This is a genomic window from Frankia sp. CpI1-P (assembly GCF_001421075.1).
GTDB classification, from domain to species: Bacteria; Actinomycetota; Actinomycetes; order Frankiales; family Frankiaceae; genus Frankia; species Frankia torreyi.
In genome coordinates this window covers 1-41,454 of the sequence record NZ_LJJX01000056.1, presented here as the reverse complement: position 1 = coordinate 41,454, position 41,454 = coordinate 1, and the positions used below count along the sequence as shown (strand labels likewise).

The window sequence follows — 41,454 nt, the reverse complement described above, 5'->3', positions numbered from 1 at the left end:
CCGGGCTCGTTCGCCGAGAGATACGCGCGTACCTGATCCTCGCCGAACGGCAGCATCAACAGGGCCAGATAATCGGCGCCATCCGGACCGTCGCGGTGCTGGCCATTGAAGTGTGTGGTCTCGTGCCGGACGGACCGGAAGTAGTGGGTCCGGCAGGACAGCAGCAGCCGGCTCGGCCGGGCTCCCCGCCGGTCGGCCGTCCGAGACTGCCAGGTGTCCTCAGTGGCGCGCCACAACATCCGGGTGAACATCTGGCCGGCGTGCGGCTCCAGGTGCACCAGCACCTCATCGAGTCCATCGAAGATCAGCACGCAGCCGCCTTCGGCCACCATGTCCAGCACCTGCGCGGCCGACGGGCCGGCGCTGGCGCTGGCGCTGCCGGCGTCCAGCAGCGCCTGCACGATCCTCGTGAGACTGGCTCCCTCCCGTGCCACCGCTGGCGGCAGATCCCGCAGATCGAGCAGGATCGGCAGCGGCACCGCGGGGCCGTGCTGCCGGCGGCGGTCCAGCAGCGCCTCGGTAAACAGCTTGACGGTGGTGGTTTTGCCCATCCCGACGTCGCCGAGCAGCGTGCACAGGTGACGGGCGCCCGGCGACTCGTCGACCGCCCAGCTCAGCAGGCGGGCCACCGCCCTCGTCGGTTCGCCCAGGTGCCGCGGCATCGGGTCGCCGGGGCTTCCCGCGGCGAGCGAGGTCTCACCGGCCACGGGGGGCACTGGCGTCACGTCCAGGGGCCGCCGGCTCATCATCTTCCGGGCCCATGCCTCTCGGCCGGAGCGGTCCCAGGCATGGGTGCCGGTGCGGCCCGTTGCCGCCGGCTCGTAACGCGCCCACGCCGGCGCTTCGGCACTGGGCCATGGCTCCTGCCTGGCCGGAAGGGGTTCCCGAAGGCGGTCGTCGACCATCGCCAGGACCGTCGTGACGAAATGCAGCCGGGCGACGCGATCCCGGCACTGGCTGAACGGTCGGTCGGCACACAGTGCGGCGTTCCCGGTGACGGACGCTCGCGGAACGACGCCCTCCAGGGCGAATCGGAGCGGCCGACGAGCGGTCGCGCCCCGCGGGGCATACCTCCGGGCGGCGNCGCTGTCGAGCTCCACCACCACGTCGGCCGCCTCGCGCAGCCGTTGCCGCTCAGCCCCGACGTTGACGCCGAGCGGGATGTCGAGTGGGCTGGTGACTCTGTAGCCGGGGAGCGCGGCGACCTGCTCGGTCAGCAGCTCTATGAACAGCCGTTCCCGCCTGCGGAGCGCCTTGGACGCCTGCGGAGCCGTCTCTACGTGGACGACCGGTTGGAGCACCTCGGATACCGACGCCGCCACCGGCTCGTCGCCGGTTCGTCGCCTCGCCTCTCGCTGGGAACGCTCGGCCAACTCCTCGCCGGTGACGTCGGCGCCCTCGAACCAGCAGAACCGGTCGGCCGGCGGAGCCTTACGTCGGTCGCTGACCAGCCGCAGGTCTACCCCGGCTGCGGACGCCGCCTCGTCGAGGGCGGCCCGGAACTTGCGGAAGGTGTCCTGCGCCTTCACATCACCGCCGCCGGGTGTGGCGACGTCCAACGCCTGCGGCATCGGGATTCGCCCGTCGTCGCCGATCAGGTCGGCCAACGCCCGCAGCCGAGCCAACTGCCGGGGCGTGAGATCGTCGGCGAGTCGATCCAGGTGCCGCAGCACCGCCCGACCGGGCAGCCGCATCAGGCTGCGTCGCTCAGCACGCGACGCCGGATCTCGGTCGCTAGATCCAATGCGAACCTCTCCCGGCTCGGTCCGCGGGTCTCGGTGAAGCAGCGCCCCTTGGAGGTGAAGATGTGCCGGGTGTCGACCCCGTGCAGGTCCCACGAGCCGTCGATCGGGACCCGCTTCAACATCACCGGCAGGACCTTGTCGACGTCCGGTCCGAGCAGCCGGGGGAGCTCCACGTCCAGGATGAAGCGGCTGGCGAAGAAGCCGGGGCTCAGTAACAGCAGCCCGTAGTCGCACTTGGCGAGTTGGTCGAGCGTCTNCCGACGCCAGTCCTCACCGATCTGCAGGTGCGAGTCCTCCCACCATTCGGCCCGCACCCCGGCCAGGCCATCGAGGTGTAGCTGGCCGAGCAGCGCCTGCTTGGCGTCGGCGTCGCTGTGGCACCAGCTCAGGAACATCGAGACCTGGACCCGCTCGCCCATCGAACCGCCCCCGTTCGCATTTTTCCGGATGGCTTCACGATAGGGCGTGATCACATCACTCGATCTTCCGGGGTACCCGCGATCGCGGTTCAGTGGCAGACGTCCAGCCCTCATGGCGCGCTGCGCATCACAGCCGTCTCAGGTGCTGGAGGTTGGATCCGCTTCGGGCGGCGCGGTGGTGNGGAGGGTCCGTATGGCGGTCGGTTCCTTGATCGAGACGCCGCTGATGCCTAACGTGCGCATCGCATCGATCAGGCCGGTGATGCGCTCAACCGCCTTCGCCGGCGGGAGGCCGCGGCGGTGGATGTTGGACAGGAGGTTGCGGTCGGCGTCGGTGTGGCCCGAGCGGGGGCGGTGGGCCAGGTAGGCGGAAAGGCTCTCGGCGGTGGCGAGGCCGGGGCGCTCGCCGATCAGCAGCACGATCACCGTGGGGCGCAGCAGGTCGCCGATGTCGTTCATGATGCCGACGCGGCACTGGCGCACCGCGAACGGCTGGCCGGTCGACCAGCCTGCCTCGGCCGCCGCGGTGAGCAGCGCGGGCAGCAGCGTCGGGACCTGGGCGTCCACCGCCGCCGCGGACAGGCCGTCGCCGATCACGACCTGGAGATCCGCGCCGGGCGGACAGCGGGCGGCGACCTGCGCGCGCCCCTCGTCGGACAGCCGCCGGCCCAGGTCCGGCCGGCGCAGGTACTGGGCGCGGTCGGCGGCGGCCGATCCCACGGCGAACAGGCCGTACCGCTCGGTCGTCGTGGTCAGCGCGGGGCCGGTGAGGTCCAGTTCGGCGTCGACGGNGTCGCGGGCCGCGGCGTGATCGGCCCGCAGTGCCAGCAGGTTCGCCGTTCGGTAAGACGTACCGGTCCGGCCGACGAACACTCGCGCCGGCGTCACTGCCCGGACCCGCTCGGCCAGCGCCGCGAGATCCACCGGCACCACCGTCGACGCCTCGGGTTCCCGGCCCGGCCTGGTCCGGTCGGGGGATGCGGTGCCGGCAGGTGGGATGGCGTCGGCCGGCGTGACGGAGGCGGGGTCGGGGTCGGGGGCGTGGCCGGGGGTCATCGGGTCGGGCCCGAGGGGACGGCGGGTGGAGTGGGGAGGGTGGCGAGGGCGCCGTCGAGACCGGCGGTGAGCAGGGCGGCCACGGGGCCGGTGGGGTCGGCGAGGTGGCCGTCGACAAGCAGGCCGCGGTCGGTGAGCCAGGCGGTGAACTCCGGCGTCGCCTGCAGGTTGAACAGCTCCCGCATGCCGGCGGCGTCGTGGTAGCTCGTCGACTGGTAGCCGAGCATGACGTCGTCGGCGCTCGGGACGCCCATCACGAACGTGCAGCCGGCCGCGACGAGCAGGACGAGCAGGTCGTCGTTGGTGTTCTGGTCGGCGTCGACGTGGTTGGTGTAGCAGACGTCGCAGCCCATCGGCAGGCCCAGCAGCTTGCCGACGAAATGGTCCTCCAGGCCGGCGCGGGTGATCTGGCGGGCGTCGGCGAGGTACTCCGGGCCGATGAAACCGACCACCGAGTTGACGAGGAACGGGTCGAACGCCCGCGCCACCCCGTGCGCCCGTGCCTCGCAGGTGAGCTGGTCGACGCCGTGGTGGGCGTCGGCGGACAGCGCGCTGCCCTGCCCGGTCTCGAAGTACATGACCTGCTCGCCGACGAAGTCGCCCGGCCGGTCCTGGCGATGGTGCGCGAGCACGGTCTCGCGGCCCTCGGCGAGCAGGTCCAGGGTGATCCCGAAGCTCCTGTTCGCCGCCTCCGTGCCGGCGACCGACTGGAACAGCAGGTCGACGGGGGCCCCCGCGGCCAGCGCGGCTAGCTGGGTGGTGAGGTGCGCGAGCACGCACGTCTGCGTCGGCAGCGCCAACGCGTCGACCAGAGCGCCGAGGCCGCGCAGGATCGTCCCGACCTGCTCGACCGACTCGCGCGCCGGGTTCACGCCGAGCACGGCGTCGCCGCAGCCGTGTAGCAGGCCGTCGAGCACCGACAGCAGGATGCCCTCCAGGTCGTCGGCGGGATGGTTCGGCTGCACCCGCACGCCGAGGACGCCCGCCTCGCCGATCGTGTTGCGGCAGCGGGTGACCGTCCGCAGCGGCTTCGCCGCGCAGATCAGGTCCTTGTCGCTCATGATCTTCGCGGTAGCGGCGGCGATCTCGGGGGTGATCGCGCGGGCCAGGCCGTCATCGCGCCAGCGCGCCGGGAACGACGGCGACAGCACGAGCTCGCGGAACTCACCCACGGTGAGCGAGACCAGCGGGGCGAACAACGCGGGGTCGTGGCCGCGCAGGATCAGGTCGGTGACCGCGTCGTCGATCAGCGGCGCGGCGATGATCTCGCCGAGCGTGACGTCGGCGAGCGCGAGCTTCGCCGCGACCCGCTCGCGCGCCGACCCGGCGGCGATTCCGGCGAGCTCGTCGCCGGACTTCATCTCGTTCGCCTTCGCGAACAGGGTCGCCAGATCGGCGAACACATGCCGCTCGCCGCGCAACGTCGCCCGGTAGGCCAACGCGGCCACCTCCCGTCCCCGGCGCTGCCCGCTCGCCGACGCACTCCGCTCGCCGACGCACTCTGAGGCTCGCCGACGCACTCTGAGGCTCGCCGACGCACTCTGAGGCTCGCCGACGCATGTCGCTCGCCGGCACACTCGCTCGCGTAACGGTACGTATCTTTGCCCGGACGGACGATCGAGCCGTATTACGGTGCTCCCCGTGCCGGAGGACTGGAACAGGAACGCGGGCGCCGCTGCGCCCGGCGCGGCGGGGGCAGCGCAGGCGGGTCGGTGGGCGGTGCGATGAGCGCAACCTCGGTGGAGGGGCTCATCGGGCTGGACGAGACCGTCGACGAGGTGCTTGCCGCCTACGATCTTGGCCCGGCGCCGAAGGCCACCCTGCTACACATCTCGGAGAACATCACCTACCGGGTGGACGACTTCGCCGGCGGGCGTCGCTGGGCGCTGCGCCTGCACCGCCCCGGCTACCACAGCCTCGCCGAGATCCACGGCGAGCTCGCCTGGGTGAGCGCCCTGCGCGGCGACGGGGTCGTGCGGACCCCGCCCGTCGTCCCGACCCGCACCGGCGCCTCCGTGGCGACCGCGACCGCCCGACCACAGGGCACCCCGAGTGATGGCGCGGGCGGTGGCGCAGGTGGTGGTGCGGGTGGTGGAGGCGACGCAGACGGCGGCGCCGAGCGGCATGCCGTGCTGTTCGAATGGGTTGACGGCCGCTCGCCCGAGGCGCTGGAACCGGCCGCGCTGCGAGGGGCGTTCACCCAGCTCGGCGATATCACCGCGCGGCTGCATCGGCACGCCCGAAGCTGGGCCCGCCCACCGTCGTTCGCCCGCTTCGCCTGGACGTGGGAGAGCACCCTCGGCCCCGCCGCCCGGTGGGGGAGCTGGACGTCCGGCCTGCATACCGCGTTGGGCGAGGCCGTCGTCATCGGCGCGGATGCAGCAGCGGGCGTGGACGATCCGGGATCGCGGGGTGCCGCCGTGCTGGGATCGCGGGGTGCCGCCGCGCGCGAGGCGGTGGAACTGCTGGGCCGGGCCGCCACCGTCGCCGAGGGACGGCTGTCGGCCTTCGGCAGGGGGCCGGACCGGTTCGGGCTCATCCACGCGGACATGCGCATGGCGAACCTCCTCGTCCCCGACGGCGCCGGAACCATCGCCGCGGCGGGCGCGGCGAAGGCGGACGAAGTCTGCGTCATCGACTTCGACGACTGCGGCTTCGGGTGGTACCTGTGGGATCTCGCGGCGTCGCTGTCGTTCATCGAGCACCTCGACTCCGCTGGTGATCTCGTCGCCGCGTGGCTCGCCGCCTACCAGCGGCGGCTGCCGCTGACCGCCGCGGACGTCGCGATGATCCCGACCTTCGTGCTGCTGCGTCGGTTGCTGCTCGTCGCGTGGCTCGGCACCCACCCGCATTCCGACGCGGTGCCCAGCATCCCGGCGTACGCCCGCGAGAGCTGCGATCTCGCCGAGGCCTACCTGACCGGGCGCCTGCTCGCCGGCTGACTGCGGCCGGGCCTGATGGTGCGCTGGCGCCGACGGCGAGCCGGACCGGACGAGGAGTCGGGACGGAGGGTAAGTCGGGCCGCTTGAACGTCCCGCCCGCCGGGGACTATGCGGACATCACCCCGCATCGACGAAAGGACGTGCCACATGTTCACCTCGGTCGCGGGTCGGACCGTTGTGGTCACCGGCGGGAGCAAGGGGATCGGCAAGGGCATCGCCAGGGTTTTCGCGACGGCGGGGGCGAACGTCGTGCTCAGNGGCCGGGACGTCGTCGCCGCGGCCACCACGGCCCAGGAGCTCGACGAGCTCGGCGAGGGCACCGTCAGCTTCGTGCTCGCCGACGCGGCCAGCGCCGAGGACAACGCGCGGCTGGCCCGGACCGTCGCCGAGCGGCACGGCGGGGTGGACGTCGTCTGCGCCAACGCCGGGATCTTCCCGTCCGCGCCGCTGGCGACGATGACGGAGGCCGACATCGACGAGGTGCTGGGGACGAACGTCAAGGGCGCCATCCTCACCGTGCAGGCGTTCCTACCGGCGCTGGTCGCCTCCGGCCGCGGCCGGGTGATTCTCACCTCGTCGATCACCGGGCCGATCACCGGCTATCCCGGCTGGTCGCACTACGGGGCGTCCAAGGCGGCGATCCTCGGGTTTATGCGCACCGCCGCGGTGGAGCTCGCCCGGGATCGGGTCACCGTGAACGCGGTGCTCCCGGGCAACGTCCGCACCGAGGGGCTCGACGAGCTGGGCGCGGACTATCTGAACTCGATGGAGGCCGCGATCCCGATGCGCCGGCTCGGCGAGGTCGACGAGATCGGTCACGCGGCGCTGTTCCTCGCCTCGGACGAGGCCTCCTACATCACCGGGCAGGCGCTGGTGGTCGACGGCGGGCAGATCCTGCCCGAGTCGCCGGCCGCCCTGCAGATGTCGTGAACGCCGCCCGCGCCGCCGCCGGCGGCGGCTCTCAGGCCGTCACGGACAGCGGGGTGCCACCGGTGACCCGGACGAGCTCCTCGTAGGTCGTCGGGAAGACGGTGTGCGGGGTGCCCGCGGCGGCCCAGATCCGGGGATGGTCCGCGAGCGTCACGTCGACGACGGTGCGCAGCGGTGCCGGATGACCCAACGGGGCGACCCCGCCGATGGCCTGTCCGGTCGCCTCCCGCACCTGGGCGGCGCTGGCCCGGGACAGGGCTGCCACCCCGAGCCGGGCGGCCAGCGCGCCGGTGTCGACGCGGTGGCCGCCGCTGGTCAGCACCAGCACCGGCCGCGCGGCCTCCGTGACGAACACCAGGCTGTTGGCGATCGCGCCCACCTCGCAGCCGACCGCCGCGGCCGCTTCCGCCGCCGTCCGCGCCGAGTCGGGCAGCTCGCGGATAGCCCGCGCGGACTGCTCCGCCCCGGCCGCGTGCAGCGCTTCGGCGACCAGACGGCTGCGCGGCGGCAGCCCGGCGAAATCGGGTCCGCCCTGGCTTGGGGCCATGCCGGCCGGACCGGTCTCGGTGCCGGCCCCGGTCTCGGTGCTGGCCGGGGTCTTGGTGCCGGTCTGAGCCTCGGTGCCGGTCTGGGTCACGGTGTGGTCTCCTGACGATCGTCGGCTTCGAGGTTCGGTGCCGTGTCGGAGTTCGGTGCCGTCCGCGGAGCCGGGTGCGAGTATCGCGCGAGCAGTTCGGTTGCGATGCGCCGTAGGTGCGCGGCGACGCCGTCGGGTTGGCCGGGCGGCTCGTCGACGATGACCCGCGCGCCGAACCCGGCGAGGTCGGCCGCGGCGACGGCCGCGCTCGGGAACGAGGCGCACAGCGCCGTCCAGCCGGCGGTGCCGCCCACGGCGCCAAGCGGGTCGGCCGAGTCGACCGGGTTGGCCGAGTCGACCGGGTTGGCCGAGTCGACCGGGTTGGCCGAGTCGACCGGGACAAGCTCGGTGCCGGCGGCGGTGCTCTCACCGGTGGCGGTGCTCTCACCGGTGGGGGACGACCCGGCCGGCGGTTCGATGCGGCCGCGGGCGCTGAGCACGCCGAGCAGGATCGGGACGATCGCGGGGTCGGCGCGCAACCGGACCCGGTAGGCCCACATCCGTTCCTCGACCGCGCGGCGCGACTGTGCCCACAGGGCCGGCAGGTCGAGGTCGGCGGGCCGGTCCGCGGGCTCGTCGAGTTCGGCGACCGACTCGATGCGGGAGACCCGCAGGGTGCGCGGGCCGGCGTCCGTCCCGGCGACGAGGTACCAGACGTCGCCCTTCTGCACCAGGCCGTAGGGGTCGACGTCCCGGTCGCGGGNGGGCGTGCCGGCCGCGCGGTCGGACCGGCCGGCGTAGCGGACTCGGGCGCGGCGGCCCGCCCGCAGGATGCCGGCCAGCGTCGCGAGCTGGGCGGGCGGTGTCACTGCGGGGCCACCCCAGCGGCCCGGGTCGACGAGCAGGGTGGCGGTGACGGCCTCGGCGTCCGGGCGGGTCGCCGCCGGCAGGGCCGCCAGCAGCTTGCGCAGCGCCGAGTCCACCGCGGGCTCCAGCCCGAGCCCGGGACGCGCCGCCGGACCCGCGACCAGGAACAGTCCGTGCGCCTCGTCGGCGGTGAGCCCCGACAGGTCGCTGCGCCAGCCGTGGACCAGCCGCCACCCACCGCCGTGTCCCCGCTCGGAGTACAGCGGCACCCCGAGTTCGCCGAGGACGTCGAGGTCCCGGCGGACCGTCCGATCGCTGACGCCGAGCCGCCCGGCGATCTGCGCGGCGGTGAGCCGCTCGTGCGCCTGCAGCAGCATGATGATGGCGATCAGCCGACTCGCTCGCACCCGATCACCGTAGGCCGGCCGCGGTGCGCGGCATCGGGCCGGTGCCGGTGCCGGTGCCGGGCTGGTCTGGCGGGGTGGCCCGCGGCCGTGAACAGGACAGCGTGAACAGGACAGGAGGTGACCTGTTCGGTGGCTACCGTCGCCTTCGATCACGCCGCGACGACCGAAGGAGCACCCGCATGAACCCGCTGGATGACCCGCGCCCGCTGCTCGACCGCGCCCTCGACCAGGCGGGGCGGCTCGTCGCCGCCGTCGAGCCGGACCAGATCGCGCTACCGACCCCCTGTTCCGAGTTCGACGTCACCACCCTGGTCGGGCACCTGTTCACCGTGGTCGCGCGGATCGCGGTCGCGGGTCGGGGTGGCGACCCCCGGGAGCTGCCTCTGGTGACAACCGGGGTGCCGTTGGACGGCTGGGCGGAGCGCTACGCGAAGTCCGCCGCCGACCTGCGCGCGGTCTGGTCCGACGACACCCTGCTCGACCGGCCGCTGCAGTTGCCCTGGGCGGTGCTGCCCGGCCGGGTCGCCGCGGCGGCCTACACCCAGGAGCTGACGATGCACGCCTGGGATCTGGCGGTCGCGACGGGCCGCACCGGCGAGCTCGATCCCGAACTCGCCGTCATCTCGCTGGAGATCGCCCGGCGGGCCGTACCGATCGAGGGGCGCGAGGAGATGCCCTTCGGCCCGGTGGTCGAGGTGCCTGCCGACGCGGACGCCTACCGCCGGCTGGCCGGCCACCTCGGTCGTGCCGTGTCCTGACGTGCCGTGTCCTGACGAGCCGCCCCGCGCGGACGGGGCAACACAGGAAAAACCGCCCTTTCCCGATTTCGGATGTGCCGATCCAGGCGCAGGGCACAAGCAGGGTTTCAAACGCCGGACAACGCGGTTCACGTAGTGACGACGACGTGGCGTACCGACGGTTGTGCGGAGCGTGGCGAGGGTATTCAGCAGGCGCGCCGGGGAGAGCTTCCCGACGGGAGATCCGAACGGTCGGGGTGTCGTGACGGCGCATCTGCCGAAGGGATGGCCATGAAAATCATCAAGCGTTGCAGATCTCTGGTCCTGGCTGTCGTCCTTGCCTTCGCCGCATTCCTGGTGGCCGCGCCCGCCGGCGCGGCCACGCCGTCACCGGCAGGCCCAAGTCCGGCCGCCACCACACCCGCGCCGCCGCCTCCGAAGGCGGTGGAAAAGCCGCACGAAGGCCCCAAGGAACACAAGGGGCAGCACCGTATCTTCCACCCCGGATACTGGGAACCCGGATACTGGATTCCCGGTTACTGGTGGCACCACCACTACTTCCCCAAGGTCTGGCATCCCAAGGAATGGCACCCCGGCTTCTACTACTGGGGTACGTGGCCGACCGCATGACCGGTGGCTGCCCGACCTGCTGACCGCGGGGTGATGCCGCGGCGCGCCGGGTTCCCGCCGTCGGCCTGACCTGAGGGCGGCGGCGGGAACCCGGCCGTTCGCGCGGGCGTGGTCACCCGGCCCGCGGGGTCATCGGGCTCGTGCGGTCATCGGGATCGCAGGGTCATCGGGCTCGCGGGGTCACCCGGCCCGCAGGATCCGCCCGCAGCGCGGCTTGCCGGGCACCGGGACGAACTTCTTACCGTCCTGGGTGACCTGGACGTAGTCGTAGCAGGGCGCGATGTTGGCCACGCCCTTGCTCAGGTTGATCGGCGCCGGCAGCAGCCCGTCGGCGTCGAAGCGGGTCTGGCTGCGCAGGCCGGCGAGCACGCCCGCGCGGGTCGGGCAGGCGCCGGCGGCGGTGATCCCGCGCAGCAGCAGGTCGGCGCTGATCCAGCCGATCAGCGCCGTGCCGTCCGGCAGCGCGGCGGCCTGCGGGGCGTAGGCGGCCATCGCGGCGAGGAACCGCCGGTGCGCCGGGGTGCTGACCTCGAACGGCGTGTAGTCGAGGAACGCGTACGCCCCCGCTGCGGAGTCCCCGAACCGGGCGAGCTGGCTGCGGTCGTAGCTGGTCGGGTTGCCGAGGATCGCCTTGAGGTCGACGCCGGCGTCCTGCACCGCGGCGACGATCTGGTAGAAGTTCGGCGCCGGGACGAAGGCGATGAGGCTGTCGGCGCCGGAGTCCCGGACCTCGTCGGCGAACCGGTCGGCGTCGAAGGGCCCGCTGGGCACCTGCAGGTTGTCCGCGACCTTCAGGCCGGCGGCGAGCACGCTCCTGCGGGCGGCGTCGGCCATCGACCGGGTGGCCGAGGACAGCTCGAGGGAGACCGTGACCGCGCGGTGCGCGCCTCGGTTGGCGAGGAACTCGCCCCAGCCGCTGGAGGTGGGTTCCTCCACCGTCGGCCGGGAGTAGCTGAACACGTTCGAGCGGAGCACCACCGACGGATCGGTGATCTGCCCGTCGACAACGGGCACCCCGGCGGACTCCAGCAGGTGCGCCGATCCGGAGGCCGCCACGCTGAACTGGAGGAGGCCGAGCGCCTTGTCGCGCTGCGCCAGGGCGCGTCCGCCGACGGCGTTCAGTTCGGGGGCCGCCTCGTCGTCCTCGATGCTGTAGGAGAGCCGGCGGCCGTAGATCCCGCCCTTCGCGTTCTGCTCGCCGAGGCGGGCGTCCACGCCCGCCCGGAACAGCGCGCTGGGGTCGCCGTCGTACGGCGAGCCGGAGTACAGTAGGCCGAGGCTGATCTTGCCACGGTCGACGCCCGCCGTCGGCGCGCACGGGTCCGCCCCACCGTGTCGGGCCTGGCTCAGGATGTCCCCGCCGTTCCCACCGCCCCCGCTACACGCGGTCACGCCGACGACGATGCTGGCGACCGCGGCACCCGCCGCGACGAATGAACGCAGGCTTCTTCTCATTCCCTACCATCTCTGTGCCTTTGTGCGGCGGACCGACCCTTTCGGGCCCCAGTGCCGGCCCATGGGTGGCGGTCGGACCGGTGCCCGGTCAATGCCGGCGGCCGGGCCAGGAGCAGCACAAGGTATAGGGCAGCACAAAGACGGATTCGTCGTGTTCTGATTCCGGTCGCCGGTGCTACGCCTTTCGGGGTGTAGCTCGCGGCGCGGTGCGGCGTCGGGATGGTCCGGCCCGCGGGCGGTGGGCGCCTCGGCCGGGTGAATGCGTGATGCGTCTCATCAATCGGTGATGGCCGCCGCCCCGGTCGGTGCCATCGGCCCGGCCGAAATACCGGTGTGGGGGTGCGGTGATGCCGATCCGTCCTGCGGACACATGCTGTGTCCCGGGCCCCGGAGATGCGCGGATGCGCGCGGAGGCCGCTGTGACGGCCGCATTCCGGGTGCCGAGTCGGCCTGATTGGCCGCGGGTAAACATTCCTGCATATCGGCTGGCGGCTCGGGCGGCAAATGCGCCCCCACCCTCGGTGGGCACCGCGGACCGGGCGGCGCCCACCGGCTGTTCGGCGGGCGCGCCGCGGCGGCCTGGCGCGCCGCCCTCGGTCCCGTTCCGCACCGAAGCAGGTGACCCGGGTCATGCCCGCGGGGAGCCCCGTCGATCATGCCCGGCGGGGAACTCCGTCGGGCTGGTGCGGGCGTAGAGGAGCCCGGCGGCCGAGGACGACCGAGGCGATGACGATCACCGCCGTCCCGACGCCGAGCGGTGTCAGCGGTTCACCGAGCAGCAGCGCCGCCCAGATCAGCGTCAGCACCGGTTGGGCGAGCTGGAGCCGCCCGACCCGCGCCACCCCGCCGAGGGCGAGCCCCCGGTACCAGACGACGAAGCCGAGGAACATGCTCACCACGCTGACGTAACCCAGACCAGCCGCAGCGCCGGCTGTCACCTGGCGCGGCGGATGCACGGTGAGGCCGATCGCGGTCAGCGGCACCGTGACCGGCAGCGCCGCCAGCAGCGCCCAGCAGATCACCGCCGCGCCGTCGAAGCGCCGCGAGAGCACCCCGCCCGCGGCATAACCGAGGCCGACGAGCGCCACCGCGGCGAGCACCAGCAGGTCGGCCAGCCGCGGCCGGCCCGCACCCTGGACCGCCGCGAAGGCCAGCACCGCGGCGAGCCCGACGCCCAGGGCCGCCCAGTAGGGCGGGGTCGGCCGCTCCCCGGCCAGCACCACCGCGAAGCCGGCCGTCGCCGCCGGCGCCAGGCCCACCACGACGGCGGCGTGCGCGACCGGGACGTCCGCGAGCGCCCACGAGGTCAGCAGTGGGAACCCGACGACCACGGTCGCTGCGATGACGATCGTCGCGCCCCGCCCGTCCGGGGGGCGCAGGGGCAGGCCACGGCGGCGCAGCAGGGCCGCCGCGAGGCCGGCGGCCAGCACGGCGCGCCCGGCGCCGACGGTGAGCGCCCCGAAGGCGGGCTCCGCGGCCCGGGTCGCGACCAGCGTGAGGCTGAACGCCACCACCCCCGCGGCGCCCGACACCAGCCCCCGCGCTTCCCCGCTCCCGACGAATGCGCTTTCCTTAGCTTTCATGTACGAGGATATCGGCGGAAGCGCTGACGGGTCAGCGGCCGGGCCGGGCAGCCGTGTGGGAGAGCCGGGCCGCGGGGGAGGGCAGGCGGGGATCGTCGACGAGCTGACCGCGCTGTGTGCCCGCCTGCCCGCGGGCTCGGCGTTGCCGAGCACCCGGGAGCTCCAGCGCCGGCACCGGGCGAGCGCGCTGACCGTGCAGCGGGCCCTCGCGGCGGTCGCCGCCCGCGGGCTGCTTGTCACCACGCCCGGTCGCGGCAGCGTCGTCGCCGAGCCGCCGGCGTCGCGGTCGACCGACCTGAGCTGGCAGACCGCCGTGCTCGGAGCCCGCGACGACCTGCCGCACGACATGACAGACCTCTACTCGCCCGTCCCCGACGGCGTGCTCGACCTCGCCTCGGCCTACCTGGATCCGGCGGCCCAGCCGGTGGGCCTGCTCGCGGCGGCGGCCGCCCGCGCCGCGCGCCGGCCCGGCGCCTGGGATCGCACCCCGGTCGCCGGCCTGCCCGACCTGCGCGGGCTGATCGCCGGCCTGGTCAGTCCCTCCCACACCGCATCCGACGTGCTCGTCACCAGCGGCGGGCAGGCGGCGCTCGCGCTGGTCTTCCGTGCTCTCGGTCGGCCCGGCGAGGCCCTCGCGGTCGAGCACACCACCTACCCGGGGGCGCTGGCCGCCGCGCGGGCCGCCGGGCTCGTCCCGGTCCCGGTGCCGGCGGACGCCGCCGGGGTGCGCCCGGACGATCTTGCCGACGTTCTCGGCCGCAGCGGGGCCCGCCTGGTCTACCTCCAACCACGGCACGCCAACCCCACCGGGGCGGTGCTCGCCCCGGACCGCCGGCCGGCGGTGCTCGCCGCCCTGCGGGACCACCGGGCGTTCTGCGTCGAGGACGACTGGGTGGCGCCGCTGGATCTCACCGCGGTCAGCCCGCCCCCGCTGGCCGCCGCCGACCTGGACGGCCACGTCGTGCACGTGCTGTCGCTGTCGAAGAGCGTGTCGCCGGGCCTGCGGATCGCGGCGGTCACCGCCCGCGGCCCGGTCGCGGCCCGGCTGGCCCGGGTGCGGATCACCGACGACCTGTTCGTCGCCCCGGTGCTCCAGCAGACCGCGGTGGAGCTGCTCAGCACCCCGGGCTGGCGCCGGCACCTGGCGTCGCTGCGCCGGGTGCTGCTGGCCCGCCGGGCGGCGTTGCTCGCCGCGATCGCGCGGGCCCTGCCCGCCTGCGACCCGCCGCAGCCGCCCAGCGGAGGTGTGCACGTCTGGCTGCCGCTGCCGCCCGGCGCCGACGATCGGCTCGTCACCGCGGCCGCCCGGCGGGCGGGCGTCGCCGTCGGCCCCGGCAGCGCCTACACCGTGGGCGAAGCCGTCGCCCCGCACCTGCGCCTGACCTACAGCCGCACCCCGGGCGAGGGTCTCGTCGCCGCGGTCGACCGGCTCGCCGCGGTGCTGCGCGACGGGTGAGGTCCGGGCCCCGGGAGCGCCGTGGTCCCGCCTGGTTGTCCAGGCCGGACCCCGGACCGGGGGTCACGCTCAGCAGCGGTCGGGGTGGTTCGGTCGGATCTGGGCCGCCGGACGGGCATAGGTATCGGGGGGCCGAGGGGCGGACCGCCGCGGTGACGCCGCGCTCGGCCGGGTTGGACGGTGACGTTCAGATGGGGGATGAAGCGCGCGCGCCCGCGCGGGCCCGCCCGCCCGGATTCGGGGGGCCACCCGTCGCCCGGTGGTGGCGGCGGACGGCGCTGGGTGTCGCCGTGGTCGCCGTCGCGGTGGCGCTGGCCACGCTGACGCTGCCCGCCCGGGCAGCGTTGATCATGGTGCGGGCCGCCGCGCTGGCATCGACGACGTCCGGCACGTTGGCCTGCTTCGTGACCGCAGCCCGGAGCGAGGGCGCGGAACGCACCTGGCGCGTGCTCGTCGGCGTGATGGTGCTGGCGCTGTCGGGCACGGCGCTCGCCTCGCTGCACGACGTCGTCCATGGCGGACAACCCGTGCCGCACATCACCCTGCCCATGCTGGCGCTGCTGGTGCCGTGGCTGTGTGGCCTGGCCGGAGTGCTGCGCTACCCGACCGATCCGTTCGACTCGCTCGCGCGCGGGACCGCTCGGCAGCGGCGCTGGTACCTGATCACGGTGCTCGACAGCGTCATCGTGACCGGTGCCGTCGCGTTGCTCGCCTGGGTGACGGTGCTGGAGAACGGCATCAAGGAGGGCGATCATCCCGTCTACGACATCCTGCCCGCCCTCGTCGTGACCGCCGCCGCGCTTGTCACCGCCGTGACGATCATCCTGATCGCCACGTTCCGCCGGCCGCGGTCCCTGCTCGGCCTCAGCCTGCTGGGCTCGGGGCTGATGGTCTTCGCACTGGCCATCATGATCTACCTGTACGCGACGACCCGGGACCTCGCCGACCTTCCGCGCATCCTGGACCTGGGCTTCGTGACCGGCCCGCTGCTGGTGGGCCTCGCCGCGCTGTTGCCGCCGGCGCAGCCGCCCCTCGCCGTCGTCCNGGCGGCGCAGTGGACCGCCACGCAGTACCGGCGGCGCTGGTGGCACGTCATGCTGCCCTACCTGCCGCTGCTCGTCGCGGGCGCCGTCGCGGTCGTGCGGGTGGTGGGGACCGATCTGGCCGGGCAGGAGGAGATCTGGGCGTTGCTGTGCCTGCTCGTGCTGGCCCTCCTCCGGCAGATGACGACGATGGCCGACAACGTGCGGCTGCTGGAGCGGTTGGAGGACAACCAGGGGGAGCTGCGCCGGCTGGCCTTCCACGATCCGCTGACGGGCCTGGCCAACCGGGCGCTGTTCGCCGACCGGCTCGACCAGACCCTGGCCCGCTATGCCCGGGTGCCGCACCCGGTCGCCGTGGTCTTCTGCGATCTCGACGACTTCAAGCAGGTCAACGACGCGCTCGGGCACGCGGCCGGCGACGAGCTGCTGCGCGTCACCGCCCGCCGGCTCACCGCGACCGTTCGGGCCACCGACACCGTGGCCCGCTTCGGCGGGGACGAGTTCGCCATCCTGCTCGAATCCGCCCCGGCGGGCGACGCCGAGGACCCGGTGGTGATCGGGCACCGGCTCGCGGAGGCGGTCCGCCTTCCGGTCCGGCTCGCCGACACCACCTACGCCGTCGCAGCCAGTTTCGGGCTCGTCGTCGTCGGCCCCGCCGACACCGCGATCACCGCCGAGACCCTGCTGCATCGCGCGGACCTGGCGATGTACTCGGCCAAGTCCGGCAAGAGCGGACTTCTCACGGTGTACGACGCCGACCTCGGCGCGCCGGACACGATCCCCGCCCTGCAGGCCGCCCTCGCCGCGGCCGCCCGCGACGACCCGAGCGGCGGCCGGCTCGGCGTCTGCCTGCGGCCCGTCGTGGACCTGGCGACCGACGAGGTGCCCGCCTACCAGGCCCGGTTGGAATGGCACCACCCCCGGCTGGGCGTGTTCCGTCCGCAGCGGCTGGCCGTCCTGGGCGACACGGCCGGTGTCGGGCCGGCCCTCGACCGGTTCCTGCTGCGCCACGCCCTGGCGTGGGTCGCCCGCCGGACGCCGTCCGGTGCGCGACCGGCAGCGGTGCACGTGCCGCTGCTCGCCGAGCGGGCCAGCCACGAGGGTCTGCCGGCGGAGATCTCCTCGGCGTTGGCCGACGCGGGGCTGCCGGCCGGTGCGCTCGTCCTCGACATCCGCGGAACGAGCCGGGACCGCGACCCCGACACCACCGCTGAGGTCCTCACCCGGCTGCACCGCGCGGGCGTGCGGATCTCCCTGGCCGAGGTCGGCTCGGCGGACACCACCGTGGACAGCCTGCGGCTGCTGCCCGTCGACATGATCACCCTGCACCCCGCCTACACGGCGCTGTGGGTCGACCGGTCGACCCCGGACCGGCTGCGCATCCTCACCGACGCCTTCCTCGCCACCGTGATCGACCTGGGGATCGAGGTGATCGCCGACGGTGTCGACACCAGGTCGACGGCACGCCGCCTGCTCGAACGCGGCTGCCACCTCGCCACCGGCGACATCGTCGACAACCGTTCCCCGCCACCCGCGACCGCCGCCCGTGCGTGAACCGGACCGCCCGGCGCAGGTCGGGTCGGGCCGGGTCGGTCCGGGTCGGGCCGGGTCACTGCGGCATCCGGCGCGCGATCGATGCCGGTTCCCGGCCGGCGAGTAGCCAGCCGGCGGCCGTGGCCGCCGACGGGACTCCGACGAGGAAGATCAGCGGGTAGATCGCCGGCACGTGGCCGAAGGCCGCCAGATCGCTCCGATACACCGCGACCAGGCCAAGACCGGCGCCGAAGGTGCCAAGCAGCACGCCGAGCAGGGCGAGCCCGCCCGCCGTGGCCGCGGTCAGGGTCCGCCTGATCCCGGCGTCCGCCCCGGTGGCCGTCAGGGTGCGCAGATCGGCGGCGCCTTCGCTGCGGATCAGGCCGACGGTCATGGCCAGGACCGCGAGCGCGAGGACCAACCCGCCCGCCGTGGCGCTCGCCCGGACCGTCTGCACGGCGGCCTGGCCGTCCCGGGATTCGATGGTCAGGCCGGCCCGGGCGGCGATGCGGCGGGCCGCGGCCACCTGCGGGCCGGTGAGGTGCTGCCCGGACTCGATGAGCCAGCCGGCCCGGACCGGCACCAGCTGGCGGCGGGCCAGTCCGCCGACGGTCAGCAGCGTGTCCGGGAGCGAGGTGTACCGGGGTCCGGGAACCCGGACGGTGGGGGGATGCTCCAGGTCGCGGGTCCTGGTCGGCGCGAACATGACCAGACTCCGCGCTTGGCCGGTGACCNCGTCGACCGACCTGGGGATCGCGGCCGGATCGGCGCCGGCGAGCCGCAGGAGTGCCGGACTGGCGACGTAGGCCGGGGCCATCGCGAACTCGCTGTCGCCCCTGGCGCTGCCGAGTTCCTGGGCGTGCCGGACGGGTTGACCGGTCGTGGGGCTGAGCTCCGGTGGCGCCGCCGGGTCGTAGGCCAGGTCCAGCGGGAGCACCGTCGAGGCCGGGAGGGCGGCCGCCATCTCGCCGACCCGGTCGGCCAGTTCCCGCAGCCGGCTCGCGGAGCTGATCGGAACGAGCGCCGGCGGGTCGCCGGGCTGCGGGATGCGGACCAGCACCTGGCGATCGCTCAGGTTCCCGGTCGCCGGGGTCGCCTGGGCGGCTGTCGCGACGACGACGGCGGCGACCGGGATGGCCAGCGCCAGGCTGATCGCGGCCACCGCCGCGCCGGATCTCGCCGGGTGTCGGGCCAGGTCGCGCAGGGCCAGCCGGGCGGCGACGGGGGTCCGTGCGCCGGCTGCCGCGAGCAGCCTGATCGCGGGCGGGCCCGCGAACAGGATCGCCAGCGCCGTGGCCACCGTGCCCACGACGATCAGGATCGGGTTCCGCCGGTCGCTCGTCGCCAGGCAGCCCAACCCCACGGCCAGACCGACCGCGGCGAGCGCCGCCGGTCGGTGCGTGGATCTGGGCGCCGGCGGCCGGCCGGAGAGCGCGAGCGTGACCGGGAGGCGGGAGACGGCCCAGGCCGGCCACCAGGCCGCGGCGGCCGACATCGCCATCGCCAGCACCACGATCGCGGCGATCAGCGGCCAGGGAAGGTCGAACCGGTCGATCCGGTGCCCGATCGTGGGCTCCAGCCGGCCGGCGGCCAGAGGCCAGAACAGCAGCCCGACCGTGGCCCCGACCCCGGCCGCGACCGTGCCCACGAGCAGACCGGTGGCGGTGACCACGAGCCGTACCTGCCGGGCGGTGGCACCGATCGCGGCAAGCATGCCGAGCTGGCGGAGTCTGCGCCGGGCGAGGACGGCGAAGCCCGCGGCGGCGACGAACGCGACCAGCAGGAGCAGGACGGTGGTGGCGGCCAGGACCAGGGCGGTGATGACGACCTGGTCGGTGTTGCCCCCCTGCCCCAGCCGCTGGCTCACGGTGGTCAGCCGTGGGCCCTCGCGGCCGTGCCGGTCCCCGAACACCGACACCGACCGCGGCGGCGGCCCCCCGGCGGGCGCCACGAGGACGAAGTCGTCCGTCAGGTCGCTGGGGTTCTCGGCGATGCCGACGATCGTCCGGGGGTGGCCGTCGAGGGCGATCGAACCGCCGAGCCGCAGGCCGAGGAGCTTGGCGGTGCCGGTGGTGACCGCGGCCTCGGTCGCCCCGGACGGATACCGACCGCGATGGATGGCGAGCAGGTGCCCGGTGTGGGTTCCGCCGAGCGGCTGCGCCCGGTAGTCGACCGGCCGGGCGAGCCCCGGGGCCCGTTCCGGGGTGTGGCCGACCATGTCGACGGTCCCGTAGGCCCTGCGCAGCGCGGTGATGTCGGCGGTCATCGCCGGTGGGTCCTGCCCGTTGAGCACCCAGACGTCGCGGGCCGTGCCGAGGGTGGGATCGGCGGGCGGGGGTGCGTGGTAGAGGGCGGTGCCGCCGCAGACGGCCACGGCCACCGCCACGAGGAGCAGGAGGGTCACCAGTATCTGCGACCGCCACTCTCGGCGTAGCATCCGCCAGGCCCACCGCACCATCGCCCGGCGGGCGGGCAGCCCGCCCTCGGCGCGGGCCACCGGCCGTAGGGGTGCCGCGACCGTCATCGCGATGGCTCCGTGCCGGCGGCCAGGAGCGACTCCGGGCCGGCCGGCGGGCGGGACTGGTCCACCGCCACTCCGTCCCGGACGAACACCACGCGGTCCGCCCACGCGGCGAGCTGGGCGTCGTGGGTGGCCAGCACGGCGGCCGCCCCGCGCTTGCAGGCGTCGCGCAGCAGCCGCATGACGCTCTCGCCGGCCTGGGTGTCCAGCGCCCCGCTCGGCTCGTCGGCCAGTAGCAGCCGGCGTTCACCGACCAGGGCGCGGCCGATGGCGATCCGCTGGCGCTGCCCGCCCGAGAGCTCGTCCGGGTAGGCGCCAGCGCGATCCGCCAGTCCCAGTTCGTCCAGGGCCCGCCGCGCCGCCGCGGTCGCTGCCCTCGCCCTGACGCCGTCCAGCTCGAGCGGCAGCGAGATGTTCTCGGTGGCGGTGAGCCCGGGCAGCAGGTTGAAGTCCTGGAAGACGAAGCCGACGTGCCGGCGCCGCAGCCGGGCCCGGTCGGCCGCTGACATGCCCGCCAGGGGGGTGCCCTCGACCAGGACGTCGCCCGTCGTCGGCTGCTCCAGGCTGCCCGCGATGGTCAGCAGGGTGGATTTGCCCGATCCNCTGGGGCCCATGACCGCGACCATCTCCCCGGCGTTCACCGACAGATCGACGCCGGTCAGCGCGTGCACCGCGACCGCTCCCGAGCCGTACACCTTCGTCACGGCGCGCAGTTCGAGTACGGGTGTCATCGGCCGGCCCTCGCGCCCCGCCGCGTCCGGGTGGATGCCGGGGTGGGCGCCAGGGTGGATGCCGGCGTGGGTGCCGGGTCGGCGGCCGGCGGCGGTCGGTGACGCAGGCGGGCCTGTGCGGTGTCCAACCAGCGGACGAACGCCTCCAGCCGGAAGATCTCGGCGTCGGTGACCAGGAGCAGCCCCAGGTCGTCCTCGGCTGCGTCCTCCTTCAGGCGGGTGTAGCGGCTCATCGTCTCGATCAGGTGCCGCCGGTGCGTCTGGAGGAGCTGGATGACATCCACGCCGGGCAACCGCGTCGCCACCAGCACCTTGATGACCAGCTCGTCGCGGGGTGGCACGTCGGCGGCGGGCGGCGTGGCGAGCCAGGCCGCGAGCTCCGCGCCGCCCTCGGGAGTGATCCGGAAGCTCTTCTGCGGGCCAGGTTCCTCACCGTCGTCGGAGGCGACCAGGCCGTCGCGCTCCAGCCGCTGCATGGTCGTGTAGACCTGGCCGACATTGAGCGGCNAGACCTCGCCGGTGCGTGCCTCGAACTCCTGACGCAGTTGCAGTCCGTACTTCGGGCCCTCGCTCAGCAGGGCCAGCAGGGCATGTCGCACGCTCATGAGCACCCGTCCCGTCGGAGAATACCCAGTATCATACTCGGTATACATCCGCGCCTGGCAAGCCCGTCAACCGCGATGGCACCGCGGGTTCCGTCGGGCCCGGCACCCACTACCTCCGCCGGCCACGTCAGCCGGAGGACCTGTCGTGGAGACCGTGTTCGCCTGGCCCGGGCCGGGAGAATCCGCTGACTCTCCCGGCCCGGGGCGCGGGCTCAGCGGCCGGTGAAGCGGGGGTCGCGGCGCTCGGTGGTGGCCCGCACGCCCTCGGTGAAGTCGGTGGTGGCCCGCAGGATGGCCTGCTCGGACGCCTCGCGCGCGGTGGCGGCCTGGATCGCGGGCACGAGGTCCGCCCACATCGTCTGCCGGATGCTGCGCACCGCCAGGGGCGCGGCTGCGGCGATCTCGGCGGCGAACGCGATCGCCGCGTCGCGCAGCCCCTCCGCCGGAGCGAGGCGGTCGGCCAGGCCGATCTCGAACGCCTCCTGCCCGCCGACCCGGCGGCCGGTGTAGAGCAGGTCCAGCGCCTTCTGCCGGCCGACGACCGCCGGCAGCGTCACCGACAGGCCGAAGCCCTGGTGCAGGCCGAGCCGGGNGAAGTTCGCCACGAACCGGGTCTCGGGGCTCGCCACCCGGAAGTCCGCGGACACCGCGAGCCCCACCCCGCCGCCGATCGCGCTGCCCTGCACCGCCGCCACCACCGGGATCGGGGCGGTGAACAGGCGCAGCGCCGCCCGGTAGAGAGCCGGCGCCCCCTCCTCGGCCGAGACCGCCGCCGCCGTGCTGGTGCCGGCGAAGTCGGCGCCCGCGCAGAAGTGCTTGCCCTGCGCCGCGAGGACGATCGCGCGGACCTCGGACCCGGCCGCGAGCTTGTCGTAGGTGTCGGCGAGCTCCTCGATGAGGTGCACGTCGAAGTAGTTGTGCGGCGGCCGGCGGATCTCGACGACCGCGACGTGGTCGGGCCGGGTCTGGACGGCGACGTCGCCGGACTCGCTCATGCTGATCCTCCGTTGTGCTGGTCGGTGCCGGCGGTTGCCGGGGGCCAGACGCCCCGTCCGACATCCTGGCTGATCCGCCGGCCTGGGGCGCGCCGTACCGGCGGCGTCGAAACCGGGTGACCGTCGCCCCCGCCCGTCCGGCCGGGCTTATACCGCATCCGCCGCATTGCCGGGCGGTGACCGCTTCAATTCTGCCGGTTATGCGTATCGCTGGCGTGTCACCGGCCGATCACCAAGAATAGTTCCCGTCGGCTTCCGAGGATATTCAGTGGCCTCGGAGCCGAGTGCGGTGTGCCCTTCCTGGGTGCTCCGTGCTGTTTATCGGCGATCCACCTGGGGTTTCTTTCGTGGTGGGGTGGATCGGCCCGGTGGAATCCGTGAACCCGTGCCGGGGAAAGGAAGATCATGACTGTTGACGATCTCGACTCGCACACGCTGGTCGGGCGGCCGGCAAGCGCCGCGAACGCTGCGGCGCAGGCACCGGGCCAGCCCGCCCCGGACGGCCGAACCTGGGCCCGTGGGGACTACTCGGTGATCGCCCGCCTGCTCGTCGGTCTCGGCGGCGACCTGGTCCGGGCCGCGGGGGTCGCCCCCGTCAACCGGGTGCTCGACGTCGCCGCCGGCAGTGGCAACGCGGCCATCGCGGCCGCGGAGCTGGGCGCGGACGTGACCGCCTCCGACCTCACTCCCACGCTGATCGAGCGGGGCCGGCAGGCGGCGGCCGAGCGCGGCATCAGCCTGGAATGGCTGGAGGCGGACGCGGAGCTGCTGCCCTTCGCCGACGACGACTTCGACGTGGTGCTGTCCTGCATCGGCGCCATGTTCGCGCCCGACCAGGCGGCGACGGCGCGGGAGCTGGTGCGGGTGTGCCGCCCGGGCGGCACGGTGGCGTTGGCGAACTGGACCGCTGGCGGGGCGATGGGACGGCTGTTCGCGTTGCTGGAGCGGCACGCCCCCACCCGTGCGCAGGGTGCGCCGGCGCCGACCGAGTGGGGCGATCCGGACCACGTGCGCGCCCTGTTCGGTGATCGGGTCACCCGACTGGAAACGCACCGCCGCACCGCCCGCCTGGACTTCGCCGGCTCGCCGGCGGAATGGTGCGCGCTCTACCGGGCGTGTTTCGCCCCGGTGGTCGAGACCTACGAACGTCTCGGCACGGATCCGAAACTCCTCGCCGCGCTCGACGACGACCTGCTGCGATTCGCCGCCGGCGAGTATCTCGGCCCGCTCGGCGGTCCGGGCCGTTACGAGTTTGAATATCTCCTGGTGTTGGCCGAACCGGCTGCCTGACGGCGCTTTCCAGGCCTCCTCGGCCGGCTCCCCGGCTGACTCTTTGACCCGGTGTGGGTTCAGCGGCCGGGGGCGGGCCAGAACACCGCCTGCGGGACCGGAGAGCTCGCCGAGCGGGACGAGCCGACGATGATCCCGGTGGGGGTGACGGCCCACGCGTTGCCGTAGGAGCCGCCGAGGGTGGCGAGCTGGGTGAGCCGGCCGGCCTGCCAGCGGAACGCGCGCGTGGTGCCGTCGGCGGACGCCGTCACCGTGCCGCAGGCGACCCCCCGGTCGTTCAGGTCGACCGGTTCGACGGCGCCGCCGGCCACCCGCAGCGGGGTGCGGCGCCCGGCCTGCCAGAGGAAGGCGCCGTTCGTCGTCCCGTACGAGCTGACGAGCACCTGCCCGGCGTTGTTGATCGCCACTGCACTGGAGGTGGTGTCGCCGGGCAGGGTGCCGAGGTCGATCGCGCGGCCCCGGTCCCACAGCGCGGCGCGGCGGTGGCCATCCGCGGTCTCGCTGTGGCCGACGATCTGCCCGCGCTCGTTGACGGCGACGGCGGTGCTCGACGAGCCGCCAAGGGTGCCGAGGTCGTGGATGGCCCCCCCGAACCAGACGACGGCGTGCGACTGTCCGGCGGCGGTCGCGCTGGAGCCGACGATGTGGCCCGCGGCGTTCACGTCGACGGCTTCGCTCGACGGGCCGCCGAGGGTGCCGAGGTCCTGCGGCCGGGGGTCCCACCACAGGGCGGCGTGCTGCGCGCCGCTGTCGGTGCTGCTGTAACCGACGACGGCCCCGCTGCGGTTGACGGCGTTCGCGCTGCTGCGATAACCGCCGATGGTGTTGGTGCCGCCGAGGAACCCCAGACGCTGGTAGTTCCCGTTGAACCAACGGAACGCCTGGCGGTCGTAGTGGCTCACCACGTCGCCGACGACGACGCCGGCTTCGTTCACGGCCGCCGGATCGTTGCTGCCGTCGAGGAAATGCACGGTCCCGTCGCGCCAGATGCCGCCGATGGCGCTGTACGGGGAGTCGTCCCAGCTACCGGCGAGCAGCCCGGCGGCGTTCCCGGCCCTGAGCCGGCCCGCGCTGTAGGAATTGGGGCCGGGGACGAGCACCGGCGGCCGCCCGAGCGGGGAACGGGGTAGCGGCACCGCGGCCGGCGCGTTCCCGGTCGCGGCGTCGCCCGTTGCTGCCGCGACGGGCGTGACCGCGCCGAGTGCGAGTGGAGCGGTGGCGCCGGCCAGCGCGGCCAGGCGGATGAATGTCCTGCGGTCGTTCGGCATGCGGCCCGCCTTCTCAGTCCGCCCGACGGAGGACCTGGCGTTCTCCACCGCGCAACTACCCTTTGGAGTTGGATGGTGGCGCTAGGTTGTGATGTCGTCAATGAGCGACACGCCCCGTCGGCCGGCGGGACGGGCGGGACGGGGCGGGGCCGGCGGGACGGGCGGTGGTCAGCCGGGCGGGGGTCAGCCGGGACGGGCGGCGGTCAGCCGTGGAAGCAGGGCTCCGACCGCGAAGCAGGCGGCGGCCGAGATGATGGTCAGCGAGACGTCGACGGCGGTGGTGGGCGACAGCAGGCGGGTCGCGGAGAGGGCGAAGACGCCGAACAACCCGACCGCGCAGCCGGCGGGCAGGAACCGCAGCCCCCGCTGCCACCAGGTGGCCGGCGCGGCGTGCCGGCCGAGCGGGAGCAGCGCGACCGCCCACAGCAGCCCCATCAGGACCAGCAGGCCGAGTCCGAACAGTCCGTAGATGGACAGCAGCGAGCCGTGCACGCTCGCGGTTCCGGTCGCCTTCGCGACGGTGTGCAGATCGGTGTCCCGCAGCGCCACCTCGACTGGCATCAGCCCGGTGGCCCGCCCGTCCAGGTCCCGGATGTCGAGATCGACCGTCCAGTTCGCCGAGCCGCGGGCCGGCACCGTCGTGCGGACGCGGGTGTCGTAGTCGAAGAAGGTCAGGCCCAGCACGGCGCCGCTCAGCCGCNCCGAGTCGACGTCCACGTCCGACCGGCTCAGGTTCTGCACGCCGACCACCACTCGGGCTACCGCGCCGGCGTCGAGGACGAGATCGCCCCGACCGAGCGGCTGGCCGTCGACGGTCACGGCCAGCTCCACGCCACCCCCCGGCGCCGCACGGGCAGCGGGTGCCGAGGACAACATGAGCCAACCGAGGCACGCCGCCAGGCAAACAGTGCTAAGAATTCTTTCCCGAACCGACCGCCCGGCCGGCATTGCGATTGTCACTACTTCCCCCCGCGACCGGGATGCGCGGCCGGTCGGCTGTTATTCTAACGATCGTCGTATGGTGGGACTTCCGCCAAACGTGCATCACGTGTTTTCGCGGGTCGTGGGGACGGGCCGGCCTCAACGTGTTGCCGGTCGCACCCGGGGGGGCGCACTGGTGTCTGGCCATCGATCGGCTGACCGGCTCATGAGGCGGTCCCGGCGCGGCGTCGTGCCGACCGTCTTTCTCGGTGTTCTGCTCCTTTGTGTGGGAGTGGGGGTGTCCGGCGGCCTGGCCGGGCCACCCCGGCTGGCGGATGTGAACGCCGCCGCGACGGCTACCGACGCCCCGCCTCATTCCGCCGGCGCGCAGGATTCGGCAGCCGCGACGGATTCCGCCGATTCGTCGGGTTCCGCCGCTGTGTCGGGTTCTGGTGCTGTGTCGGGTTCCGGTGCTGTGCCGGGTTCCGGCGGGTCCGGAGGCGTTTCCACCGGCGGCTCGTCGGGTGGCACGTCCCAGTCGGGTGGCACGCCGCCGAGTTCCGGCGGCGCGACCTCGGGGTCTCCGACCACGGATCCCGCGCCGCAGCCCCCGCCCAGGCCGACGACTCCGGCGCCCGCGCCGCAGACACCCGACGGCGAGGGCTCCCCGTCGCCGAGCGGCCCGGGGCCCTCGGACACGCCCAGCCCTACCGGCCCGACGAACACGCCCTCCGCCTGCCCGAGCGGGACGACCGTCGCCGCCGGCGGGAACTGCACGCGCACGCCCACGGCCTGCCCGGCGCAGGCCGGTGCCGGTGCCTGCCCGACGTCTCCGCCGGTGTGCCCGACCGGCGCCAGCCCCGGCCCGGACGGGAACTGCGAACCCACCTCCCCGCCGCTCTGCCCCTCGCCGTCCCGCGACGTCCCCGCCGGCAACTGCCACGCGCCGCCGCCGCCGACCTGCGGCCCGGCGACCGCGCCCGCGGCCCCGGTCATCGTCGACATAGAGCCGTCCGCCGATCCGTGCTCGACCCCCTGCCCGACCGGATCGTCGCCGGCGCCGGGTTGCGACAAGCGGCCGCTCTGCGCGAGCACGGCCCCGGCTCGCCCCCGCGGCCTGGCAGCGGCCGCCGCCACGCCCTGCCCGTCGCCGACCGCCACCCGGACCGACCAGGCCGCGCCCACGCCGACCAGCGGTTCGCCGTCGCCGCACGCCTCGGTCACCTGCCCGGACGGGTCGGTGCGGGACACCGCCGACCAGTGCCCGCTGCCGCAGCGGTTCTGTGCCGGCTCGCCGGTCGGCGTGCCGGTGGGCGAGGCGTGCCCGGCGCCGACGCCGTCACCGCCGGTCCCGGTCGTCTGCTGGGACGGCTCGGTGCGGGCGGCGACGCTGGACTGCCCGGCCGGGCGGCGGCTGTGCCCGGGGGGCGTCGCGGTGCCCCTCGACGAGCAGTGCGCCGTCCCGGCGCCGCCGCGCTGCGCCAAGGGCNCGGTCCGCGTGCTCGGAAAGTGCACCCCGGTGCTTCCCGCCGGGGCACCGGAACCGCCCGTCGGCACCCCGGTGGCGCGGGAGGCGCAACCCGGGGAGCTGTTGTTCGACCGAACCGTCGTCACCGCGGGGGACACCCTGTTCGCCCGGGGCGCCGGCTGCCGACCCGGGGCGCCGGCCGTGCTCACGGCCAGCGGCGAACTCGTCGGGCGGGCCGTCGCCGACCAGGCCGGTACCTTCGAGACTGTCGTCCAGTTCGCCAGCTTCCGGCCGGGTTACCGCCCGGTCAGGGCNGACTGCGGCAAGGACCTCGACGCCGGCATCGACATGGTGCTCGTCTCCGCGGACACCAGCGCGACGGCGCCGTCGGTCCTGCTGCCGCTGTTCCTCGCGCTGTCCTTCCTGGCCGTGCACTACCAGCTCGCGGCTCGGGGGCGGCGCCGGGCCAGGGCGCAGCGCCGCTAGCCGCCGGCCGAGCGTTGGCCGGCTTCCTCCGACCAGGGCGGGAGTGACGCACCGATGTCCCACCCATCCGGTCACGGCGCCACCGCCGACGGCGCGCACGACCGCCGTGGCGGGCCCGGGTCCGGGGAGCCGACCCAGGTCGGCCCCTACCGCCTGCTGCGTCGGCTCGGGGCGGGCGGCATGGGCACGGTCTACCTGGGGGTGAACCCCACCGGCGGGCAGGTGGCCGTCAAGCTGATCCGCCCGGACCTCGCCCGTCTCGCCGAGTTCCGGGCGCGGCTGAAGCAGGAGGCCGACAACGCCCGCCGGGTGGCCCGGTTCTGCACCGCCGCGGTCCTCGACGTCGACATCACCGCCGAGCAGCCCTACCTGATCACCGAGTTCGTCGACGGTCCGACGCTCGCCGAGGCGGTGGTGGGGCGCGGCCCGCTGAGCACGGCGGAGCTGCACCAGCTCGCGGTAAGCATGACGACCGCCCTGATGGCCATCCACCGGGCCGGCATCGTGCACCGCGACCTCAAGCCGTCCAACATCGTGCTGTCCCGGCTCGGCCCCAAGGTCATCGACTTCGGCATCGCCCGCGCCCTGGACACCGCCACCAGGCTCGATCTCGACCACGGCGGGGACCGCCAGCTCGGGACGCCGGCCTTCATGGCGCCCGAGCAGGCCAAGGGCGAGCAGGTCACCTCGGCGGCGGACGTCTTCGCCTGGGGCGGTGTCCTCATCTACGCCGGGACCGGTCGCTACCCGTTCGGCAGCGGCCCGACGCCCGGGCTGCTGTTCCGGACCGTGAACGATCCGCCCATGCTCGACGGGTTCGAGGACAGCCTGCGCCCGCTCGTCGAGGAGGCGATGCGCAAGGTCGCCGCGGACCGGCCGCGCGCCGAGGAGCTCTACGCCCGGCTGCTCGACCTGCGGGCCGACGCGCCGGTCGCGGTGCCGCAGCCGCCGCTGTCGCTGTCCGAGGTGACCGCGCTCATCCGGCCGCTGAACACCACCCCACGGGGCACCCAGCCGCCCCCCACCCCGGCCGCCGCGGGCCCCCTCNCCCCCCTCNCCCCCATCACGGATCATCAGCCCGTCGGGCCGCCGCCCGACTTCCCGCCGACGCCGGCGCGCGCCGACCTCTCCGGCTCCCTGCCGCCCGCGGACCGGGGCGATCGCAGCGGCCGGTCTGGCCCGCCGGCCGCGACCGCCGGGCCCGCACCGTCCGGGCCGGTCGGGGAGGCGTCCCCGTCAGGTCAGCATCCCGTCTGGCAGCCGGCCGAGCGATGGCGGGCGAGCTCGCCGGACGCCACCGACGGCCTGGTCACAGTCTGGACCGAGGCCGAGTCCCGCGGCGGCGTGGGCGAGCGCCTGGCGGGCGACGCGGCCGGCCACACGCCGGCCGGCGTCGCCCGAACTCCAGCGCCGGACCCCGGCCCCGCGCCCGCGGCCAGGGCCGCATCCGGGCTCGGGGCCGCATCCGGGCTCGGGGCCGCATCCGGGCTCGAGGCTGGATCCGGGGCAAGAGCCGGGGCCGGCGGTGGGGACGTCGCGGGCTGGCCAGCCGACGGTGCGTCCGGTGCGGGCGCCGAGGACGCGGCACCGGCGTCCGCGCGTGGGCGGCGTCGCTCGGGGCGGCCGTGGCTGATCGTGGCGGCGGTGGCGGTCATCGCCGTCGCCGCGGGCCTGATCGTGGTCCTCGTCGGCCGCGGCGGGAACGGGTCGGCCGCGTCGAACGTGCCCGACTCGGTCGCCACCCGCGCGATCACGCTCCAGGACGACGACAGTGGGCTTGCCCGCCGCCTGGCCCTCGCCGCCTACACCGCCGCGCCGAGTTCGCCGGCCACCCGCAGCGCGATGATCGCCCTGTTCGGCGCCGACGTCGCCCCCACCACCGTCGACGCCGGGCCCGGCGCCGTGCTGTCGGCGGCGGTCAGCCCGGACGGGAGCCGGATCGCCACCGGCGGGACGGACGGCGTCATCACCCTGTGGGAGGTCTCCGAGCGGACCAGACTCGTCCGGCTCGGCTCGGTGCGGAGCACCGGCTGGATCGGGGCGCTGGCCTTCAACGGCGGTGGAGACCTGCTCGCCTCCGGCGGCACCGACGGCGCGGTGCGGCTGTGGAACGTGCACGACCCGGCCCACATCCGCCGCTGGTCCGTCGCCAGCCTGCACACCGACACCGTGCGCACCGTCGCCTTCAGCCCGGACAGCAACACCCTCGCCTCCGCCGGGGCCGACGGCGTCCTCGCGCTGTGGGACGTCACCGACCCCGCCAACCCGACGCAGCGCTCCCGCGCCGACACGTCCACCGGCGGGGTCTACGCCGTCGCGTTCGCCCCCGCCGGCCGGACCTTGGCCCTCGCCGGGGAGGACGGCACGGTGCGCCTGTGGGACATCCGGGATGCGGCCCACCCCACGCCGGGCGCGGTCCTGCGCGGGCACAGCCGCGCGGTGCGCGCCGTGACCTTCAGCGGTGACGGTGGCCTGCTCGTCACCGGCGGCGTCGACGCGACCGTCCGCCTGTGGGACGTGCGCGACTCCGGGCATCCCGTCCCGCAGGCGACCGTCGCCGGGCAGCTCGGCGGGGTCTCAAGCGTGGCCCGTGGCGCCGCCCCCGCGCTCGTGGCGTCCGGTGGCGACGACGAGACGGTGCGCCTGTTCGACGTCACCGACCCCGCCGCACCGGTCACGCTGACCCAGTGGCACGGGCACACCCGCCCGATCAGCACGGTCACGTTCGTCGCCGGCACCGGCGTCGTGCTGTCCGCCGGGTACGACGGCACGCTGCGGCTGTGGGAGGCCGACCCGGGCCGGCTCGCCCGCGCCGCCTGCGCCGACCCGACGAACCGGATCACGCAGGGGGAGTGGGCCGACGCGTTCGCGTCGATGCCCTACCACCAGTCCTGCACCTGAGGCGGTCCTGCACCTGAGGCGGTCCTGCAGCGGACGCCGACCAGCCGGCCCGCGCGCTTTCGGCGCCCGGCCGGTGTTCAGACACGGGTCGGGTGCGAAAGACTGCGGGTGTGAGCGCTGAGATGGGGCCATCGGTGATGACGGTCGAGGACTTCGGGCCGGCCTGGCAACCGGGGCGGTTCGAGCTCGGCACGGATGGCCCGCGGGCGATCCTCGCCGGCGTGGACGGCTCTCGCACGGCGATGCGCGCGGCGGCGTTCGCCGCGGGTCTCGCCCGGCGGCAGACGTCCCGGCTCGTGGTCGTGTACGTGGCGTCGCCGTCGGTCTGGGCGGCGCTGTCTCCGGCCCCGGCCGGGGAGGCGGTCCAACAGGTCATCGACTCGATCGCCGACGAGGTGCGCTCGTCGATCCAGGAACGCTCCGAGGAGCTCGGCGTGCCCATCCGGTTCCTCGTGCGCGCCGGTGACCCCTTCGACGGGATCAAGCGGAGCGCCACCGAGGTGCAGGCTGACATGGTCGTCGTCGGCGCGTCCGAGAGCGCCGGGCACCGGCTCATCGGCTCCCTGGCGAGCCGACTGGTCCGCAGCGGCCTGTGGCCGGTGACGGTCGTCCCGTAGGCGGTCCTCCGGTAGCCCGTCGCCTCTCCGGTAGCCCGTCGCTGCCGGCCCGCTGCTCGCGCCGCGTCTGCCGTCGGCTCTCGCCCGGCCGTGCCCCGTCAGTTCCGGGCGACTCGTCGGCGCGGGCGCGGCCAGGCGCGGGTGTCGCGTGGTTCCACGTACGGTTCGACGCCCTCGTCGAGGCCCGCGGCGATCGCCCGCGCCCGGGCGATCTCGGCGTCGAACTCCAGGCCGAGCAGGATCGCCAGGTTCGACAGCCACAGCCACACCAGAAACACGATGACGCCGGCGAGCGTCCCGTAGGTCTTGTTGTACGACCNGAACGTGGCCACGTAGACGGCGAACGCCCCCGACGCGATCAGCCAGATCACGACGGCCAGCACGCTGCCCGGGGTCAGCCAGCGAAAGCCGTGCGGTCGCACGTTGGGCGTGCTCCAGTACAACAGCGCGATCATGGCCGTGACGATCAGCACGAGGACCGGCCACTTCGCGAACGACCAGGCGGTGATCGCCTCGTGGCCCAGGCCGATCGCGGTGCCGGCCTGTTCGGCGAGCGCCCCGCTGAACACGACGATCACCGAGCTGACCGCGAGCAGCACCACCAGGGTGATCGTGATGAGCAGGCGCAGCGGGGCGATCTTCCAGACGGGTCGGCCCTCCGGCATGTCGTAGACGGCGTTCGCGGCGCGGATGAACGCGGCGATGTATCCCGAGGCGGACCACAGCGCGCCGGCCAGGCCGAGGATCGCGACGACCCCGCCGGACCCGGCGCTGTCGCGTAGCCCGGTCACGGCGTTGCGCAGGATGTCGCGTGCGGCGCCGGGCGTGAGCTGCTCGATGTTGTCGAGCAGGCGGTCCGTCGTCGACCTGCCCAGTAGTCCGACCAACGACACCAGCACGAGCAGCGCGGGGAAGACGGCGAGCACCGCGTAGTAGGTCAGCGCGGCGGCCCGATCGGGGAGGTCGTCGTCCATGAACTCGCGGACCGTGCGGCGCAACACCCCGAACCAGGAGCGCCGGGGCAGCTCGGTGACCTGCCCCGACTCGTCGGCCGCCCGCACGGCCGCCACCGCCTGATCCCGCAGCACCGCCTGGTCCGGCACCAGCACCGTTCCCGGTGCCTGTCCGGTTCTGGCCTCCGAGCCGGTCCCGATCGCGGACGGACCGCCGACCTCGTCACCGGCACCGGGGTCCGGTGCGGCGGCGGCACGCTGGCCGGTGTCCCGGTCGTTCCCCTGGCGCCCTCTCATCGCGCGTCGGTCACCGGGCCGAGCGGTGCAGCAGCCTCTTGGCGGCCCTGCCGGCCGGCGGATCCGCGGTGACCGGTCGATCGTTCGAGCCGGTCACGCCGTTCGAGCCGGTCACGCCGTTCGAGCCGGTCACGCCGTTCGAGCCGGTCACGCCGGCCGAGCCGGCCCGCACGGCCGCCGTGCCGCGCCGGGCCACCTTGCGGAGCTGGATCATGCGGCCGACGCCGGGGATCGCGACGAGAAGCGCGCCGGCGACCGCCGAGAACAGCATCGCGACGGCGAGCGGGATCGACCCGTGCGCCCCGAGGAACGACAGCTTCACATCGTCCTGGTTCTGCAGGATGAAGATCAGTAGAAGGATGAGGACGAGCGCGAACAGCACCAGCGTCGTCCAGACGCGGCTGGTGCGGGTCACCGGGATGTGCGTCCGCTCGGCGCGCCCGCCCCGCCTCGGATCCGACCGCCGTCCCGCACCCGGCGAGGGGGTCGGCGGGGGCGATGATCCTGGCGCGGTCGCCGGCGAGGTCGGCGAGCCGGGCGCGGCGGGCGCGGCGGGCGCGGCGGTCGGCGGCGGGTACTGCCCGGGCGCCGCGCCGGGCGGGGGCGCCTGGCCGTACGGGGCGGCGCCGGGCTCGGGCGGCACCGGGAACGCGGCGGCCGGCGGCGGCGCGCCGGTCGGCGGCTGGGTGGCGGGAATCGGCTCGGTCGTCGACACCGGCGTGCCTGGAGGGCTCGGCACAGGTCGCTGGGCACCGCCCTCGGGCGATGCGGGGGTGGGCGGTGTGGTCATGGCCGGTCTCTACCCAACCGAACGGTCCATATCCCACTTTCGGGTGGCCATGCGTGGTCTTTCCATAGTCTGACGTCGTGCGACTACGGATGGGGTCGGGTTACGGCTGGGTGGTCGTGCCCGACGAGCCGAGGCCGAGAGTGGCGGTGGGTGCCGGCACGGTGGCGCCCGGCGTCGCCGTGGTGCCGTCCGATCGCAGGCCCGAGCCGGTGTCAGCGGTCGCGGTCGGGGAGAGGGGGGTCGACGGCGCGGTGGGGATCGCCGTGGCCGCCGGATCCCCGGTGGCGGTGGGTGTCGGGGTCGGCGTGGGCGTCACGGAGCCGGTCGGCGTCGCGGTGGCGCGATGCGGCTTGGGCGTCCTCGCCACGCCGCTGCCGTCCGACCCGCCGGTCACGGTCGACTGCGTGGTCTGCGCCGAGCGGCGGCTCTGCACGACGCGCTCGGGCGTCGGGCGGACCAGCAGGTACAGCGCGACGGTCAGCAGGAAGAACACCACCAGGGCGATGGTGGAGCGGCGCATGTGGATCGACTGCAGGAACTGGACCGGCCGCAGCGAGGACAGCGTTGTCAAGCTCGGCACCGCCTGATCGGATCGGGGCGCGCCGTGGGGCCGCCGCGGGTCATGAGGCTGGGGCGGGTCATGAGGCTGGGGCGGGTCACGAAGAGGTGGGGGCGGCGGTGTCGAGATCGGTGGGCACGATGATGCCCTCCCGCAGCAGGGCGGTGCCGATGCGCGCTCGCAGCGTCCGGCCCACCTCGAACTGCCGGCCCGGCTGGGTGCGGGCCACGACCCTGATCTTGAACTCGTCGAGGTCCATGCTCTCCACGCCCATCACGGTCGGGGCGTCGAGGAGCAGGGCGTGCAGGGTCTCGTCCGCGTAGGCCTCGGCGCCGACCCGGTTGAGCAGGTCGCTGACGGTGGTGAGGTCCGCGGTCGCCGGGATGGGCACGTCGACGATCGCACGGGCCCAGTCCCGGGACAGGTTGATCACCTGGACGATCTGCCCGTTGGACGTGGTGACCACCTCGCCGCTGGTCGTCCGGATCCGGGTGATGCGCAGCGTGACCTCCTCCACCGTGCCGGTCGACCCGGCCGGCGGACCGCCGGCGACGAGCAGGCGGACCAGGTCACCGAACCCGTACTGGCGTTCGGCGATGATGAAGAACCCGGCGAGGATGTCCTGCACGACCCGCTGCGCACCGAAGCCGAGGGCGACACCGACGATCGTCGCCGGCGCGACGAAGCCGGTCAGGGGCACGCCGAAGCGCTGCAGTACCAGCACCGCCGTCAGGCAGTAGACGATGACGAGCACGACCCAGGTGACGACCTGGGCGACGGCGTGCCGGTGCTTGGCCGCCTCCGTGCGCACCACTCGGTCCGTCCCGGTGGNGGGCACGTCGATCCGGCTGGTGACGCGGTCGCCGAGCCAGGTTGCCAACCGGGTGAGCAGCACCGCCCCCGTCACCAGCAGCACGACCTCCAGGCCGCTGCCGCGGGCCCAGTGCCCGATGTCGCTCAGTGGAGCGGAGGCCGTGATCACGGTCGTGGACGTGCCGGCGGCGCCGATCATGCGGCTCGACGAGGCGGGCGCGGGCCGTCCGGGTAGATCACCCACGCGGGCGACTGCCGGCCCGGATGAGGGGCGCGCGCCGCTGACCGTCCGCCCGGGCCACACCCTGGGGTGGGCGGCCGCACGCGGGTCGTCGCCGGCGGCGCCGGCCGGGGCTGTCGAACTCCGCTCACCTCCCCGAACCTACCCTCGGTCTACCCAACGGGTACACACCGGCTTGAGGTCACACGAGCGTTCCCCACATGCCGGTCCGCGTCGACACCGGCCGGGAGATCGGCGATCCTGGACGGGTTGCCAGGTGGAGAGGGCGGTCGGGATGTTCGGAAGGTTCGGCCGCAACCGGCTCGGCGCCGCCGCCGATGCCCGATCGGACTATCCCGCGGGCGTCCCCGCCGGCCACCGCGAGCCGACCCCCGGGCCCTACGACCTCGCCGACGCGCCGAACGACCGGGTTCGCCGGCTCGATCTGGGCTCGCTCATCGTCCCCGTGCCGGCCGGCGTCGCCGTCGACCTACGAGCGGATCCGGGCACCGGCCGTGGCGTCGCGGTCGAGGTGAGCGCCGGTCGGGCGGCGATGACGCTCGCCGCGTACGCCGCGCCGAAGAGCCAGGGTCTGTGGGAGGGGACACGCGCCGAGCTGCGCGCATCGCCCGCCGAGCTGCTCGCGGACCTCGTCCCCTGGATGGGGCCGAGGACCTGCGGGCCGGTCGTGGAAACCGTCGGCGACTGCGGGGCGGAGCTTCGACTCACGGCCGAGACGGCGCCCGGTGCGGAGACGGCCCCCAGCGCGGAGACTGCGNCCGATGCGGAGACGGCACCCGATGCGGAGACGGCACCTGGTGCGGAGACGGCATCTGGTGGGGCGGCGGCATCTGGTGGGGCGGCGGCGTCCGGCGCGGGGGCGGGAGCTCGCGGGGAGGCCTGGCTGGTGCGCGTGCTCGGCTTCGACGGGCCGCGCTGGCTTCTGCGGGCAGTGGTCACGGCGCCGGCCGCCGCGTCGGCCGATGCCGACGTCCTCGTCGACGAGGTGCTGCGTGGGGTGATCGTGCTGCGGGGCGGGCGGGCGGCCCCACGCGGCGCGGCCCTGCCGCTGCGCCGGCCCACCGACCGGGACGGCGATCCACCCATCGTCCCCGGCGCCGCCCGCCGCGGTGCCGATGGCGATGCCGGCGCCGAGGACGCCCCCGGCGGCGACCGCGCCNGCGCCCCCGGTGCTTCCGGCGGCGGCACCGACGGCGACCCAGACGGCGACCCGGACGGCGAGCTCGGTCGGATCCGACCCTCCGGCGCCATCGTCCTGGACACACGGGGGATCAGCCGGGAGGTGATCGGCGCGCCGGTCGGTGGCCTCAGCCGCAACCTCACCACCTGGGGCTGACCCGGGAAACGGCCCTCAGGGCGGGGCCCCTGCCGCGCTCCGCCTCCTGGGCGCCTCACCACCCGGGCTGGCGTCCGAGCGCCGCGGGCCGCCCGCCGTTTCGCGCGCGCTTGTGCTGATCGGCCCGTGGGTGTCGGGTTGTTCCGCCTGTACACAGGGGCCTTCGGGCGGCCGATCCGGAGCGTGGCAGCAGCGATGCTAACAGGGTCGGATCCGACCGTGTTGGGAGGCAGCGATGCTCCGTCACAGTTCGACGCCCGCGCAAGTCGTGGTGCGCGATCTGTCCGCCGACTTCGTCACGGAGGACGGTGNGCGCGCCTCCGTGGCGGGCACCCTGCGTTACGACCCGGCAGATCCGTTCGCGGTGGAGCTGATCCTGCGCCCCGGCCGGGAGTCCATCACCTGGATCTTCGCGCGCACGCTGCTGGCGGAGGGGACGCAGGGCCCCACCGGCACCGGTGACGTGCGGATCCGGCCGACCCGGTCGGANGGGCGAGCGGTCGTCACCGTCTCCCTGTCCAGCCCGTCCGGGCACGCCGACCTCGAACTGCCCCGCTCGATCGTCACCCGGTTCCTCGCGGAGATCGAGGAGAAGGTGCCGGCGGGCCGGGAGGGCGAGGGCATCGACTGGAACGCGGAGCTGCGCACCCTCCTGCGCACCCGCAACCCCTGACGGCCCGAGCCCCCGCTCTCCTGACGGCTCGAGCCCCGCGCCTGACGGCTCGAGCCCCCGACGGTCCGGGCTCTTGACGATCCAAGCTTCTGGCGGCCCGCCTGCTCAGGCGGGCGTCCCGGCCGGCTTCGCAAGGAACATCATCTCGATGCCGCCGTCGACGGCCCGCCCGGTCTCCCGGTACCCGCGGCGAGTGTAGAGGCGGATGTTGTCGACACTGCGGGCGCCCNTGAACAACTCGAAGCGGGCGGCGGTGGGATGGCGGAGTTCGATCTCGGCGAGCAGCCGGCTGGCGAGCCCCCGGCGGCGCAGCCGCGGATGGGTGACGAGCCGGCCGACCCGGCAGATGTCGCCGTCGAGCCGCCCGCGCACCGCCGCCACCACCTCCCAGCCGCGCCGCGCGACGAGGACGACCGTCGCGCCGTCGCTCCGCCCGTCCCCGCCTGCAGCGAGGATGCCGCGCAGCTCGGCGACAGTCTCCGTCAGCGGCGCGATGGAGTAGTCGCCGTACAGCTCGGCCTCGGACTGGTAGCAGAGATACTGCAGCTTGACGATCTGGTCCGCGTCCTCGTCCCGGGCAGTTGCGAGGGCGATCCCGTCCTCCGGCGGCGAAGCCGGAAGCGCGGCGGCGGCGGGGCGTGGATCGGGAACGGGGCGTGATCCGGTGTCGGGCACGACCGTCATCCTCCCAGCGCTGCCGGCAGGCGCGGGGAGGGTGCCGGGTGGCTCAGGGTGCTTCGGGGGCGCCCTCGGTCGGTTGCCAGAAGNGGATCTCGGGCGGGTCGACGACTCCGGCGTCCCGCATGAGGATGTCGAGCGCGGGCGGGTCGATGAAGAACTGGTGGAAGGCCTCGGTGGGCCGCCAGACGTCGAGCACGATGAGCTGACCGTCGCCGGCAACGAAACGATGGGGCACGACGCCTACCTTTTGCCGACTATGCGATGGGTTCCCGGCCGAGGTGACGAAACGTCCGGTCGGCCGGTGGCCCGTCCCGGCGCCGTCACGACTGCCGTCGCTCGATGATGCCCCGCAGAAACGCCGCCTGNCCGACATGCTGGAGGTCGTCTGAAACGACGCTGATCAGGCGGACCCCAAGGGTGACGGGTGGTTCCCACCGTTCGTCCACCACGCGGTCGAAGTCGCCGCCGGTGAGCGTGGCGAGGTAGCGGACGGTCTGGTCGTGGACGGCCTGGTGGTAGCCGACGAGCAGCGCCGGATCGGCAACCCGGACCGCGTCGACCTCCTCGGTCGTGTGCCCGTAGCCGATCGACGCGACGGGCAGCGCCAGCGCGAACCGGTCCGCGAAGCCGCCCGCGGTCCAGACCTGCTCGAGCCCGGCGACATCGGCGACGTGGTCGTCCTGAACCCGGGTCAGGTGCCACACCAGCCAGCCGATGGAGTTGGACGTCCCGTCGACGCGGTCGGCGAGTTGGTGCGCGTCGAGCCCGGCGACGGCGTCGCGCACCTCGTCCTGGATCCGCCCGAAGGCATCGGCGAGAAGATCGGAACCGTTCATCGCGCGGGCTCCCTCACGTGGTCGATGCGACGCCGACGGCGCCGGTCTCGATCTTAGTGAGGACGGGTCGGTCCCGGCGCGCCGCCGATGCTCGTCGGCCGGCCAGGGCGGGTCAGGAGTCCGCCTTCCTTGCCCTTCTGGAGGCTTCGGCGTCCGTTTGTCTCTCCAAAAGGGCAAGGAACGTGGGGTCGTTACAGCGGCGTGAGGTCAGCCGGCACGGCGGCGGGAGGCGGGGCGCAGCGAGGGGTTGCCGCTGTAGTGCTCGATGCCGGCGACGTCGGTGCCCGGCGGGACGACCTTGTCGATCGCGTCGAGCGTGGTCGCGTCGAGGGTGACGTCGGCGCCGGCGAGCACGTCGTCGAGCTGGGCCAACGTCTTCGGCCCGATGATCGTCGACGTCACCGCCGGATGGCTGTCCACGAACGCCAGCGCCAGGTGGGTCAGCGAGATCCCGGCCTGCTCGGCGATGGTGGCGAGCCCCTCCACCGCGTCGTAGCGGGCCGGCGTGCTCGGGTCCTCATCCAGCCCGGCACCGCCGCGGCGGCGGGCGAAGACCCCCTCCGACCCGAAACGCGAGCCCGACGGGATCTCGGCGTCGCGGCGGTACTTGCCGGTCAGCCAGCCGCCGGCCAGCGGGCTCCACGGGATGACGCCCACGTCGTGGCGCAGCGTCGCGGGCAGCACCGCCTCCTCGATCGACCGGGCGAAGATCGAGTACTGCGGCTGCTCGCAGACGAACCGCTCGCTGTTGCGGCGGCGCGCGGCCCACTGCGCCTCGACGATCCAGTCGGCGGGGTACGACGACGAGCCCAGGTAACGGACCTTGCCCTGGCGGACGAGGTCGGTCAGGGCGCCGAGGGTCTCCTCCAGATCGACGTCCCAGTCGTGCCGGTGCACCTGGTAGAGGTCGATGTAGTCGGTGTCGAGCCGGCGCAGGCTGTCCTCGACGGCGCGAATGATCCAGCGCCGGGAGCCGCCGCGGTGGTTGCGCTCGTCGCCCATCGGGGTGAAGCACTTGGTGGCCAGGACGATGTCGTCGCGGCGGCCCTTGATGGCCTTGCCGACGATCTGCTCGCTCTCGCCCTGCGAGTAGACGTCGGCGGTGTCGACGAAGTTGATGCCCGCGTCGAGCGCGTGGTTGATGATGCGTTCGCACTCGTCGTGGTCGGTGTTGCCGAAGGCGCCGAACATCATGGCGCCCAGGCACTGGGTGCTGACCTCGACGCCGGTCCGGGCGAGCTTGCGGTACCGCATGGATGAGCCTCCTGCACTGTCGTCGCTGACCCTGCATGTGTCGCGTGACCCTGCATGTGTCGTCGCCGATCCCGCGCGGCCGCGACCTCCCCGCACTGCCTGTCCGGATGGAGGCAACGGACATCNCGGGCTCCGGACAAGCAGGGATCGTCGCCCCGCAGCCGACCGTAACGATGAGAGCGCACTCGAAGTCAACCCGGTTGGCGAGGCCCGGTTCGGGGGTCGAGCCTGGCGCCGATGTGTCNAAGTCTGTGGACGTAACGTGACGGCGTCAATATTGTGATGGCTGTCACATTCGGATCCGCTCGAACGGCTACGCCGCATCGGCATCAGGGAGAGCGCATGTACCCGGGGGTGTTCGCCGAGCAGTCTCCCCACAAGCCGGCCGTGATCGTCGCCGGCACGGGTGCCGTGCTCACCTATGGCGAGCTGGAGGACGCCTCGAGCCGGCTCGCCCGCCGCCTGCACGAGGTTGGTCTGCGCCGCGAGGATCATCTCGCCCTGCTCACCGACAACGACCCGCGGGCCTTCGAGGTCTTCTGGGCAGCGCTTCGATCGGGCCTGTACATCACTGCCGTCAACCGGCACCTCGTCGCGGACGAGATCGCCTACATCATCGACGACTGCGGCGCGCGCGGCCTCGTCGTCTCGGCCGCCCTGCTCGACGTGGCCGAACAGATCGTCGAGGCGACCCCCCAGGTCGGGATCCGGCTGGTCTACGGCGCGGACGCGGGTGCATCGAGTACGTATGGTTCGTACGACGAGGCGCTGGCCTCGGTGCCTCCCGGCCCGCTGCCCCACCAGCCGTGCGGCACGGACATGCTGTACTCGTCCGGCACCACCGGCCGGCCCAAGGGGATCCGGGACGACCTGCCCGAGCGCGAGGTCCACGAACCCGGCGACCCGCTGGTCACCCTGTTCGGGTCGATGTACGACTTCGGCCCCGACACCGTCTACCTCTCGCCCGCACCGATCTACCACGCCGCACCGCTGCGGTTCGGCGGCTGGGTGCACCGACACGGCGGGACGGTCGTGCTGATGGACCGCTTCGACGCCGAGGGCGCACTCGCCGCGATCGAGCACCACCGCATCACCCACAGCCAGTGGGTGCCGACGATGTTCGTCCNCATGCTCAAACTCGCCCCGGCTGTCCGGGAGAAGTACGACCTGTCCAGCCACCGGGTCGCCGTCCACGCGGCGGCGCCCTGCCCGCCCGAGGTGAAACGCGCGATGATCGACTGGTGGGGGTCGATCATCTACGAGTACTACTCGTCGACGGAGAAGGCCGGCGCCACGTTCATCACGACCGAGGAATGGCTACGCAAGCCAGGCTCGGTCGGCCGCCCCGGGATGGGGATCGTCCGGATCTGCGGCGACGACGGCGCCGAGCTGCCCACGGGCCAGGTCGGCACGATCTTCTTCGAGCGGGACGTCCCCGCGTTCGAATACCACAACGATCCGGCGAAGACCGCCGCCGCCCGCCACCCCGATCACCCCACCTGGTCGACCACCGGCGACGTCGGCTACCTCGACGAGGACGGCTACCGGGTTGCGGGCCAGTGCTCCGGCCTTCAGGCCGGGGGTGAAGGCCCGCGCGGGAAGGCCGTCTCGCGGCCTGAGCGTGCTCTAAACCGGACGGGTCTGTTCCTCGATGTACCGGCGGAGCACGTCCAGCGGCGCGCCACCGACAGACCCGGCGAAGTAGGAGCCTGACCAGAGCCGGTTCGCCCGCCAGTAGTGCCGGGCCAGGTCGGGGAACTCCTGGCGCATCCGACGGGACGACACGCCTTTCAGGCTGTTGACGAGCTTCGACAGGGCGATTTTCGGCGGGAAGTGGA

General features: G+C 74.0%; 28 protein-coding genes and 21 pseudogenes. 17 read left to right on the top strand and 32 right to left on the bottom strand.

The genetic code is table 11. From position 1 onward, the window contains the following. The 7 genes and pseudogenes from FF86_RS57965 to eutB form a co-directional block, all read right to left on the bottom strand. Positions 1-629, bottom strand: a 629-nt coding sequence (locus FF86_RS57965) for an NACHT domain-containing protein (RefSeq protein ID WP_242419636.1), incomplete at its 3' end; no start/stop codon positions are given. 455 nt (positions 630-1,084) lie between these two features. Then, positions 1,085-1,694, bottom strand: a pseudogene (locus FF86_RS68390) (hypothetical protein); the annotation flags it as partial. Next, a pseudogene (locus FF86_RS68385) lies at positions 1,694-2,001 on the bottom strand (toll/interleukin-1 receptor domain-containing protein); the annotation flags it as partial. The pseudogenes FF86_RS68385 and FF86_RS68390, both read right to left, overlap by 1 nt. 1 nt (position 2,002) lies before the next feature. After that, positions 2,003-2,140: pseudogene (locus FF86_RS68380) on the bottom strand (toll/interleukin-1 receptor domain-containing protein); the annotation flags it as partial. Positions 2,141-2,346: 206 nt separating this feature from the next. Beyond that, positions 2,347-2,955 (bottom strand): annotated as a pseudogene (locus tag FF86_RS26020) (ethanolamine ammonia-lyase light chain EutC); the annotation flags it as partial. Position 2,956: 1 nt separating this feature from the next. Continuing rightward, the coding region (locus FF86_RS57960; protein WP_242419635.1) for an ethanolamine ammonia-lyase light chain EutC at positions 2,957-3,220 on the bottom strand (264 nt) is incomplete at its 3' end. Beyond that, positions 3,217-4,659 carry an ethanolamine ammonia-lyase subunit EutB gene (eutB, locus tag FF86_RS26015; protein WP_044887761.1) on the bottom strand — a complete coding sequence of 481 codons (1,443 nt, stop codon included), beginning with the start codon at positions 4,657-4,659 and terminating at the stop codon, positions 3,217-3,219. The genes FF86_RS57960 and eutB, both read right to left, overlap by 4 nt. A 285-nt stretch (positions 4,660-4,944) precedes the next feature. On the opposite strand from eutB, the gene FF86_RS26010 reads away from it, so the two are divergent. From FF86_RS26010 to fabG, 3 genes and pseudogenes are all read left to right on the top strand, one after another. Next, complete coding sequence (locus FF86_RS26010; protein WP_044887739.1) at positions 4,945-6,162, top strand: phosphotransferase enzyme family protein; 1,218 nt, start codon at positions 4,945-4,947, stop codon at positions 6,160-6,162. A 147-nt stretch (positions 6,163-6,309) separates the two neighbouring features. Continuing rightward, positions 6,310-6,419 (top strand): annotated as a pseudogene (locus tag FF86_RS57955) (SDR family NAD(P)-dependent oxidoreductase); the annotation flags it as partial. 1 nt (position 6,420) lies between these two features. Next, a partial coding sequence (gene fabG / locus FF86_RS26005; RefSeq protein ID WP_242419634.1) for a 3-oxoacyl-ACP reductase FabG occupies positions 6,421-7,092 on the top strand: 672 nt, incomplete at its 5' end. 31 nt (positions 7,093-7,123) lie between these two features. On the opposite strand, the gene FF86_RS26000 is transcribed toward fabG, so the two are convergent. The 3 genes and pseudogenes from FF86_RS26000 to FF86_RS57950 all read right to left on the bottom strand — a co-directional run. Beyond that, a complete protein-coding gene (locus FF86_RS26000; RefSeq protein WP_044887762.1) occupies positions 7,124-7,639 on the bottom strand; it encodes a YbaK/EbsC family protein in 516 nt (171 codons plus the stop codon). An 86-nt stretch (positions 7,640-7,725) separates the two neighbouring features. Next, positions 7,726-8,432: pseudogene (locus FF86_RS68375) on the bottom strand (helix-turn-helix transcriptional regulator); the annotation flags it as partial. A gap of 1 nt (position 8,433) precedes the next feature. Further along, on the bottom strand, positions 8,434-8,943 hold a 510-nt coding region (locus tag FF86_RS57950; protein WP_242419633.1), incomplete at its 3' end, for a YafY family protein. A 179-nt stretch (positions 8,944-9,122) separates the two neighbouring features. Here FF86_RS57950 and FF86_RS25990 point away from each other — a divergent pair. Next, on the top strand, positions 9,123-9,701 hold the full coding sequence (locus FF86_RS25990; protein ID WP_044887741.1) for a TIGR03086 family metal-binding protein: 579 nt from the start codon (positions 9,123-9,125) through the stop codon (positions 9,699-9,701). 270 nt (positions 9,702-9,971) lie between these two features. Next, positions 9,972-10,310 (top strand): hypothetical protein, encoded by a 339-nt coding sequence (locus tag FF86_RS32560; protein ID WP_082122230.1) that lies wholly within the window; start codon positions 9,972-9,974, stop codon positions 10,308-10,310. Between the two features lie 180 nt (positions 10,311-10,490). Here FF86_RS32560 and FF86_RS25985 read toward each other — a convergent pair whose 3' ends face one another. Together FF86_RS25985 and FF86_RS25980 are read right to left on the bottom strand one after the other, a co-directional pair. After that, positions 10,491-11,765, bottom strand: coding sequence for an ABC transporter substrate-binding protein (locus FF86_RS25985; protein WP_044887742.1), 1,275 nt, complete (start codon positions 11,763-11,765; stop codon positions 10,491-10,493). A gap of 653 nt (positions 11,766-12,418) precedes the next feature. Beyond that, entirely contained in the window at positions 12,419-13,297 is an 879-nt protein-coding gene (locus FF86_RS25980) for a DMT family transporter (protein ID WP_063870502.1), read from the bottom strand. Between the two features lie 106 nt (positions 13,298-13,403). Between FF86_RS25980 and FF86_RS25975 the strand changes: the two genes are divergently transcribed. Together FF86_RS25975 and FF86_RS57945 are read left to right on the top strand one after the other, a co-directional pair. Further along, entirely contained in the window at positions 13,404-14,804 is a 1,401-nt protein-coding gene (locus FF86_RS25975; RefSeq protein ID WP_242419632.1) for a PLP-dependent aminotransferase family protein, read from the top strand. A 1,094-nt stretch (positions 14,805-15,898) separates the two neighbouring features. Next, positions 15,899-17,401, top strand: a complete 1,503-nt coding sequence (locus tag FF86_RS57945) for a diguanylate cyclase domain-containing protein (protein WP_313954384.1) — start codon at positions 15,899-15,901, stop codon at positions 17,399-17,401. Positions 17,402-18,115: 714 nt separating this feature from the next. Here FF86_RS57945 and FF86_RS57940 read toward each other — a convergent pair. The 7 genes and pseudogenes from FF86_RS57940 to FF86_RS57920 all read right to left on the bottom strand — a co-directional run. After that, positions 18,116-19,598 (bottom strand): FtsX-like permease family protein (locus FF86_RS57940; protein ID WP_313954383.1); only part of this gene is annotated, 1,483 nt, incomplete at its 3' end. A gap of 302 nt (positions 19,599-19,900) precedes the next feature. Continuing rightward, positions 19,901-20,503, bottom strand: a pseudogene (locus tag FF86_RS25960) (ABC transporter ATP-binding protein); the annotation flags it as partial. 1 nt (position 20,504) lies between these two features. Then, positions 20,505-20,632: pseudogene (locus FF86_RS57935) on the bottom strand (ABC transporter ATP-binding protein); the annotation flags it as partial. Next, positions 20,629-21,139, bottom strand: a pseudogene (locus FF86_RS25955) (PadR family transcriptional regulator); the annotation flags it as partial. The pseudogenes FF86_RS57935 and FF86_RS25955, both read right to left, overlap by 4 nt. Position 21,140: 1 nt before the next feature. Beyond that, a pseudogene (locus FF86_RS57930) lies at positions 21,141-21,237 on the bottom strand (PadR family transcriptional regulator); the annotation flags it as partial. A 212-nt stretch (positions 21,238-21,449) separates the two neighbouring features. Next, positions 21,450-21,829: pseudogene (locus tag FF86_RS57925) on the bottom strand (enoyl-CoA hydratase/isomerase family protein); the annotation flags it as partial. 1 nt (position 21,830) lies between these two features. Next, the coding region (locus tag FF86_RS57920) for an enoyl-CoA hydratase/isomerase family protein (RefSeq protein ID WP_242419631.1) at positions 21,831-22,232 on the bottom strand (402 nt) is incomplete at its 3' end. A gap of 405 nt (positions 22,233-22,637) precedes the next feature. Between FF86_RS57920 and FF86_RS25945 the strand changes: the two genes are divergently transcribed. Next, positions 22,638-23,522: a class I SAM-dependent methyltransferase gene (locus FF86_RS25945; protein WP_199865819.1), complete on the top strand. Its 885-nt coding sequence runs from the start codon at positions 22,638-22,640 to the stop codon at positions 23,520-23,522. A 59-nt stretch (positions 23,523-23,581) separates the two neighbouring features. Here the strand turns inward: FF86_RS25945 and FF86_RS25940 are convergent, their stop codons facing one another. After that, the gene (locus FF86_RS25940; protein ID WP_044887749.1) at positions 23,582-24,790 is read right to left on the bottom strand and encodes an HAF repeat-containing protein; all 1,209 of its coding nucleotides are present in this window, start codon (positions 24,788-24,790) and stop codon (positions 23,582-23,584) included. Between the two features lie 2,929 nt (positions 24,791-27,719). On the opposite strand from FF86_RS25940, the gene FF86_RS57915 reads away from it, so the two are divergent. The 3 genes from FF86_RS57915 to FF86_RS25915 all read left to right on the top strand — a co-directional run. Then, positions 27,720-28,712 (top strand): serine/threonine-protein kinase (locus FF86_RS57915; protein WP_242419630.1); only part of this gene is annotated, 993 nt, incomplete at its 3' end. A 795-nt stretch (positions 28,713-29,507) separates the two neighbouring features. Continuing rightward, positions 29,508-30,566, top strand: a complete 1,059-nt coding sequence (locus tag FF86_RS57910; RefSeq protein ID WP_242419638.1) for a WD40 repeat domain-containing protein — start codon at positions 29,508-29,510, stop codon at positions 30,564-30,566. Between the two features lie 137 nt (positions 30,567-30,703). After that, complete coding sequence (locus FF86_RS25915; RefSeq protein ID WP_044887753.1) at positions 30,704-31,183, top strand: universal stress protein; 480 nt, start codon at positions 30,704-30,706, stop codon at positions 31,181-31,183. A 98-nt stretch (positions 31,184-31,281) separates the two neighbouring features. On the opposite strand, the pseudogene FF86_RS57905 reads toward FF86_RS25915, so the two are convergent. From FF86_RS57905 to FF86_RS57900, 6 genes and pseudogenes are all read right to left on the bottom strand, one after another. Beyond that, a pseudogene (locus FF86_RS57905) lies at positions 31,282-31,502 on the bottom strand (YhjD/YihY/BrkB family envelope integrity protein); the annotation flags it as partial. Position 31,503: 1 nt separating this feature from the next. Continuing rightward, positions 31,504-32,433 (bottom strand): YihY/virulence factor BrkB family protein (locus FF86_RS25910; protein WP_242419629.1); only part of this gene is annotated, 930 nt, incomplete at its 3' end. Positions 32,434-32,443: 10 nt separating this feature from the next. Further along, positions 32,444-33,223 carry a lipopolysaccharide assembly LapA domain-containing protein gene (locus FF86_RS32555; protein ID WP_082122227.1) on the bottom strand — a complete coding sequence of 260 codons (780 nt, stop codon included), beginning with the start codon at positions 33,221-33,223 and terminating at the stop codon, positions 32,444-32,446. A 100-nt stretch (positions 33,224-33,323) separates the two neighbouring features. Continuing rightward, positions 33,324-33,803: a hypothetical protein gene (locus tag FF86_RS25900; protein WP_236706283.1), complete on the bottom strand. Its 480-nt coding sequence runs from the start codon at positions 33,801-33,803 to the stop codon at positions 33,324-33,326. A 76-nt stretch (positions 33,804-33,879) separates the two neighbouring features. After that, positions 33,880-34,613: pseudogene (locus FF86_RS25895) on the bottom strand (mechanosensitive ion channel family protein); the annotation flags it as partial. A 1-nt stretch (position 34,614) separates the two neighbouring features. Beyond that, positions 34,615-34,794, bottom strand: a pseudogene (locus tag FF86_RS57900) (mechanosensitive ion channel family protein); the annotation flags it as partial. Between FF86_RS57900 and FF86_RS64390 the strand changes: the two are divergent. The 4 genes and pseudogenes from FF86_RS64390 to FF86_RS57880 all read left to right on the top strand — a co-directional run. Next, positions 34,733-35,593 (top strand): annotated as a pseudogene (locus tag FF86_RS64390) (DUF3710 domain-containing protein); the annotation flags it as partial. The pseudogenes FF86_RS57900 and FF86_RS64390 sit on opposite strands and share 62 nt — an antisense overlap. A 1-nt stretch (position 35,594) precedes the next feature. Beyond that, positions 35,595-35,995, top strand: a pseudogene (locus FF86_RS57890) (DUF3710 domain-containing protein); the annotation flags it as partial. Positions 35,996-36,494: 499 nt separating this feature from the next. After that, positions 36,495-36,661: pseudogene (locus tag FF86_RS57885) on the top strand (SsgA family sporulation/cell division regulator); the annotation flags it as partial. Between the two features lies 1 nt (position 36,662). After that, positions 36,663-36,845, top strand: a 183-nt coding sequence (locus tag FF86_RS57880; protein WP_242419628.1) for an SsgA family sporulation/cell division regulator, incomplete at its 5' end; no start/stop codon positions are given. 105 nt (positions 36,846-36,950) lie between these two features. Here FF86_RS57880 and FF86_RS63180 read toward each other — a convergent pair. The 5 genes and pseudogenes from FF86_RS63180 to FF86_RS25865 form a co-directional block, all read right to left on the bottom strand. Beyond that, positions 36,951-37,074: pseudogene (locus FF86_RS63180) on the bottom strand (N-acetyltransferase); the annotation flags it as partial. Between the two features lies 1 nt (position 37,075). Continuing rightward, a partial coding sequence (locus FF86_RS25880) for a GNAT family N-acetyltransferase (RefSeq protein WP_396230093.1) occupies positions 37,076-37,520 on the bottom strand: 445 nt, incomplete at its 3' end. A 326-nt stretch (positions 37,521-37,846) separates the two neighbouring features. Further along, a pseudogene (locus FF86_RS63175) lies at positions 37,847-37,891 on the bottom strand (hypothetical protein); the annotation flags it as partial. 1 nt (position 37,892) lies between these two features. Next, the coding region (locus tag FF86_RS25870; protein ID WP_242419626.1) for a mycothiol transferase at positions 37,893-38,362 on the bottom strand (470 nt) is incomplete at its 3' end. A 207-nt stretch (positions 38,363-38,569) separates the two neighbouring features. Next, entirely contained in the window at positions 38,570-39,616 is a 1,047-nt protein-coding gene (locus FF86_RS25865; protein WP_044887758.1) for an aldo/keto reductase, read from the bottom strand. A 342-nt stretch (positions 39,617-39,958) separates the two neighbouring features. Between FF86_RS25865 and FF86_RS57875 the strand changes: the two are divergent. Both FF86_RS57875 and FF86_RS57870 read left to right on the top strand, forming a co-directional pair. Then, positions 39,959-40,742, top strand: a pseudogene (locus tag FF86_RS57875) (AMP-binding protein); the annotation flags it as partial. Position 40,743: 1 nt separating this feature from the next. After that, positions 40,744-41,161 (top strand): annotated as a pseudogene (locus FF86_RS57870) (AMP-binding protein); the annotation flags it as partial. 81 nt (positions 41,162-41,242) lie between these two features. On the opposite strand, the gene tnpA reads toward FF86_RS57870, so the two are convergent. After that, positions 41,243-41,454 (bottom strand): IS200/IS605 family transposase (tnpA, locus tag FF86_RS32550; protein ID WP_128423632.1); only part of this gene is annotated, 212 nt, incomplete at its 5' end.

Coding starts and splice junctions, on each gene's coding strand:
- FF86_RS25865 (WP_044887758.1), bottom strand. CDS start 39,616: ATGCGGTACCGCAAGCTCGCCCGGACCGGCGTCGAGGTCAGCACCCAG.
- FF86_RS26000 (WP_044887762.1), bottom strand. CDS start 7,639: ATGGCCCCAAGCCAGGGCGGACCCGATTTCGCCGGGCTGCCGCCGCGC.
- FF86_RS32560 (WP_082122230.1), top strand. CDS start 9,972: ATGAAAATCATCAAGCGTTGCAGATCTCTGGTCCTGGCTGTCGTCCTT.
- FF86_RS26010 (WP_044887739.1), top strand. CDS start 4,945: ATGAGCGCAACCTCGGTGGAGGGGCTCATCGGGCTGGACGAGACCGTC.
- FF86_RS25940 (WP_044887749.1), bottom strand. CDS start 24,790: ATGCCGAACGACCGCAGGACATTCATCCGCCTGGCCGCGCTGGCCGGC.
- FF86_RS57910 (WP_242419638.1), top strand. CDS start 29,508: ATGATCGCCCTGTTCGGCGCCGACGTCGCCCCCACCACCGTCGACGCC.
- FF86_RS25915 (WP_044887753.1), top strand. CDS start 30,704: ATGACGGTCGAGGACTTCGGGCCGGCCTGGCAACCGGGGCGGTTCGAG.
- FF86_RS25990 (WP_044887741.1), top strand. CDS start 9,123: ATGAACCCGCTGGATGACCCGCGCCCGCTGCTCGACCGCGCCCTCGAC.
- FF86_RS25985 (WP_044887742.1), bottom strand. CDS start 11,765: ATGAGAAGAAGCCTGCGTTCATTCGTCGCGGCGGGTGCCGCGGTCGCC.
- FF86_RS57945 (WP_313954384.1), top strand. CDS start 15,899: ATGCTGCCCTACCTGCCGCTGCTCGTCGCGGGCGCCGTCGCGGTCGTG.
- FF86_RS25945 (WP_199865819.1), top strand. CDS start 22,638: ATGACTGTTGACGATCTCGACTCGCACACGCTGGTCGGGCGGCCGGCA.
- FF86_RS32555 (WP_082122227.1), bottom strand. CDS start 33,223: ATGACCACACCGCCCACCCCCGCATCGCCCGAGGGCGGTGCCCAGCGA.